Genomic DNA, 57,671 nt, shown 5'->3' with positions numbered 1-57,671 from the left:
ACGAGACGATCAGAACGATGACCAACGCTTCGCCGAGCGCATGCATGAACTCGCTCACCGCGTCGGTGACGACATCGGGCTGGTTGGAAATCTGGTCGACGGCCACACCGTAGGGCAGCGATTCCTCGAAATGCTTGTAGGTCGCCTCGACATCCTTGCCGACATCGGTGACCTTGTAGCCCTTGGCCATGACGACGCCGACCTGGACGCTCTCGTGGCCGTTGAAGCGGTATTTCTTCTGGTAGGGGTCTTCGAGACCGGAATAGACGGTGGCGATATCGCCGAGGCGCGTCACCTGGTTGCCGGCCTTGAGCCGGAGCTCGCGGATATCCTCCGCCCGCGTCACGTCGCCTTCGACGGCGATGCGCACCGAGCGCGTGCCGGTATCGACAGAGCCCGCCGGATCGACGCTGTTCTGCCCCTTGATGGCGTTCTGCAGGTCGACGATCGTCAGTCCGCGCTCGGCGAGCGCCTTGGAGGAGACGTCGATGTAGATCTTCTCCGGCTGGTCGCCGATGATCACGGCCTTCTCGACACCCGGCGTCGTCAAGAGCATGTCGCGCGCCTGGATCGCGAACTTCTTCAGCTCGGGATAGCTGTAGCCATCGCCGCTGATCGAGTGCAGCGTGATGAAGGTATCGCCGAACTCGTCGTTGAAATAGGGGCCGAGCAGGCCCTCCGGCAATTCCCGTGAGATATCGCCCACCTTCTTGCGCACCTGGTAGAAGGCGTCGGCAACCTGCGCGGCGTTGGTATCGCCCTTGACCTGCAGCGTGATGACGGCGGAACCGGCGCGCGTATAGGACTTCACCCAGTCGATATGCGGGGTTTCCTGCAGCTTGCGCTCGATCTTGTTGACCACCTGGTCTTCCATCTCCTGGATGGACGAGCCCGGCCACACCGCCTGCACGACCATGACGCGGAAGGTGAAGTCGGGATCTTCCTTCTGGCCCATGCGCATCAGCCCGAGCACGCCGGTGATCAGGATGAGCCCGAACAGGAAGCGCGCTATGCTCGGATGGCCGATCGCCCAGCGCGACAGGTTGAAGGGCTTCTTCTCGGTGTTGGAGTTGTCCATTGTCCCGTTCCCTCTCCTGATCGCTTAGCGAACGACGTCGCCGCTCTCGGCTGCAGTTTCGGCGGATGCCGACTGCTGGCCCGGCAGCTTGACCTTGAGATTGTCGGTCATGAACTGCGTGCCGGCGGCAACAACGAGATCGCCGGTCTTCAGGCCGTCGGAGACGTTGACGCCATCGCCGGTGAAGTCGGCCACCGTGACGTCGCGCGGATGCACCGTCTGCTGGCCGCGATCGACCACCCAGACGATCTTCCTGCCGTCCTTCTCAGCCAACGCCGACAAGGGGATGGACACGTTGGTATTGGCGTTGCTGACATCTGCCTCGATGGTCGCCGTCATGCCGAGCAGCACGCGGTCGTCGTTCGGCAGGCTGACGCGGACCGCAAAGGTGCGCGACTGCGCATCGGCGCTGCCGGAGACTTCGCGAACCTTGCCGTCGAGCACCAGTTTGCTCGCGGACCAGAAGCTCGCCTTCACCGTCTTGCCCGGCTTGAATTCGGCGATGTCGTTCTCCGGCACCGCGATCTGCACTTCCTTCTCGCCGTCGAGCGCAACGGTCGCGACCGGCGTTCCGGCGGCGACCACGGTGCCGACATCGGCGCTGATCGCCGTCACGATGCCGCTCTGGTCGGCCTTGAGCTCTGCATAGCTCACCTGGTTTTTTGCCTGATCGAGCGAAGACGCCGCCGCGTCTCGGGTCGAGACCGCCTGGTCGTAGCTCAGCGACGCCTGCTCGAGCTGCGACTTGGCGGTGACGCTCTTGTCGAACAGCTGCTGGGCGCGCTTGTTGGCGAGATCGGCGGTGCCGACGCCCTTTTCGGCGGCGGCGAGATTGGCCTCGGCCGTCTTCGTCGCAAGTTCGTAGTCGGTGGCGTCGATGCGCGCGATCAGGTCGCCGGGCTGCAGCCGGTCGCCGATATTGACGCGGCGTTCGGTGATCTTGCCGGCCACGCGGAAGCCTAAATTCATCTCCACGCGCGCCTTGACCGCGCCGGAATAGTCGAGCGACCTGGCGTCGCCGGCCTTGGCGATCTCGACCACCTTGACGGGCCGCAGGATCTCCCTGGTCTCCGCCTTCTTCTCCTCGCTGCAGCCGGAAACGGCGAGCGAGACGGCGCCGAGGAGCGCGAAACTGACAACGGACGGCAACTTGACTGTCTTCAGCGAAATCATCTTTCGCACTCCTGAAATGGTTATGTTTGTTGATGTGCCCGGCGGTCTGGCGCCAGGCTTATTTCTTCAGCGCGCGGATCGAGAAATCGATCAGCTCGTCCACCGTCGCGCGGTTGGTCTTGGCAAGACATTGCGCCACCATGATCGGGTGGCAGAGGTTGACCGTCGCCGAGCCGAAGCAGCGCGACGCCACGGCCGGATCCTGATCGACGAACTCGCCGGCCTCGATACCCTCTCGGATCACCTCGGCCAGAAGATCGTGAATGCTGTCGACATGCGCTTCGATGACATGCCAGTCGCGCTCGATGGCGACGACCACCATCTCGTGCACCTTCTCCTGGTCCAGCATGGTCTCGACGGTCATCTGGTATTGCGCGCGCACGAACCGGCTGAGCCGCTCGGAAGCGCTGAGCGGCATATGGCAGATGTCATAGGCCTGCCGGTAGCTGGCGGCGAGCATGCGGCCGCAGATCGCCTGGTGGATCTCGATCTTGGAGGAAAAGAAGCGGTAGACGTTGGCCGGCGACATGCCGAGATCGCGGGCGATATCGGCGACCGTCGTCTTCGAATAGCCGTAGTGGCGAAACAGCCGTTCCGCCGCATCGAGAATGCGGGTGACATTCTCCTGGCGCGTGGCTTCGAGGGTATTTTCGACGCTGTCGTTCATGTCTTTTGCCATCTCGACTTACGAATGACGATTTTTGAATTTCGTCAGTCGTAAAACATCAGTCGACAGAAGTCAATCTTTTGCGGTGCGGGAGAAGAGGTGGTTTTATGAAAGGTCGCGTCATTCAGCCTGGGGCCAAGACCCCTCCCCAACCCCTCCCCACAAGGGGGAGGGGCTTGCTGGGGGCGACGTTCTCACCAGAGACAGGAACCGTTCAACAGGCGCTTACGAAAGATTGGGGCAGGCACAATGCCACGCGTTAGCCCCTCCCCCTTGTGGGGAGGGGTTGGGGAGGGGTTTTCACCACAACTACACCCACGAACAAAAAATGCCGCGGCGCATCGCGCCGCGGCATCGTAGACATCATTGATCGCCCGTTCAGGCGAGCTGCGCATCCAGCGTGATCGGCACGGCCGACAATGCCTTGGAAATCGGGCAACCGGCCTTCGCCTTGTTCGCCAGTTCGATGAAGGTCTTTTCATCGGCATTGGGAACCGTGCCGCGCAGCGTCAGGTGGATTGCCGTGACGGCAAAGCCCCCCTCGACGCTTTCGAGCGTCACCTTGGCGGTCGTTTCCATGTTGGTGGCGGTGAAGCCGGCATCGCCGAGGATAAGCGAGAGCGCCATGGTGAAGCAGCCGGCATGCGCCGCGCCGATCAGTTCTTCCGGATTGGTGCCCGGAAGCCCCTCGAAGCGGCTGGCGAAACCGTAGGGATAGGATTTGAGCGCGCCGCTCTGCGTCGAGATCTGCCCCTTGCCGTCCTTGATGCCGCCCGACCATTGTGCGGAACCTGTGCGATTGATCTGCATGCCGTTCTCCTGTTGGATTGAGTGTCTTTCCAGCGCAGCGGACTTGCCACGTCGTCCCGTCAAGAGGCGCGATCGGCCCCTCCGTGGCAGGATATAATCCTCTAACGCAGGAAGGCGACACTCCTGCGAAATTTGATTGGCCGCCGATGCAGGAACCATCCCCGCCCTCGAACATTTGGCCTTCACCAGGACGGGAGAAATCGATGATGGAACTCAGCGACAAGATCGCGCTGGTCACCGGCGCCGGCTCGGGCATCGGCAAGGCCACCGCATTGGCCCTTGCGGCCGAAGGCGCCAAGGTCGCGGTGCTCAGCCGCACCGAAAGCGAGATCAACGCCACCCGCGACGAGATCCGTGACAACGGCGGCGAGGCGATCGCGCTCACCGCCGACACCAGCGACGAGGCGCAGATGCGATCAGCCGTCGAGACGCTGACACGGACATTCGGCGGCCTCGATATCGTCGTCGCCAATGCCGGCATCAACGGCGTCTGGGCGCCGATCGACGACCTCAAGCCGGAGGAGTGGGACAAGACCATGGCGGTCAACCTGCGCGGCACCTATCTGACGCTGCACCTCACGGTGCCGCATCTGAAGGCCGGTGGCGGCGGCTCGATCATCGTCGTCTCCTCGATCAACGGCACCCGCACCTTCACCACGCCTGGCGCCACCGCCTACACCGCGACCAAGGCTGGTCAGGTGGCGATGGTCCAGCAGCTCGCGCTCGAACTCGGCAAGCACCGTATCCGGGTCAATGCAGTGTGCCCCGGCGCGATCGACACCAGCATCGATGACAACACCGACCAGCGCAACAAATCGGAAAGCGAAGTTCCTGTGATCTGGCCGGAGGGCGAGATCCCCATCACCCATGGCAAGGCCGGGCGCAGCGAGGATGTCGCGGAGACCATCCTGTTCCTGGCCACCGACCGCTCGCGTCACATCACCGGCACACCCGTCTGGATCGACGGCGGACAGGGGCTTTTGCGCTAGGCAATTCCAGGAAAAGTGTGAGGCGGTTTTTCGTCCGGAATTGCGCCGATCACCTCTGCATCCGCGCCGTGTCGAGCGTATAGAGTTCCTGCGCCTGCTTCACGCCGCGTAACGCGTAGCGCCCGATACAGGCAAGACCGGCGCGATCGTCCTGCGGAAGAGCCGCCGCGAAGTCCGACGACATCAGCACGTTGAAATCCACCGACCGGCACATCGAGGCGATACGGCTGACCTCGTTGACGGCGGGACCGATGACGGTGAAGTCCAGCCGCTCCTGGCTGCCGATATTGCCGTAGAAGACGTCGCCGATATGCAGGCCGATATAGACATCGGTCGTTGGCCGCTCCTCCAGCGCCCGCGCATCGTTGAGCGTCACCAGCCTGTCGTGTAGCAGCCGCTCGGCCCGCAGCGCCGCCGAGCACGCATCCGCCCGCGCATCGGCCTTGAAGATCGCCAGCACACCGTCGCCGATCAGCTTCAGCACGTTGCCGCCCGCCTCGTGTACCGCCGAGATCACCAGATCGCTGTAGTCGTTCAGCATCGGCATGATCTCTTCGGGCGGAGCGCTGTCGGAGATCTTCGTGTAGTTCACGAGATCCGAAAACCAGAGCACGGCGGAAATCCGTTCCGACTTGCCCCGACTGATCTTGCCCTCCAGCACCTGCCGCGCCGCGTCCTCGCCAAGATAGACTTCCGCGATCGTGCGGGCGATGCGGCCGAGCGCGATGCACTTGATCGCCAGTGCCAGAACGGGCACCAGCTTGCGCAGGATCATCATGTGATGATCCGTGAAACCTTCGGCATGCCGCGTCGTGAAGTGCGAGAAGAAGCAGTCCATCTCGCCGATCGTGCCGGCCCTTTCGAAGCGGTGCACCATGGCGACAAAATCCATATGCCCGTCCTCACGCATCTTCTCGAGCATCGAGAAATCGGCCGGATCGCCGAAGCCGATCCGGCGGCGCACTTCGTTTTCCTGGCCTGCCCAGAGATAGTAGAAGGCCGACCGCTGCCAGTTCTCCAGCGAATTTCCCTCGCCACCCGTCGGGCCGTATTCGAATTCGGTCTCGATCTCTTCCAGGCTGTCCCAGCGGAACGCGCGGCCCTCATGAACGGGGTGCAGCGTGTCCATCAGCGCCATGCCGCGATCGAGCGGCAGCCCGAACTCACGGCAGATGTTGCAGAAGCCGGTCAGCAGTTCGGATTCGGAGGCGCCCTTGAGGCCCTGCTCCGTAAGCCATGCCGCAACCGTTCCGATGTCACTCTTTTCCATGCCGCATATCCCTAGCCAAGCCGACATCTATCCCGATTTTGCCGATGAGGAAATCCGGAGGAGGCCAGCCATATCAGCCATATACCGCTGCGCGGCAAAAAATCACCAGGGTGAGAGCATCCTGCTCTGGAACGCCTCGTCGTTTACGTTTACGAAGAACGTCAAATCGCTTTGGGAGGAGCAGCCGTGTCGGAAGATGCGCTTTACGAAATTCGCGACGACCGCTTTCGCAGCCTGATTGCCGGCAGCGCCCGGCTGGAGGAACTTTATTCGGGCTGCCGCTGGGCCGAAGGGCCGGTGTGGTTCTCCGATCTCGACTGCCTGATCTGGAGCGATATTCCCAATGAACGGATGATGCGCTGGGTGCCAGATGGCAGCGTCTCGGTGTTCCGGTCCCCTTCGAACTACGTCAACGGCAACACCCGCGACCGCCAAGGGCGCCTCGTCTCCTGCGAGCACGGCGGGCGCCGTGTCACCCGCACCGAATTCGACGGCCGCATCACGGTGCTGGCCGACAGTTACAAGGGCAAGCGCCTGAATTCGCCGAACGACGTCGTCGTCAGGTCCGACGGTTCGATCTGGTTCACCGATCCGAGCTACGGCATCATGTCCGACTACGAGGGCCACAAGGCGGAGCCGGAACAGGAAACCCGCAACGTCTACCGTATCGATGCCGCCACCGGCGAGATCGAGGCCGTGGCCACCGATTTCATCCAGCCGAACGGCCTTGCCTTCTCACCCGACGAGAAGCAGCTCTACATCGCCGATTCCGGCTCCGCGAACCATGAGGTGCCGAGCCATATCCGCGTCTTCGACGTGGTCGACGGCAGGACGCTGAAGAACAGCCGCTACTTCTGCTCGATCGACAACGGCAATCCCGACGGCTTCCGCTTCGACGTTGACGGCAACCTCTGGAGCAGCGCCGCCGACGGCGTCCACTGCTTTGCGCCCGACGGCACGCTGCTCGGCAAGATCAGGGTGCCGCAGACCGTGTCCAACATCGTCTTCGGCGGCCCGAAGAAGAACCGCCTGTTCATGACCGCGACGCAGTCGGTCTATTCGATCTACACCACCACCAACGGCGCTCAATACCCCTGAGTACCGCGCCTAAGCCCTGGCATCCGTCCGCGGCGGACGATCCGTCCGGATCCTTCGCCGGCAAACAAAACCATAGAAATCACATTTTCAAGGGAGCCTGAGATGCGTTCCGTCGTCTCCTTCAACGAAACCTGGAGCTTCCACGAGGGCTTCGAGCCCCGGCTGCTGGAGGCCTTCGACGGCCGCACGACGGTCAGCCTGCCGCACAATGCCGTCGAGCTGCCCTTCAACTATTTCGACGAGACCAGCTACCAGCGTGCCTTCACCTACCAGAAGCTCTTGCGCTGGATGCCGGAGTTCGAGGGCCGCGAGGTCTCCTTCGTCTTCGACGCCGCCATGGCGGACGCCGTGGTCTATCTGAACGGCGAGGAAATCATCGCCCACAAGGACGGCTACACCCCCTTCGAGGCGCGCTTCACAGATAAGCTCGTCAAGGGCGACAACCTGATCACCGTCAGGATCGACGGCAGCGAGAATCCCGAGATCCCGCCGTTCGGCGGCGCCATCGACTACCTGACCTATGCCGGGATCTATCGCGACGTCTGGCTGAAGGTCACCGACCCCGTCTCTATCCGCAATCTGAAGATCGAGACATCGGATGTACTGGACGAGGAGAAGACCGCAAGCGTCCGCGTCACCCTCTCCAACCCCGCCAACCTGACCTTCCTCGGCAGCGTCTACGCATCACTTACCGACGCTACCGGCGGCGTGATCGCCACCGCGACGGCCGAGACAACACGCGAGGACGTGACCCTCACCTTCGACCGGCTGACCGACATCGCGCTCTGGGACATCACCGATCCCGCACTCTACGAGATCACCGTCGAGTTGAAGACCAGCTACGGCTCCGACCGGCTCTCCTCCCGCTTCGGCTTCCGCACCGCCGAATTCACGCCGTCGGGCTTCCTCCTGAACGGCCGGCCGCTGAAGCTGCGCGGACTCAACCGTCACCAGTCCTTCCCCTATGTCGGTTACGCCGCCGGCCGCTCGGCGCAGGAACGCGATGCCGAGATCATGAAGTCGGTGCTGAAGTGCAACATCGTGCGCACCTCGCACTACCCGCAATCGAAGTGGTTCCTCGACCGATGCGACGAGATCGGGCTGCTTGTCTTCGAGGAAATCCCCGGCTGGCAGCATATCGGCGGCGAGGAATGGCAGCAGGAATCGATCCGCAATGTCCGCCGCATGATCGAGCGCGACTGGAACCACCCCTCGATCATTATCTGGGGCGTGCGCATCAACGAATCCCAGGACAGCCACGATTTCTACGCGGAGACCAACCGCCTCGCCCGCGAGCTCGACATCACCCGCCAGACCGGCGGCGTCCGCTACATTACCGACAGCGAGATGCTGGAAGACGTCTACACGATGAACGACTTCATCCTCGGTAACGAGGAGCTGCCCGGCGTCAACCGCCCGCGCACGCCGCTGCGCCCGCAAGAGGAGAGCACCGGCCTCCAGCATAAAGTGCCCTACATGATCACCGAATTCGGCGGTCACATGTATCCGACGAAGATCTACGACCAGGAGGCCCGGCAGGCAGAACATGTCCGCCGTCATCTTGAGGTGCTGAACGCCGCCTATGGCGACCCCGACATATCGGGTGCCATCGGCTGGTGCATGTTCGACTACAACACCCACAAGGATTTCGGTTCCGGCGACCGCATCTGCTACCACGGCGTCATGGACATCTTCCGCGAGCCGAAGTTCGCGGCCTATGTCTATGCCAGCCAGTGCGACCCCTCCGACGAGGTGGTGATGAAGCCGGTGACCTTCTGGGCGCGCGGCGAGCGCAACATCGGCGGCGTGCTGCCGCTGATCGTGCTCACCAACTGCGACGAGGTCGAGCTGGTCTGCGGTTCCGTCGCCAAGCGCGTCGGTCCCGATTACGAGAACTTCCCGCACCTTCCGCACCCGCCGGTGGTCTTCGACCACAGGCATTTCACCGCCGACGAACTCGGCAGCTGGGGCATGATGTGGATCGACGGCAGCTTCACCGGTTATATCGGCGGTGAGCCGGTTACGCGCATGCGGATGGTCGCCGACCCGCTGCCGACCACGCTCGAGGTCGTCGCCGACGCCACCACGCTGAAGGCGCGCGACCGCGACAGCACCCGCGTCATCATCCGCGCGCTCGACCAGGAAGGCCACCGCCTGCCGTTCTTGAACGACAGCGTTACGCTGCGCGTCGAAGGCCCAGCCAAGATCGTCGGCCCCGTGTCCGTACCCCTGCAGGGCGGCACCGCCGGCTTCTGGCTGGAAGCGACGGGACTGCGCGGCGACATCACCGTCGAGGTCTCATCCAGCCGTTTCGCGCCGGTCAGGCTGCAGGTCAGCGCCGGCTGACGCAACCCCGGCTCAAACGCCGCAGATCACCTCCGCCAGAAGCGGCAGGTGATCCGACGCGCGCCGTGTCAACAGCGTCGTCACCACCTGCGACCGCTCCACGCCGATGCCCTCGGACACGAAGATGTGGTCGAGGCGCAGCAGCGGAAAACGCGACGGAAAGGTGCGCGCCGCCCGTACAGACGACAGCAGCTGCACGTCGCGAAACTGCCTTGCGATGCTCTTGTAGGCGGGTGACGAGGGCACCGCGTTGAGATCGCCGCAGATGATCGCGGGCGCCGACTGGAACTCCGGCGAGCCGATCCAGTCGCGGCCGAGCAGCTCGGCCACCTGCCGGGCGCGATCGGTGCCGCGCAGGCCGAGATGCGTGTTCAGGATATTGACGCCCATTCCGTCGATTTCGGCCCGCACCCATATGGCGCCGCGCAGCTCGCCGATGGACGGCAGCGGCCCCGCTTTCATCAGCCGCGTCGGCAGTGCTGTCAGGATCGCATCGCCATATTGTTCCTCCTCGACATGCAGCGCCGGATGGAAATGCGCCTCCATCTTCAACAGCGAGGCGATCATATGCGCCTGGTCGACGCCCCCGGTCCGCTTGCGGCCGACATCTAGCTCCTGCAGCGCGATGATATCGGCGCCGGTCTCGGCGATCACTTCGGCGATCCGCGGCGGATCGATCTTCCGATCGGTGCCGACGCAGCTGTGGACGTTATAGGTGAGGATTTTCAGGGACCGGCCGGTCCCGTCTCGGGCGTTTATGTTCATGACGGGTGGAACCGTCTTCGGCGCTGTTTCGTTCCATCGACAGCCGTCCGGCTGAGCGCCAACAATGGAAATCGCATGAACCCGAAACGCCTGCTGATCAATGCCACGCTTGTCCTGGGACTGCTGCTTGCGGGCTACCTGCTTTACAAGGTCTTCAATCGCTATTCGCTTGACGAGGTCATGACTTCGATCCGGGCGATCCCCGTGACGCGCCTTCTTGCCGGCACCGCCTTTGCCGCGGCTTCCTATGTCTGCCTCACCGGTTTCGACTGGCTTGCATTGCGCTATGCCGGCCGGCCCCTGAGTTACCCCAAGGCCGCGCTCACCTCCTTCACCGCGCTGTCGATCGGCCACAATCTCGGCGTCGCGGCGTTGAGCAGCGGCGCCGTGCGCTATCGCTTCTACGCCCGCTGGGGCCTGAAGGCGGAGGAGGTCGCCAAGGTCATCCTCTTCTGTGGCGTCACCGTCGGTCTCGGCCTCGTCACGCTCGCCGGCATCGCGCTCCTTCTCAACCCGTCCGACGCCGCCAATGTGCTGAAGCTCGATGCCAGCGGCCTCTTCCTCCTCGGCCTTGCCTGCCTTGCCACGCCCGTCGCCTACGTCGTTCTGGCGCTGACGCTGCGCGCGCCGCTCAGGCTGTGGAAATGGAGCTTCCAGATGCCGGGTCCCGGCCTCGCGGTAGCGCAGATCGTCGTCGGCACGGTGAACTTCATCTGCGTCGCCGCCTGCCTGCACCAGATGATCGTCGCAGAGGCCGATGTGAGCTTCGTGAAGACGGCGACGGCCTTCGTGCTCGCCAACATCGCCATTCTCGTGACCCACGTTCCAGGTGGCCTCGGCGTACTCGAGGCGACGGTCAGCCATGTGCTTCCCGGCGCCGCCTCCGTCGGCGCGCTGGTTGCCTTCCGCGTCATCTATTTCGTGTTGCCGTTGTTCATCGGCCTGGCGATGTTCGCGGTCAGCGAGATCGTGATCAGGAAGAGAAAGCCGCGCGATCGCTCAGAGGATCGCCGCGAGCAGCCGCGTCTGGAGGGCGCCGAACCAGAGCCGCGCTCGGTGTAGCGGCCGGAAGGGCCGACGCGGATCGACGATGTCGGTTCCCGGCAGCGGCGAGATGCCGCCATGGGCAAGATCGACCGAGAAATCGCGCAGGCCACGCGGCTGCGTGTTCAGAGCATCGATGGCTGAAATCAGCGACCGTTTTCCGGCGATCGTTTCGGCAACGGTTTCAGCCGTCGTGTCGAGATGCTCCGCCATCAGCTTGTGTCGCAACGCGAGTATGGCATCGCAATGCGCGGCGTTGCCGGCCTCGAAGGCGAGGTCGCATTCCGTATCCAGCCCCTCCGAGCGATTGTTCAGATTGGACGAGCCGATGCGAACGAAGGTGTGGTCGATGATGATGACCTTGGAGTGGATGGTGATCTCGTGCTCGCCGCCCTGTCCGTCCGGTATCACGGAATAAAGCACGCGCAGGCGGTCGTGCTTGTCGACGCGTTTCAGTCGGCGGATCAGCCGGTCGCGATTGCCGCCCATGGTCAGCTTCTCGATCAGCCCGTGCGAACTCTTGGTGACGAGGACCACCACCTCCGGCCCGTCAGCCTCCTTCAGCCGCCGGCTGATCGCCCGCGCCACGCCGAAGGACGCGAGATACTGTGTCTCGATATAGATATGCCGGCGCGCCGCGCGGATCGCGTCGCGCGTCAGCCGGAACGCCTCGTGTCGTCCGCGCTTGCCGACGAGACCAGGCTCGGTGAGTGCGATTGCCGTCCGGGCATTGTTCAGATCCGCATTCATCCCGATGGGCCACAGCGGCTCGCGGTCGCCGTTCAGAGGCTGGATCGTCTGCCCCGTTGCCCGTGCCCAACGGCGGCGTGCCACGTCGCCGATCTGCCTGGCGGCCTCGCCCGAGACCATCGTCTGGATATCGTGGACGGGACTGTAGGGTCGACCGTCCGGCGCCTTGCGCAGCGGATTGTCGATGCGATGATCCGGTTCGTCCCAGCGTCTGGCCGTGAGATCGATGCCACCGAGGAAACCGAGGCTGTCGTCGATCGCCACCAGCTTCTGGTGATGGCACCCGCGCAGCGGATGGCGCAGGTCGAAGCGTAGCGAAATCTGCGGATGGCTGGAGAAGTTGCTCTGCCTGAAGAGCTTCAGCGACTTGCCGGAATAGATCGGCCCCATGCCCCAGACGAGGATGCGAATCTGCAGCTCCGGCCGCGCATCGGCAAGCGATAAAAGAAGTTCGCCGAGCGTCTCGGAGCTGACACGCGGGCGTAGCCGGATATCGGGATTGAAGTCCCAGCCGACAATCCAGATCGTCTCGCGTGCCGAGCGCAGGGCCGCATCCATCGCCGCGAAATAGGCGCTGCCGTCGACCAGGAAGGCGGCCTGCTCGGCCTTGCCGACCCGCCAGACGTTCTTGCCCGGGCGGATGATCGGACCATTGGCTGATCGCGTTCCCTGAACCGTCTTGCGCTTCACCGCGGCGATGTAGTCACCGATCTTCGCTGTCTTTCGCCAGCTCTCGCCAGCACGCAAGTCCGTCATCTCGATCGCGCCCATAGTTTTCCGTGGCCGAGTAACGCGCGACGCGCGCATCGGTTCCGCTGGGAAATCAACGTTTCACGGGAGAATCAGACCGGCTGCACCGACCGCACCGTGCCGTTGTTGTCGACGATGCACGAGAACTTCCGGCCGCCGGCATCGAGATCGACGCCGAAGGTGCCGTCGGGCAGCAGCCGCGAACTGGTGGGCAGCACCTTGGCGCCGGCGCCGGCCGCGCCCATTGCGGCGTTGGCACAGAGCAATTGCAGATCGGCCGGCGCCGTCTGCGTGCTGGTGCGCGACATGTTTTCCGGCGGCGGAGGCGGCGGCGTGCAGGCGCTGAGGAGCACCGCGCCGACGAACAGAGGGCCGAAACGGCCGGAAATGCCCTTGGCAATGATATCTAGCAACGCCTTGTCCCCCGATTGACGTGATTATCGAAACGCCTGAGCTCACACACCCTTGTAGAGCGCCGCCCCCTGCATCAGCACGATCACCTTGGCGCCGATCTTGATGCGCGAGTAGAGATCGGTGATGTCGTTGTTGTTCATGCGGATGCAGCCCGAGGACACGTCGAGGCCGATCGTCCAAGGCTCCGCCGTGCCATGAATGCGGTAGATCGTATCCTGGTTGCCATCGAAGAGATAAAGCGCCCTTGCGCCCAGCGGATTGTCGGGGCCTCCGGGCATTCCCGCCGCCCATTTGGCCGCGTTGGCGTCACGCGCCACCATCTCGGCCGGCGGCGTCCAGGTCGGCCATTCCGCCATGCGCCCGACGCGCACGATCCCGGCCCAGCCGAAGCCCTCGCGGCCGACGCCGATGCCATAACGGATCGCCTGCCCGCCCGGCTGTGTGAGATAGAGGAAATGCTGGTTGCCGTCGATGATGATGGTGCCCGGCGGCTCGGCGGTGCGGAACGGCACCGTCTGCATCCGGAAGGCCTCCGGCGGCAGGTTGTTGCGCGCGTAGTATTGCCGCGCCTTCTTCTTGTCGTAGTCCACCCAGGTCCGCGTCTTCGGGTCGTAGATCTGCGTCTGCGCCAGCGCCACGATCGGCCCCAGCACGGCGACGGCGGCCATCAGGACGAGCGCCAGCCGGCGACGGCTGACGGCGCTGCTTTTCGTGGCTCGAGGCTTGGCTGATATCGTCATGGCTTCGCCCACCCATCGATACGCGCCGCGTTCTTCTCGACCCATGCCTTGGCGTAATCGGCGGCACTCTGGTGCTCGACCTCGACGGCGTAGCTCATCGCGGTCGCCTCCTCGGGCGTCAGGTCCACCTTCTCCAGGAAGGCCGCGACATCGGCGTGTTTCTTGGCGAAGCCCGTCGCATAGGCAATGCCGAAATGTGCCGCGTCCCAGGCTGTCGATGCTGTCGACTTGCTGATCCACAAGGGATCGGCACCGCTTGCGAGCTGCCACTTGGTCGCGTCGTGCGGCGGCTCCGATATCCTGACGATCTTGTGCAGGTCGAAGATGAAATGCGGCGCATAGCAGGCAAAGACCATCGGCTGGTTGGTGGCGATAGCTGCATCCAGCGCCACCATCGCGACCTCCTCTTCCGCCTCGACGAGATTGAGGGTCTTGGCATAGCCGTAGGTATTGGCCCGCACCCGCTCGATGCCCGTCGACGACCATGTCGGCGCCCCGATCCACATTTCGCCCTTGCCGTCTCCATCGGTGTCGAGGATCGCGGTCTTTGCGGGATCGCCGAGATCCTCGATGGTCTTCAGCCCCTTCTCGGCGGCCGCCGGCGTGGCGCAGATGCCCTGCCAGGCTTCAACCGAATGCTTGGTCAGCGTAACGACACCCTTGTCCGTGACGTATTTCTTGATCACGTCGTTGAGATTGGGTTGCCACACCTCGGGATGGATATCGACGGTCCCGGCTTCCAGTCCGTTGAACGCGATCAGCGTCCCGAGCTCCTTCACCTCCGCGTCGAGGCCGAATTCCTTGGCGATGCCGAGCTTCAGGATGTTCGCCGTCGCCTGCCCCGACGGCCAGTTCGGCATGGCGATGACAAGGTCGGCGGCAATGGCCGATCCACCAGTGACGCCAGACGATGCAACAAGTATCGGCAATAGAAAACGGAACGCCATGCACTTCGCCATGTCCTGCCCCCAACATGCGACGATGGATCGTAGTTCTGTACGAATGCACTCCCGGCGCGAACGTTGCACACGCCGATAGCCGCCGTCAAGCGAGTGTTTTAGAGTATGCGAATGCGCGAATGTTTGACACTTTGCGGCCCTACCGGTCGCCGAGACCTGCCGCCCATGCCGCGACCGTCGCCGCCATCGTCGCCAGATGGTCGCCCGTAGAGAAGCCTGATACCGCCTTGCGCGGCTTCAGATCGTGGTCCCCGTCCTCCAGCCACAGGATCTCGATCGCCGCCGACAAGGGATAGCGCTCGACTTCCTCTCGGCTGCCAAATTCGTCGCGCGTGCCCTGGCAGATCAGCGCCGGCGTTTTCAGTGTTTCGAGATGCGCGGTCCGCAGTTGTTCCGGTTTCGCAGGCGGATGGAAGGGGTAGCCGAGGCACAGGAGCCCGGCGATCTCGCCCTTCGCGTGAAGCTCGTCCGCAGCCATGCTCGCGACGCGCCCACCCATCGATTTCCCACCGATGATCAGGCGGCCCTTCGAAGCTAGTTCGGAGACGGCAGCGAGATATTCCGGGATCAGCCGCTCGGCGCGTGGTGGCGGGGTCCCCGCTCCCGATATACGGCGTGCGGCCATGTAGGAAAATTCGAAGCGCGCCACGCGGAACCCGGCCTTCGCCAGCGCCTCGCTTGCGGCGACCATGGATTTCGAATCCATCGCGCCACCCGCGCCATGCGCCAGAAGAATCGTTGTCGGGGCATCTTCCGGCCCGATGATCAGGAACCTGTCGCTCATAGCGTCAGTCATAGGCGATTGGCCTCACGCAGGCCATAGGGCCTTAGTCAGTGAAGCCGGGGAATATCGGGAAGGGACGCGAATTCGGCGCCCAGCACCTCGTTCATCGCGACCAGGATTTCCTTGCGTGAGAAGCCGGCTTGCTCGAACCGGGTTATGATCTCATCGACATCAAACCGGAGTTCGTTGCGGCAGGACGCCACGCGATCGGCGGAAACGAGGAGAACGTCTTCAAGGATCAACATCATTAGCTCCTTCCTTCTGCGATCAACCATTGACTGCGCTAAAGGTTCCAAGCCGGACGGTTGACCGATCGCGCGGCTTCCTGCTTCTCCTTCAGGAACAGAAGCCTACATCCGTCACAGGCGAACCAAACTCAACTATGGCGTTTATTCAAATTTTGGAATATTAATGGTGGGTCGGATGTGCCGGGATCATCGCCCTCACATTCCGCTCCTTCCCTTGCGCATGACAACTTGGTTTCAACATCGGATCCGCCGGCACATCGGGCGGTCGAAAGGAGATGTTATGCCTGGCAATGCGAACATGGTCACCGTCTGGGAAAAGGACCCCTCGTCCGGCCGGACACGGCAGGCGCCGAAACCAGACGTCAACAAGCTGCCGCTCGGCTTCTATTTCCCGCCGCCGGAACCGCCGGTCAGCGACGATACCGACAGCGAGGACTTTCGCTACTGGGTCGCGGCCGAAGCGCTGAGAAGGGGCGCCGATTTCTGGACCCCGTGCCTCGCCCCACCGCCCAAGTGGGCTCCCGGCAACACGCTGCAGGTTCGCCCGGACACCATATATGACGATCTGAACTCGGACTATGACGGGGCTGTGCTGACCTTCTCCCATGGTTCGGCGCCCGCCAATCCGGGCCTGGTCGTCTATGCCGGCGCCACGCCCGACATTCTCTGCCACGAACTGGGCCATGCCGTCCTGCATGCGTTGAACATAAACCTGTGGCCCCCGGGAGGCACCGAACTCGAAGCCTTCAAGGAATCGTTCGGCGACATGAGCGCCATTCTTTGCGCGCTTCAGGTGTCCGAGTTCCGCGATACACTGCTTGCGGAGACCCAGGCCGCCGGCAATTTCTGGATCAGCTCCAGCCTGTCGCGCGTTGCCGAGCAGTTCGGCAAGGTGGTCCGTGCCGTGGCGCCCGAGGATGCCGACAAGGATTGCCTGCGCAACGCGTGGAATCATCACAATTACGAGGCTCCCGCCACGATCGCCAATAGACAAGGCCCGGACGTGCTCACGGTCAGTTCCCACTCCTTCTCTCGCGTCTTCACGGGGGCGTTCTACGAGGCGTTCGCGGCGATGTTCACCGCCAGGGCGGCCAACAAGGCAACGCGGAGCCTGGAGTTGCAGATCGCGAGCACGCATATGCGCGACATCCTCGCCGCGAGCGTGGTCAACGCTCAGCGCCGGGACGACTTCTTCGCACACGTCGCGGCGAGGATGGTCGATGCCAGCGCCGGCAAGGATGCATCCTACCCGGCCATCTTCACGGATGTATTCACCCGTCGATCCATCCTGCCGGGCGCCATCGCTTGAAGCAACGGCAAATACGCGCTTCGATTGATCTCGAAACGGCGCGATCTAATCTTCGAGTTGTCACGCTTTATATTTGAGCGTAATCTAAAGTAATGAGCGACGACCATGGCAGATCCGGTCGTTCCGTCAGGGGCATTGCGACAAGACTTGAAAGCATGCGGCCACGCCGACATCGGCGCGGCGGCAGGGGCGTTTGCGCGCCCGCAACCCGGGAACGACCGTGTCCCGGCATGAACCGAGAATGATCGAACTCTTCAACGATGGGAGCATGACATGGCATCCATGAGGAACGGATCAGCAGTTCTCGCCCGCACCGCGGCATCGGTTGCCGCGATGCTATTCGTGACCGATGTCGCCATGGACGCCGCCCACGCGCAGAGCGGCACCGTAGCCTGCACTATCGTCAACCGCGCGCCGCTGACCAGCGTGACCAATCCCCCGCCCGCCGATCGCCAGGAGATCATGGATCTCCTCCATCGCTACAACTGGGCGCTCGACGAGGGCACCTTGGTCGATCTGGATCCGCTTTTCGCGGCCGAGCCCAGCTACGAGCTGTGCAATTCGCTCTTACTGCAGCAGGAGACGCGCAGCGGCAAGCAGCAGGTGCTGAGCTATCTTGATGGCCTTAAACTCGAAGTCAAAAGGAGCGCGGCCGGTACCCGTCATATCGAGAGCAACACGCTCCTCAACGCAGTGAACGCGGACACGGTCGAGGGTAAATCGACCGTCCTCGTGACGATCCAGTTCAGCGGCATCGAAACACCGGTCCTGGATTACACCGCGAAACTCGCCTCGACGTTCGTCCGGGAAATCGATCCCGCGAAACAGGCTCCTGCATGGAAGATCAAGTCGTTGATCCTTCTGGCCGACGGCCCCAAGATCGTCCTTCGGGCGCGCTAGCAACCGGTGAGAGATGGAGGCGCGCATGCGGTTCATCGATACGGAATGGCTTCTCTCTCTTGCCGCCACCTCGGTGCCGATCGCAGCACTGGCCTGGGCGATGATGGCCGATGACGCCAGACCGAATTCGCGCGGGGCTACGGATTTGCAAATCATGTCCGCGGAGATCGTCGATCGCCTGAACGGCGACATCCTCTGGGCGCCGGCCACGGCAAGCACCGATGTCGTCACCCGCATGGGCGACGAGGCCCGCTCGGTCTTCGGCCCGATCCCCGACATCGATTGCGGCGACGCGTCCGCGAAGACGATCCCTCTCGAAATCGACGGCAATATCGTCGATCTCAAGCCGAACCCCGGCAAGGCCGGCCATCCGCTCGAATTCGAGCATCGCGACATCTCCGGCGCCGTTGTGAAATGGACAAGCGAGATCGCCGCCTGCGACAAGCCCTCGCTTGCCGGAAACGTCACCTATTGCGGCATGAACTCGCGCGTCACCCGCAAGGTGAAGGGCAGCGTCGAGTGGGTCGCGCTCTGCCGCAAGTCGCGGGCGAATCTCGAGATCGACCCCGAACCCTATTGGCAGGAGAGCGATCCGACCTTCGCCCGGCTCGGCATCATCGGCTTCAACCGGCTGACCGGCGAAATCGTCTTCTTCGACGGCGCCAACGACAGGCATTCTTTCGACTGGCGGAAGCCCTTCGTCCCCCCCGGCGGTCATTCCTATTTCGACCAGGAGGGTCGCGCCGCGGCGTCAGTGCTCTACGATCCCGGTTTCGAGATCCAGTGCTCCGCCTGCCACGACAACAAGAGCCCCTATGTGATCAGCCCGCACATCGCCCAGGCTCGGATCGGCTACCGCGATGGCGCCACGGGCGCTGCGGCCCGGGCCTTCAGCCTCGGCGACTATCTGCCTAGAACCCCGCATTCGGAGGATCTGCCTTTCCGCGTCATCGGCTCCGCCTACACCGCGATCTACGGCAACGATCTTGCCCGGGCGCAGACCGTTCGCGACCCCTCCGGCACCTGCACGGAATGCCACACCTTGACGACGGGAATGACCGGCCAGCGGCTCGCCGCCGATGCCGCCGGGCGCGACCCTTTCGTGGCGGAGCCGGATTGGACGCAACTGGTCCGGCTCCGCGCCGAGCAGACCAAGCTCGACCAGATCGCCGGCCACCGCACCCGGTGGGCGACACGCGCCGGCGCCGGCGGCATTCATCCGTGGATGGTCCCGAAGGAGGGCGGCAAGGTCGCCAGCGCGCCCTCACAGATCACCGAGAGCGACTGGCAGGCGCTGAGCAACTGTCTCTGGCAGGCAGGCGGCGCGGAATGCGGCTACCGGCCACTCTATACCCCCTGCCCGCCCCCCGCCGACCCCTTCGGCGACAGCGCGCAGCCATCGGCTCTCACGGCGACCATCGGCCCGCCGGCACCGGGCGCGATCGGCGCCGACCGGCTGCTCAGCATCGGCTGGTCCTATCTCAACGACTACGGCCACGTGCCGGAGCGCGACGACGTTCGCTTCAATCTCGTCGTCCGGTCGTCACCTGTCCCCGCATCAAGCGATCCGCCAGCGCAGGCGGATTATCCCACCGTCGCGCAAGCTCGCGGCGACGCCTTTGTCCCTTTCTCAGGCGAGGTCGGCGCTTCCGGCGACGCGATCCTGATCCGCGACATCGCCTACACCGGGCATCGCCGCTTCACCGACCCGATGCCCTCGACCACGCCCCGCCCCTACCGGATCGACCTGCCGGTCCAGTGCAACAGGCGCTATCTCGCCCGGCTGCTGCCGAAGCGGTCCTGCTTCGACCAGACCGGCACGCGATACGCCGACAAGGCAATTCCGATCTACGCCGACATCGCCTGCAACTAGGTCCGCCCCCTCGGAAATGCTACTCTCCACACGCAGGAATATCCCCATGGACGACATCGCACACTGGCTGGAAAGACTTGGGCTCGCGCATCTCGCGCCCCTTTTCGCACGCGCCGAGATCGACATGGAAAGCCTGCGCCTGCTGACGGAAGCCGACCTCAAGGAGATGCAGGTCGTCCTCGGCCCGAGACGCAAGATTCTGGCCGCCATCAAGCAACTGGTCGCCGAGGATGCCGCCGCTGCCACCTCCGTCGAACGTCGTTCCTTGACGATCCTCTTCTGCGATCTGGTCGGCTCCACCGAATATGCGACCAGCCTCGACCCGGAGGATTTCACCAAGCTCACGCAGGCCTATCTCGCCGAATGCACCAGCGCCGTGCGCGATCACAACGGCATCGCCGCCAACTATATTGGCGACGCCTTCCAGGCACTCTTCGGCTATCCGGTGGCGGAAGAAGACGATGCCGAGCGCGCCCTCGAACTCGCCTTCGATATCCTGCGCCTCGTCCCAGATATCGCGGTTCCCGATGGCAGCTCGCTGCGTGTTCGCATCGGCATCGCCAGTGGCCTTGTCGTCGTCGGCGATTTCATCGGCGCGCCTGCCGGCGTCTCGACGGTCGCCCTCGGCTCCATCCCCAATCTCGCGCAGCGCCTGCAGTCGCTGGCCGAGCCGCAGACAGTCCTCACCGACCAGAAGACCCATGACGCGGCGTCCGGCGCCTTCGATTTCACCGATCTCGGCATGCGCCGCCCCAAGGGCTTTCCCGCCGACGTCCATGTCTGGCGAGCCGACGCACCGAAGATGGTGGAGAACCGTTTCTCCCGCCGCCTGCAGCTGACCGAACTCGTCGGCCGCCAGTCCGAGATCGATGAGCTCGTCGGCCTGTGGCGGACGATGAACGCGGATTCCAGGGGGCGCGCGGCCGTGATCATCGGCGAGCCGGGCATCGGCAAGTCGCGGCTGGTATACGAGGTGCAAAGGCGGCTTGGTCCGTGCAGGCAGATGACCCTGCAATGTGCCGGCGCCTATGCCAACAGCCCGCTTTTCCCGTTCCTGACGCTCTTGAAGCGCCACGCCGGCATCGACGCCGCCGATCCGCCGGAGACAGCATTGGCAAAGCTCGAAGCTGTCCTTTCGCTGAGCGATATTGCCCTCTCGGATTCCTTGCCCACATTCGCCGAGTTGCTCGGCATCGAGCAGTCCCGCTATGCCATGCCCCGCCTTGTGCCCTCGCGTCAGCGCCACCTGTCTAGGCGCATCCTGATCGACTGGCTGCGCCATGTTACCGACGAGGGGCCGGTTCTCTTGAGCATAGAGGACGAACACTGGATCGACCCGTCGTCGCGCGACGTGCTGCAGGCGCTCGTTGCCGAGGCGCCCTCGTACCGGATGCTGATCCTGATCACCACCCGCGAACGCCAGTCCTGGATGCCGCGCGACGATGGCGCTCTCCGTGCTCTGCATCTCGATCGCCTCGACGAAAGCGAAACGCAGGCGCTGGTGCGCAATCTCGTGGCCGACCAGAGCCTTTCGGCGGAGGCAAGGGCTCGGCTGCTCGAAAAGAGCGAAGGCGTGCCGCTCTATGTCGAGGAGCTGGCGCGCGCCTTCCTCGACAGCGATGCCACGTCGGAAGACGCGGTGCAGACGCCTGCCATACCGGCGATCGGGCTGCCGAGCTCGATCCAGTCCTCCCTGCTTTCGCGCCTCGACAAGATCGGCCCCGGCAAGACCATCGCCCAGGTCGCGGCGGTCGTCGGCCGCGAATTCGATGTTCCGCTAGTCGCCGATCTGTGCGGTCTCGCACCCCCTGCCCTCGTGCCGATCCTCGATCGCCTGACCGAGGCCGGATTGATCGCGCCCCTTCAGGACACCGGCGGGCGCCGCTACGCCTTCGCGCATGCCCTGCTTCAGGAAGCGGCGCGCGAAACGCTGCTGCGCGAGCGGTCAAGGGAACTACACGCCCAGGTCGCTCGCGCCATCGAACGCCTCTATCCCCGGCAGGCCGGCGAGCATCCGGAAGTGCTCGCCCAGCACTTCGCCGAAGCCGAGCTATTCGAACGCGCCGCCGACTGCTGGCTGGCTGCCGGGCTTGCGACCGCCAAGACCTGGGCCAAGGTCGAAGCGGCCAACATGTTCGCCAACGGCCTGGATTGTCTGGCGAAACTGCCGGCGTCCGGCAAGCGCGACCTCATGCAGCTGCGCCTGGAGCTGGAGCGCGGCGATGTGCTCTACGCCACCTTCGGCTACGTCACGCCCGAGGGAAGCGCTGCCTACCGCAATGTCATGCGGCTCAGCGAAACGCTCGGCGACGTCGAGGCCCCGATCCGCGCTCTGGACGGCCTGTTCGGCATCGCCTTCAATTCCGCCCGCTTCGCCGATGCCGAATGGGCCGCCGACGAGCTGCTCGACATCGGCACCGCGCGCAACAGCCTGAGGGCACTGGTGCTCGGCATGCAGTTCAAGGGCATGTGCCTCTTCTGCCAGGGACAATTCACCCAGGCGAAGGATTATCTGGAGCGGGCACTGCAGCATCTCGACCGCGCCGAGGAAATCGGCAGCGATTTCCCCAGCATGAGCATGCTCTATCTGTCGTGGACGCTGCAGATCACGGATGACGAGGCCGGCGCGATGGAGCTCTATCTCGCCGCCGAGAAGGACGCGCGGCGCCATTCCGTCTATAGGCTCGCCGCCTGCCTCGGCAATTGCTGCGTATTGCACGCGATCCGCGACGACTACCGGCCGCTGCGCGAGAAGCTCGACGAACTCTCGGCGCTTGCAGCCGAAAACGGCTTTCGCATGTGGCTGAACGTCGCTTCCTTCTTCCAGGCCTGGATAACGGTAAAGGCGGAGCGGGATCGCGAGGCGCTGGAAAGGATGCGCAAGACCTGCGAAAACCTCGGCGACCAGGAAATCGACAAGACCTGCTATCTGGCGTTGCTTGCCGGCGCCTACATCGCCATGGACGATCTGGTGCAGGCGACGGTGACGGTTTCCGCCGCGCTCGATCTCGTCGCCCACACCGGCGAGAACTACTTCACCGCCGAACTGCTGCGCCTGCAGGGAGAGATCAACGCCCGTCTCGACCCCTCGGGCCTCAGCGCCCGCGCCTCCTTCCTGCAATCGCTCGAAGTCGCCCGCCACCAGGGGGCGGATCTGTGGACGTCGAAGACGCTGGCCAGCCTGTCCGCCCTTCCCTCGGGCGGCTGAACGCGCGCGGATCGTCCATCGGAGGCTGCGCGTAACATACCGTATCATACCCCTCCCGGCCGGTATGATACTGCCTTCCCTGTCGCAAAGGCCGTATCATCGTTGCAACGATCAAGGAGCCTGGAGGACATCGACATGACAGCGACATCCGCGCCCCATCCGATGGGCAGCGCCGAAGACCTACGCAAGAAAGCCCTTGAGCTCCAGATGGCGGAAATGGAGCGCGACGAAAAGATCAAGGCGCGCGAAGCGAAGAAGCACGCCGAATTCGTGGAGGATTTCTTTCGCGAGCACATCGGCGAGAAGGAACGCGCCATGATCAAGCGTCTGGTCATGAAGGCGGCGGCCGATGGCAAGTTCGAGGCGATGATCTACAGTTTCCCCTCGAGCTTTTGCGACGATGGCGGGCGCGCCATCAACAACAGCCTGCCGGGCTGGCAGAAAACCTTGCAGGGAAAGGCGAAGGAGATCTTCGATCTATTCGAGGAACTGGCGAAGCCGCAGGGCTACGGCCTCAAGGCGCTGATCATCAACTTTCCCGAGGGCATCCCGGGCGACGTCGGCCTCTTTCTGACCTGGGAACCGCCGATCGATTGAGGCGTCGGTGCGCCGAGCGGCAATTCACGGTCAAGGGAGGACGCGCGTCGCGTAATGCCATCAACCCGGCCGTCGTTCCCCGGCAGGCGACCCTACCGCGCCTTCTGCCTGCCGATATCGAACCGGCGCAGCATCACGACGTTCGCTCGCGCGAGCGCCTCGCCGATCTCGATGACGAGCTCCTCCACAAGGCTTCCGTATTCCTTGCGCCGATCCTCGCGCTCGCGAGCCGGCAGGTTGTCGACATGAGCAAGCGTCTCCTCGGCTGCCGCGAGATCCTCGCACATGCCGCGAAACGCCTCGCTGCTGTCGTACAGCCGCCGCATCTTGCCGGTCTGATCAGGGAAATGCACCTCCGCCACCGATAAGGCGGAAACTTGCAATGGACTGCTTCCTCTCCAGCTCATGGTCACCTCAGCCCTTCGTGCCAAGTAAACGAGACCATTATATCCGAGCGCTTTCGCGCGCCGACGTAAGATACACGAACCTACAGGCCCTGAAGACGCTGCAATTCCGCTCGCGATATTCTGAAATCCTTCATCGGGCTTGGCACGCCACAGGGCGGCCGATCCGCGTGATCCGATAGATGTTACGTGATGCTACGGGCATCCGGCGGCGCGCGGGTCTAGTCTTTTTTCGTGCTCGTCACGGCCGCTGCATCCGCGTTCGGCCGCGCATCACCGAGCCGAAAGGAAGAGCCGTGTTTCTCGACTATTTTGCGCTGGGCGTGCTGTTCTTCGTCGTGATCACGCTGTTCTACGCCGTGATCGCCATCCACGACATTCCGCACCTGATCGCCAAGGCGCGAAATCATCCGCATCAGGATGCGATTCATGTCGCCGGCTGGGTCAGTCTCTTCACGCTGCACGCCATATGGCCGTTCCTGTTCATCTGGGCGACGCTCTACCGGGAGGACCGCGGCTGGGGCATCCGCACCGATGGCAAGCTCTCGCCCCCCGCCGAAGCCAATGCTGAAATCGCCCGCCTGCACGGCCGCATAGCCGAGCTCGAGGCACAGGCATCGGAGAAGGAAACCGCCTGATGGACCTGCTTCTCATCCTCACCTATGCCGCGCTCTGCTACGCGATCTTCAGGATCTTCCGTATTCCGGTGAACCAGTGGACGCTCGCAACCGCCGTGCTCGGCGGCATCTTCCTGATCTCCACGCTGTTGCTGCTGATGAGCTACAATCATCCCTACACCAGCGATGCCCGAATCTACTTCACCTCCGCGCCCGTCATCCCCACGGTCGGCGGCCAGGTGGTCGAGGTGCCGGTGACGCCCAATGTACCGCTGAAGAAGGGCGACGTTCTCTTCCGCATCGATCCGCGCCCCTATCAGTTCACGGTCGACCAGAAGACGGCGGCGCTTGCCGAGGCCAAGCAGACTGTGCTGCAGCTGAAAGCCGCCCTCGATGCCGCCAATGCGGCCGTCGTCGGCGCCGAAGCCTCCAGGGACCGTTCGCTGCAGGCCTTCGAGAAATTCCAGGCATCGAACGAGAACGCCAAGTCGAGCGGCCGCGGCGCCGTCTATTCCGAACTCGAGGTCGAGAACCGCAGGGGCATCTACCTGACGGCGGAGGCCGCCGTCGACACCGCCCGCGCTCAGGCCACACAGGCGAAACTGGCCTATGAATCGGAGATAAACGGCACCAACCCCACCGTCGCCCGCCTTCAGGCAGAACTCGCCAACGCCCAATACGATCTCGACCAGACGACGGTCCGCGCGCCCAGTGACGGCTACGTCACGCAGGTCTTCCTGCGCCCGGGAATGATGGCCAACCCGCTTCCGCTGCGGCCGGTCATGGTGTTCATCAACAGCGAGGACCGCATGCTGGGCGCGGCATTCATCCAGAACTCGCTGCAGCGCGTCAACGTCGGCGACGATGCCGAAGTCGCCTTCAAGGCGGTGCCCGGCAAGATCTTCAAGGCGCGCGTCGATGCGATCATCGACGTGATGGCGCAGGGCCAGCTGCAGCCCTCGGGCGCGCTGATCGACCCACAATCACCCGAACGCGCGGCACCCGGCCAGACGATCGCCAGCATAGAGATCCTGGAAAACACCGAGGGCTACCAGCTACCTGGCGGTGTGGTCGCCGAAGTGGCCGTCTACACCCATCACTGGCACCACGTCGCGGTATTGAGAAAGGTGCTGCTGCGGATGAGCAGCTGGATGAACTACGTGTTCCTGGAGCACTGAGGGGAGAAGGCCGGTCCCGTCCTTCGGGCGGGGCCGGCACGAACATGGGGAAAGCCCATGACGGAGCGATAAGGAGCCCGCGGTGATAGGCAGTCTTCCGATGTTGCGAGGCCTGAGCGGTTTCAGCAGGGATTGGCTGAGGAGCGACATCCCGGCCGGCCTGTCGATTGCGGCCGTCGGTCTGCCGAGCGCGATCGCCTATCCCGCCATCGCCGGCCTCCCCCCGGAAACTGGAATTTATGCCAGCATCGTCGCGCCGATCGCCTACGCCATCTTCGGTCCCTCGCGGCTCTTGGTCGTGGGCCCGGATGCGGCCACCATGACCGTGCTCGCGGCGGCGATGGGAGCGATTGCCGCGGCCTATCCTGTTGGTGCGCCGGTCGATCGCGTCGCCATCGCATCGGCGCTGGCGCTGGGCGTCGGCCTCTGCTGCATCGCAGCCAAGCTGCTGCGCCTCGGCGTTCTCGCAAGCTTCCTATCACGTCCCATCCTTGTCGGATTTTTCGCGGGCGTATCGCTGTCGATCCTCATCGGCCAGATCGGCCGCTTCACAGGCGTGAAGATTGAATCCGAAGGGCTCGTCCCGCCGCTGGTCGAGATCGCCGGCAAGAGCGGCCTGATCCACTGGCCCTCGCTTCTTCTCGGCCTTGTGATGTTCGCGCTGCTGTGGCTCGTCCGCGCCTTCCAGCTCAAGATCCCGGGACCTGTGCTGGTCGTCGTCCTCTCGGTGGTGCTCTCGGCGATCTTCGATTTTAGGGGACGCGGCATCGCCGTCGTCGGCGATATCCCGAGCGGTCTGCCGAGCTTCTCGCTGCCAGCCCTGCACCAGATGCCGCTCGACAAGATCATACTCGGCTCGGCCGCGATATTCCTCGTCAGCTTCGGCGCCGGGATCGTCGCGGCGCGCAGCTTCGGTTCGCGAACCGGCGAGGAGGTCGATGCCAACCAGGAGCTGATCGGGCTCGGCGCCGCCAATATCGCGCCGGGTCTTTTCGGCTCCTTCCCGATCAGCGTTTCGGATTCCCGCACGGCGATCAACCTCTCGACCGGCGGCGTATCGCAGGCGGCGGGCCTCGTCTCGGCGGCGACGCTGATCGCAGCGCTCGTCTTCCTGCACAGCGCGCTGCGCATCCTTCCGATCCCTGCGCTGGCCGCGATCCTGGCGATGGCGGCGATCAGCCTCATCGACGTCCATGAACTCCGCAAGATCTGGCGCATCAGCCGCATGGAGTTCGTCTTCGCGCTGATCGCCATGTGGGGCGCCATCAGCTTCGGCGTGCTCAACGGCGTCATCGTCGCGGTTGCCGCGACACTCGTCTATCTGCTGCGCCAGACGATGTTCCCGCGCGACGGCCTGCTTGGCCGGATCGAAGGCCGGCACGGTTTCTTCGATCTCGCCCGCCATCCGGAAGCTCGCCCGGTCGACGGCGCCGCCGTCTTCGCCATCCAGGGCAGCATCCTCTTCTACAATGCCGATTACATCAGAACCCGCCTGACCTCGGTCACGAAGAACCTTCCCGCCGAGACCCGATGCCTGGTGCTCGACGCCAGCGCCATCACCCATATCGACAGCACCGGCGCCACCGCGCTCGAGACCGTGGCCGAGATCCTCGCCAAGCGCAACATCACCTTCGCCATCGCCGACCTCAGCGAGGAAAGCCGCGGCATTCTCGGTCGCGCCGGGGTCATCGAGACAATCGGTGCCGGAAATATCTTCAACGGCCGGGAAGAGGCCCTGCGGGCCCTGATCGGAGACATCGATCGGACAGGCACGGCATCGGCAACCGGCACGGTTTGAAAGCAGGAGGGAAAACCATGGAAGAGATACTGGAAACCAAGGGTCACGATCAGGAACCATCAGCCAACGGCAAGACCGGCAAGAAGAAAAAGAAATCCTGGGACTACGAGAAGGAGATCGGCCGCCTGCAGGTGGAACTGGCCCATCTTCAGGCATGGGTGAAGAAATCCGGCGCGCGCATCGTCATCGTCTTCGAGGGCCGCGACGCCGCCGGCAAGGGCGGCATGATCAAGCGCATCACCGAAAAAGTCAGCCCGCGCGTCTTTCGCGTGATCGCGCTGCCCGCCCCGACCGACCGCGAGAAGTCGCAGATCTACATGCAGCGCTACATCAACTACATGCCGGCCGCCGGCGAGATCGTGATTTTCGACCGCAGCTGGTACAACCGCGCCGGCGTCGATCGCGTCATGGGCTTCTGCAACGAGAAGAAGGTGCAGCGCTTCCTGGAACTCGCGCCCCGCTTCGAGGCGGCCATCGTAGAGAGCGGCGTGACGCTGCTCAAATACTTCCTGACGGTCAGCGAGGAAGAGCAGGAACGCCGCTTCAGGCGCCGTATCGACGACCCCGTGCGGCAGTGGAAGCTGAGCCCGATGGACGTCGAATCCTACCAGCGCTGGTGGGATTACACCCGCGCCTATGACGAGATGCTGCGGATGACCGACAGCAATCACGCCCCGTGGTGGATCGTCCCGTCCGACGACAAGAAGCGCGCCCGGATCAACTGCATCGCGCACATCCTGCAGTCCATCCCCTACGAGCGCGTGAAATTCGAGGCGCCCGATCTCGGCAAGCGCCAGAAGAAGCCCTCGGGCTTCGTGGAGGACCGCAGCATCCGCCGCATGGTGCCCGATACGGTGCCCTGAATGCGGGCCGAATGACCACCGCGGGAGGGGATGCGACAATGGACGAGGTGAACGACGGCGTGCAGGGGACCAGGGACGGCGGGCAGATTTCGATCGAGGCGCGCGTCAGCGATCTGGTCCGGCTGGGCATCATCGCGCTCTTCACCTATTGGACCCTGCTGCTCATCGCGCCCTTCGCGCTGATCGTCGTCTGGTCGGCCATTCTCGCGGTGGCCCTCTTCCCGATGTTCGCCGCGCTCTCACGCCTGCTCGGCAACCGGCCGGTCATCGCCGCGACGGTTATCGTCGTCGCCTGCCTGGTGCTCATCATAGCGCCGCTGGCGCTCGTCGCCGTCAATTTCGCCGAGGCCGTGGAACTGATGGTCGGCAAGCTGAAATCGGAAAGCTTCACCCTGCCGGCTGCTCCTCCCGGCATTCGCGAATGGCCCTTCGTCGGCGAGAAGATCTTTACCGTATGGAACCAGGTCACCGGCGACCTCGCCTCAACCATCATCAAGTTCCAGCAGCCTATTCTGCATGTGGCGGGAGCAACCATCGCCAAACTCGCCTCGATCGGCGGCGGCGTCTTGAGCTTCGTCGTGTCGGTCATATTGTCGGGCTTCTTCCTCACCATGTCCGAACGGCTCGCCGCCACCATCCAGGTGCTCGCCAAACGCGTCGGCGGCGACAGGGGCGTCGGCTTCGCGCGGCTGGCGGGAACGACCGTGCGCAATGTCTCGCGCGGCGTGATCGGCGTCGCCTTCCTGCAGACACTGCTGTGCGCAGTCTGCTTCGCGCTCTTCGACATCCCGGCACGCGGCGCGCTGACCTTCGTCGTCTTCATCCTCTGCGTCATTCAGCTGGGCCCCGGTCTCGTGCTCGTCCCGGTGATGATCTGGGGATGGTTCGCCTGGCCCGCCTCCACCGCCCTGATCTTCACCATCCTTGCGGTGCCGGTCATGGTGGTGGACAACGTGCTGAAGCCGATCCTGATGGCGAAGGGACTGGCGACGCCGATGGTTGTGATCCTGATCGGCGTCATCGGCGGCACGCTGTCATACGGGTTGCTCGGACTTTTTCTCGGCCCGATCGTACTCAGCGTCTTCTATGAACTACTGCGCGCCTGGGCTTGGCAACCGCAGGTCCCGTCGCCTTCCTGATCCATGGAAGGTGCCACGTTACCGCACGACCTGCCCGGCGCAATAGAGCATCACCTCCTGCTCTATGTCACGACAGAGCTCGGAATACTCCCTAATCAGCGCATCCTGCTTCGGCACCTGCTGTCTGAAACGGTCAAGCGCATCGGCCGCCAGCGCGTAGGATTCGAACATCTCGGCAAGCGCTTCGGTCGGCTCCTCAGCCAGAACCTGCCGGATACCGGGAAGCCTGAGCATCAGCCTCCGCCGTCCGTGTTCTCGCGTCATCTCACATCTCCGCATTCTTATGAGCCTCATACGAAGTCCCGCAGCTGCTGGATTGTTCCGGGCGGCGATCGTTAAAAATTCCCGGGCGGCGGCGCGCCTACAGATGTTACGCGATACTACAGCCCCGGCGCGTCGCGCCATGCTAACGTTGCGGCGCAACGAGAGGGCGAGGCAGCGAAACTTGCTGTTCATGCCGCCGGAAGGAGAGCGCGCCATGACGAATGACCTTACCGTGCACATCATCGATGACGAGGAAATGCCCCGGCGTTCGCTGACGCTGCTGCTCGTATCCGCCGGCTTCGCGGTCCGCGCGCACAAGGCGATTTCGGCGTTTCTTGACCAGCTGCCGCTATCGGGCAGGGCATGCCTGATCGTGGATGTGAGGATGGCTCGCATGGACGACCTGGAATTACTGGAGCAGCTGCGCGCGCTGAACGCCGATATCCCGGCCATCCTCTTAAGCGGCGATGGCGATGTGGAAATGGCCGTCCGCGCCATGAAGGCGGGCGCGGCGGATTTCATCAAGCGCCCATGCGAGGACAAGATCCTGATCGCCGCCGTCAACCGCGCCGCTGCCCAGACCCTGTCCACCGGACCCGCGCCCGTGACGACGGAACGGGTGACCAACCGGATGCGGCAGCTGACCCATCGCGAGCATCAGGTCCTGACGGCGGTTATCGAGGGGCTTCAGAACAAGATGATCGCCTTCAACCTCGGCATCAGTTCGCGCACCGTCGAGGTTCACCGCGCCAACGTGATGGCCAAGATGGAGGCTCGCAATCTCGCCGAACTGATGCGGATGGTGATGGCGACGGGCAACGCCGGCTCCGCGCTCCCGGGCGGCTCCCTCTCTTCGTCCGCAAGGGCCTGGCTACCGTAAGCTGCACTTAACAAACTCATTGAAACCATCATTCGTTGTGCGGTAGTATCCATTAGGACTGACTAAATAATATTTGCGTGATCGTGCCGAGGGCATCATGAGTATCGCAAGGGCTGAGCAGTCGGGGAGGCAGGAGCCGAAAAGCGAGGACATTCTCCAACAGATGGAGAAGATACTCGCCAGTGATGAGTTTCACGCGCCCGAGCGCGGAAGGCAGTTCTTCCGCTTCGTGGTGACGGAGACCCTTTGCGGTCGCTCCCAGTTCCTGAAGGCGTTCACCATCGCCAACGAGATTTTCGGCAGGGAAACCTCGTTTGACGCGCAGAACGATCCCGTTGTGAGGATCGAGGCGGGCCGCATCCGAAGGGGGCTTGAGCGCTACTATCTCGTGGCCGGCCACGCCGACGCCGTCATCATCACCATACCCAAGGGCGGCTACGTCCCGCATTTCGAATACGCGCCGGCACAGCCCCTGCCCGGCGCACGGCCCGCTCCCGTCGACCCGTCGCCGGGCCGCCAGCTGCCGAGCCGGCTACCGGTTTCGGGCCTCGCCATGGCAGGCGCGGCGGTCCTGATCATCGCGCTCGCTGTCTGGGGCGCCTTGGCAACGGGCCTTTTCGGCCGGCTGGCGAACCCGGGCAATCAGGCCGTCGCCGCGCCGCCGGATCCGATCGTCGTCGTCGACACCTTCCAGTTCGACGGTTCCGATAATGACGCATCCGACATCGCCCAGGGACTGCGCGACGAGGTGATCGGCCAGCTTGCGAAATTCGACGACATCGTCGTGGTGGCCGACGCCTCCAAGGCAAATTACCGGAGTGCATCGGGCTATACGCTCCAGGGCAATATCCAGCGCGACGGCGACAGGTTGCGGGCGATTTCCAGGCTCGTCCGGCGCTCGGACGCCACGGTGATATGGGCGAACAATTACGACGCGGATCTCGGCGCCAAGAGCATTCTGCAGACTCAGGCGGATATTGGTCAGGATATCGCCATTGCCGTCGCCCAGCCCTATGGAGCGATCTTCGTCAGCGACACCGACGAGATCGCCCGCCCGTTGTCGAACGAGGAGGGCGGAGCCTATGACTGCATGCTCGCCTATTACAGCTACCGGCGGACGATGGATCTCGTGACACACAAGGCCGCTCGTGATTGCCTTCGGCAGGCGACGGAGCGCTTCCCGCGCAGCGCGACCTCCTGGGCCCTGCTCTCGCTGGTCTATCTCGACGAGATGCGGTTCCGCTACAAGCTCGGCGCCCCGCCCTCCGCCGACGCACAGCGCCTCGCAGCCGATGCCGCCTCGCGCGCAACGGCGATCGACCCCAACAATATACGTGCCCTGCAGGCGGTGATGCTGGTCAGCTTCTTCGCCAACGACCTCGACACGGCGTTGAAGGCGGGCGCCGCGGCCTATGCCCGCAATGCCAACGACACAGAAGTCGCGGGAGAATACGGCCTGCGTCTGGCCATGTCGGGCGACTGGCAATCGGGCTGCGAACTGATCTCGGCGGCGGTAAACAAGAATGCCGGTCCAAAGGGCTATTACGAGGTCGGAATGGCGCTGTGCGCCCAGATGCGCGGCAATCTGCAGGCCGCCGAACTCTGGTCGCGCATGTCCGACCTGGAATATAATCCGATGCACCGCCTCGTGCTGATGTCGATCCTGGGCGCCGAGGGCAAGACGGCCGAGGCGCTGCAGCAGCGGGACTGGCTGAACGCCCACGCTCCTGCCTTGATGAAGGACATCCCGAGCCAGGTCGCCCTCCGCCTCCAGCGCAAGCAGGATCAGGACCTGTTCCTGAGCGGATTGCGGGTGCTTGGCGTTGCGACCGATCCGCCGGCGCGGCCCAGCGCCGGCTGATGCCGGGTCCGGCGGTTCTTTTCAGCCGCCCTTCTTCAGGACATCGGAAATCTCGCGGCTGATTGCCGTGCAGAGCCTGTCCTGCGCATCGAGCATCTTGCCGCCGGCAGCGTCCTGATCGAACCGCTTCGCCCACACGACCGTTCCATCGGCACTTTTGACCAGGCGGACCTGGACATGCACGCTCTCTTCCTCGAAGGCGATATTGCCCTGCAGGTTGAAGACGACTCCCACAGGTCGAGCCGAAACGCTTGCCACCGGCGCAAGCACCACGATCCCGTCAAGCTTGGCCAGTCGCGATATCAGCTGGTCGTTCAGACCCCGCGCCATCTCCGCGCCACCCGGCCGCGCCCCGAGGACGCTGAGCGGCTCGACGGCGATCCTTGTCTCGGTCGTGCGTTCGACCGTTGCCGACGGTGTCTGGGTCGATGTCGGCGAGGCGCCGAGATAATACTCGAGCGGCCGGATGAGAGCGAGGATCGCAATTGCCCCGAACACGGCCGGTACCCCCACCGGCACGAGCAGATCGCGATAGCGCAACGGACGATCACCGCCTTGGGCGGATTGCCGCCCGCCTGCGGCAACCGCACCCGGCGCGGCGACGCCCGCCGGCGCGCGCCGTTCGAAGCTCGGCGCATAATGTCCCTTCGGTATGGTGATGATAACGGGATCATTGCCGCCGCAGACCAGATAGTAGCGCTCCAGTGCGCGACGGATCCGCCCCGCCTCGATCCGCACGACCGGATCGCTCTGCGCGTCGAAGGCAGCACCGCGCGCGAACACGGCGCGCGCGATGGCATGGGCGTTGAGCGCATCGGCGCGCCCTTGAAGGGCCTCTTCCACGACATAGCGCAGGAACTGCCGCCCGCGATCGGGCGCGTGGAATTCGCCGCTCCGAAGGATACGGTCAAGCTGTTCGCGGACAGTGTCGCGATCCGGCAGAGGACCGCGGCTCTCGCCGTCATTCGATACCATCGATCCCTCCCGACACACGACCGGTCGTCCTAGAGCAATTCCGGACGGAAAACCGCGTCGCACTTTTCCTGGAATGCTCTGGCAGGAGCCCTCGCGTTATACCGCGCGCGCGGGAAGACAACTTCCGTAACACTACGTAAGGAGCACGTCGAATGCGCTGTTGCCGCGTGGAATTGGTTGCTTCGGCATTTTGCTCTAGTCTAGGCTCGACGCGAATGCGCGATGCGGAGGACATCATGAGTAGAGTTCGAGTGGCAGCCTTTTCCCTTTCCGCCGATGGTTTCGGCGCCGGTCCCGACCAATCCCTGCAGAATCCGTTGGGCAAGCGCGGGACCGAATTGCATGAGTGGTTTTTCCCGACCCGAACCTTTCGCACCATGATCGGCAAGAACGATGGCTCGACGGATGTCGATGAACGCTTCGCGTCCGCCGGTAACACCGGCTTCGGCGCCTTCATCCTCGGCCGCAACATGTTCGGGCCGGTCAGGGGTGCGTGGCCCAACGAGGATTGGAAAGGCTGGTGGGGCGACAACCCGCCCTATCACAGACCAACCTTCGTCCTCACCCACCACGCACGCGACCCGATCGTCATGGAGGGCGGCACGACCTTCCATTTCGTCACCGAAGGCATCGAGGAAGCATTACGGCGGGCGAAGGAAGCCGCCGGCGACGCCGACGTCAAGATCGGCGGCGGCGTCAGCACCGTGCGCCAGTATCTTCTGGCCGGGCTCATCGACGAGATGCATTTCGCCATCTCTCCCGTCGTCCTCGGCAAGGGCGAGGCGATGTTCAAGGACATCGACCTTCCCGCCCTCGGCTTTTCCGTCGTCGATGCCGTCACGACCGAGAAGGCGATGCACCTCACCCTGAGAAAATCGCCGGCATCCTGACGCAGCGAGGGCTCGCCGATCATCATCACCGGGCTGCAAGGCATTCCCGAGGATCGGCTCAACCGGCTGCGGCTGCCTTCTGCAAGGCGTCACGCAGCACCTGCTCCTTGGTTTCGTCGAGGGAGGTCTTGAGCACGATGCCGCCAAAAGGCGAAATCTCTTTCAGCACCTTGTCGGCGGTCATCTCCTGGATCAGCACGAACAAGGCCGCGTTGCCGGGCTGGAGATTGTTTGCCAGCTCCTTCATGAAGGCATCGTTGATGCCGACATCGGTCAAGGCGCCGCCGATCGCCCCGGATGCGGCGCCGACGGCGACGCCAAGAAGCGGATTGAGAAACAGCACGCCGATGAGAAGTCCCCAGAAGCTGCCGGATGCCGCGCCCGCGGCCGTCGTGTTGACCATCTGGTTCAACTTGATCTTGCCGGCCTCGGTCTTCGTGGCGATGACGGCATCGCCCATTTTGATCAGATATTCCTTCTGCAACGAGAACAAGCGCTGACGCACGTCCTCGGCCTTGGCTTCGGTCGGGTAAACAATTGCGATCAGATCAGACATGATTACTCCTCCCATTGAAAGGACCCGGGCAGGCCCGCCAGGCGCAAATCATAGCCCGGAACATATCGAAGGAATTAGCGGGGAATCCCGTAGCTTGGCATTCCGTCTCTTTCTTGCGCAGTCCCTGTCGGTCTTCATCGGCGCGCTCCTGCGCCGCGCGAGACCTGCCCTTCATCGCGCGGCGGATTGAGGTCCGGTTTCGTGGCCCGAGGGTGCCCCGAGGATATCCGCTATCCAGGTCGTGCCGGGAAACTGAGCGCAGAAGGTCAGTATGGCAATCGTGATCGGCACGCCGATGAAGGCGCCGAACACGCCCCATATGAACGACCAGAAGAAGACTGAAAACAGCACCAGGAAGGGCGACATCGCAAGCGCATATCCCGCGGCGCGTGGTTCGATATAGCTTCCGATCACGAACTGTATGACGTTGAGGCCGGCAAAGACGAGTATGGCGGCTTCCGGCGATCCGAATTGCGCCAGTGCATAGACGCTCGGCAGCAGTGTCGCGACGAACGGCCCCATGAAGGGAATGTAGTTGAGTGCAAAGGCAATTACCCCCCATTCGGCGGCGAAGCGCAGTCCGAAAGCCGCGGAAAGCCCCCAGACCAGGCCGCCGGTGATGAGGCTCATCACGGTGCGGACGAACATGTATCGCCGCAACTTGGCCGCCGTCAGCGACGCGCCGCCGATAACGGCCGATGCGGCTTCCTCCCTGACCGCCCGACGGATATTCCGCGCGACCGTATCGGTATCGAGCAGCCCCAGAAGCACATAGACGACGACGACAATCCAGAACGAGATCGTCGTATTGAGGCGGGATGTCACGCCTTGCAGCATTCTTATGAGCCAGCCGACGTTGAAATGCTCGGCCCACACCCCGGCGACCATGATGCCATGCCCCTCAAGCCACGCGACGAGGGTTCCGTACAGCAGTTGAAAGCGGGCGGCATCGGCGACGACGGACCGCCCGATGCGTCCGAAGGCCCATGCGCCGATCGATGCGAGAGCAAGGAAGACGAAGACGATGACCGTGACCACCAGGGCAAGCGCCAGCAGCTTTGGCAGGACGCGCTGGAGATTTCTCTGCAGCGGCCAGACGAGCGCGATGATGAAAAGCGCGCCGGCCACCGGCGCGAACACGCCGGCAGCGAGCTGCAAGGCGCATACCGAGGCGATCGCCGCGATGATGACGAGCGGGACGACCGTCCTGTGACTACTCATCCGTCAACGCACCTCCTGTGTACCGTCATTTTGAATGGGTGTTCCATCGACGGCATCGGCCCCTTCCGGATATAACCGCGAAGTTCGCCGGCCGGACAAGCGGCGGCTTGTCCCAAAACCATGCGCAATGTCTCTATCGACCGCACTGCCCGAAGCATCCGAGGCTTTCGGCCGCGGCGTTTTCCGGCTCCGAACCGCGGGTCAGAATGGCCAGATCAATGGGACCAGGAAGACTGCCACGATGAAGAACCACGCCATCAGCGGCGTGCCGAGCTTCCAGTAATCGCCGAACTGGTAACCGCCCGGCCCCATGACCATCATGTTGGTCGTCGTGGCGATCGGTGTCATGAAGGAGGCCGAGCCGGCGACGCAGATGCTCATCAGCACCGGCTGCGGTTCGATATGCATGGCGGCGGCGGCGGCCATCGCGATCGGGATGACCAGCATCGTCGTCGCGGTGTTGCTCATCACCTGGCCCAGGAAGGCGGTGAGCAGGAAAAGCCCCGCCACAAGCGCGGTCGGCCCGGCCGTGCCAACCGCCGACACGAGTTTGTCCGCTATGAACTGTGCCGTGCCAGATGCCATCATCGCCGTCGAGATCGGCATCATCGCCCCGACCAGAATGACCGTCGTCCAGTGAACCGCGCGGCCCGCCTGCTCGACGCTGATAACCCGTGCGGCAACCAGCACGCATGCGGATAGGGCACCGGCCACGGCGGGCGGCACGATGTTGAAGGCCAGCATGACCACCAGACCGGCGAGCGTGGCCACCGCCACCCCTGCTCCCGGCCCCATGGGAACCGCCTGCCGGCGAACGAGATCGGGCGAATCGACCACCAGCACATCCGGATCGTCGAGGCGCAGGTCCAGGGCTTCCCAACTGCCCTCGAGAAGGATCGTATCCCCCGCCTCGAGCTCCGGCCTGGCATAGTCGATCTCCTCGCCTCTGCGATGCACGGCCAGCACGATCAGGTCGCCGCTTTCCGTGGCGATCCCCGGGAACATCGGGCGCCCGATGAGGCCGGAGCGCGGAGGGATCATGACCTCCGCCAGTCCCGACCGGCGGTTGAACACCGGATTTCCTCCCTCCAGCGACGCATCGTCACGAACGGCCAGATGAAGCCGGCCCGCCGCCTCGGCCACCGCCGACGCGGCGCCGCGCACCAAGAGGTAGTCGTCCTGCGTGATCGCTCTTCCACGCACCGGCAGGCCCGAAGCGGAAGCCTGAACCGCCATCAGTTGCAGATCGGTTCCAGATCCGAGATCGATGTCGTCCGCCGCCATCCCGATCAGCGGAGAGCGGCTCCGTATCCGCAATCGAAAAAGACCGTCGCGCAGGCCATAGTGTTCGACAAGGGTTTGGGCATGCTGGCTGAAATCCGCTGGCAGCTTTACGTCGCTGCGACGGGGCAGCAGATGCTTGCCGAAAAGAAGGACGATGAGGACGGTTCCCGCGAGGAGCGGCACACCCACATAGGCGAACTCGGTAAAGCCGAAGCCTTCGCGACCGGAATCCTCCAACGCCTCCGAGACGAGGAAATTCTTCGGCGATCCGGTCAGCAGAAGGTTTGCCCCGGCATGGGCGGAGAAGGCCAGCGGCATCAACAGCTGCCCGGGGGATTGGCCGAGACGAACCGCCGCCAGCACCGCGACGGGCATCAATGCCGCGACGGCGCCGCTTCCGCTGACCAGCGATGTCAGGCAGCCGACGGCGAGCATCAGGATAAGCAGCAGCCTGATGCGGTTGTTCTCGCCCGCCCGGGCGATGAGGACCTGCCCGCACCACGCGGTCACGCCTGTTCTTTCAAGCGCGGCGCTCACGATGAAAAGGCTGGCAATGAACAGCACCGCGCGATCGCCAAAGCCGGCGAAGGCCTCTTCAAGGGTAACGAGGCCCGCGGCCCAGAGCGAAAGCGCGGCCGCGCAGGCGACCGCGATGACGGGCAATCTGTTCCATGCGAAAAGAACGATGGTCGCGGCGATGATAAGACCCGTGCTCTGTATTGCCGTCAAAAACATCTCCCCGATCACAAGTCCGACCGCCGAAAAACCTCGAAATTCCAATCCCTTCCAGCAACCCTGCCTGCTGTCGGCACAGGCCGCGTGGTTGGGCACGTTAACAATCGCCGCTGGATTAATAATGAGCCGCAGGTCCCAAAATTGAGCTGGCCGTCCCATTCTCGGCTCGGCGGGAATGCGCGAATTCAGCGGCTTGCGCGCCACTCCGGGACAGGCTGCGTAGCTTCGGGACGCTCGGCCCATGACTTCTCCGATTGCCCGGCCCATCATCACCGCGGGGTTCCGAATGTTCTGGCAACCGACAGTGTATTCGAACCATTTCAAGTGTTGGGTTCTCGAAGGGGACGGCAGGATTGAGCCCGGTAGCCCTCGTCGCAATGATCATCGCCGCCGCGGTCGTTCTTTTCGTCTGGAACAGGCTGCCCCCTGTTGTCGTCGCCATGCTGACCTGCCTGTCCTTGTGGGCGTCGGGCATACTCGACATCGACCAGACGCTCGCGGGCTTCGGCGACCCGGCGGTCATCTTCATCGCGACGCTTTACGTGGTCGCTTCCGCGCTCGAGGTCACGGGCATTACCGCCTGGGCGGGAAGACGCCTTCTCTGGGGAGCGGGCAAGGGTGATCGCACCCGGTTCCTGATTGCCATGATGGGCCTCGTGGCCCTGCTTACAATGCTCGTCGGGGCCACCGGTGCCGTGGCGGCTTTCCTGCCGGTCGTCGTTATCGCTTCGACCCGACTGCGGCGACACTCCTCGCAGTTCCTCCTCCCGCTCGTCTTTGCCGCCCACGCCGGTTCCATGCTGGCGCTGACAGCCACGCCCGTAAACGTGCTTGTCTCAGACGCGGGCAGCGACGCCGGCGCAGGCGGTTTCGGCGTCTTCGAGTTTGCCATCGCGGGCATTCCGCTTCTTCTCGGGACCATGCTGATCATTATCCTGTTCAGCGGGCGGCTGCTGCCGCGGCGGGATGGGCGCGCCATACCCGCGGACTTCAGCCGCCATGCCCGGACGCTGGTGGAGCAGTATGGCGTGGGAAGCGATTTGCACCGCCTGCGCATTCGCGCGTCGTCGCCCTGCGTGGGCGGGACGTCATCGGCCATCGACCTGCTGCGCTACGACGGAATTCGGCTGCTGGGGGTGCAGGAGGGCGATACGGCCAGGCCGCTTCGACGACCGTGCATGGCGGAGGGCGATCACCTTCTCCTGGGCGGAGATCCCGATATGGCGGCGCGCTTTGCAGCGGACCTGCACTTGTCCTTCCGTGAGAACCGGCAAAACGCCGGCGATATCCTCTTCAATCACCAGTCGGGTTTGGCGGAGGTCGCCATACCACCCCGATCCGCCTTGGTCGGGCAGACCGTCTTTCCCGGCATGACGACCGAGAGCGGCGACCTCATCATTCTCGCGGTCCATCGGGCCGGCAGGTCCGTCGATCAGATCCAGGCCGATGCGGCGCCGGCCGCGACGCCGCTCGAGGCGGGAGATACGATGTTGCTCCAGGGGAGCTGGGAAGCACTGGACATCCGGCTGAGCGACCCGGATGTCCTTATCGTCAGCTCGCCGGAGCTCGTGCGCAGACAAGCCGTCCCGATGGGAAAAGCAGCAAAGCAGGTCGCTGCGATCCTGCTCGTGATGATCATTCTGCTCGCAACCGGCATCGTCCCTCCGGCGGTCGCGGGTATGCTTGCCGCGGGCGCCATCATCCTCTCGGGAATTCTGACGGCGGAGCAGGCTTACAGGGCGATCGGATGGAGCACCATCGTCCTTATCGCCGCGATGAAGCCGCTCGCCACGGCGATGCTGGAAACCGGCGCCGCGCAGGTCGTGTCGAAGCAGCTTCTCGCGTTCGTGGGCGACAGTAGCCCCACCGCACTTCTGGCCGGACTGTTTCTGCTCACCGCCCTGCTGGGCCAGCTTATCAGCAGCATGACAACCGCCCTGATCATGATTCCGATAGGCGTCGCCGCCGCGACGGGCATGGGCATTTCGCCCCGGCCGGTGTTGATGACGACGGCAATCGCCACGGCGGCCGCCTTCCTGACGCCGATCGCCTCGCCCGCCAACGCGATGGTCATGGGACCGGGCGGCTATGCTTTCGGCGACTACTGGAGGCTCGGCCTGCCGCTTTTTGCCTGGTTCTTCGTCATTTCCGTCTTCGTCGTTCCGCTTGTCTGGTCCTTCTAGGCCGATCGAACGCGCAGTCAGGGAAACAGTGCGTCGATGCCATCGGGAAGCGTGGAAGAGCGGTGGACAAGACATAACCGAGTTTCAACGAAACCAGGAGGAAAGACCCATGCTGCGGACAGGAAGTAAGTATCGCCACCTTGTCCACGATGCCGGTTGCGGCTGCTCGAATCCGGATCTGCAGAGAGCGTCCCTTCGATTGGAAGCCCTCTCCCGGCGCGGCGTTCTTTCCGGGCTGGCCGCGACTGCTTTCGCCGGCATGCTTCCCGCGCAGGGCGTCGCCGAGACAATGGCGGGACAAGGACCTACCCTGCTCACCAATGCCCGCCTCTTCGACAGCCGGGCCGGCAAGGCGGTTGACAATGCCCAGGTGCTGGTGGACGGCGGCCGGATCACGGATGTCGATCTAGCCCGCTCGCCGCCGCCCGAGCGCGCCACCGTTGTCGATTGCCGGGCCGGCATGATCATTCCCGGCCTGATCGATGCGCACTGGCACACCATCTTCGCCGCGGTGCCGCTCAATCAGCTCCTCGGTGGCGATCCGGGCATCGTTTTCGCCGCATCCACCGCGGAAGCCGAACGCACCCTGATGCGCGGCTTCACGACGGTTCGCGATCTTGGCGGTCCTGTCTTCTCGTTCAAGCAGGCGATCGATACGGGCCTTATTCCCGGGCCGCGGATCTATCCTTCCGGCGCCATGATCACCACATCGGGCGGACACGGCGACATGCGCCTTCCAAACGAGATCCCGAGGGACGGCGGCCGGCTGAGCAGCAGCGAACTCTTCGGAGGCGCTGCCATCGTCGACGGCATAGACGCCTTGCAGCTTCGCATACGCGAACAGCTTCTGCAGGGTGCCTCACAGGTCAAGATCGTCGGCAGCGGCGGTGTTTCGTCGCCCCGCAGCCCGCTCGACATGATCACGTTCAGCGAGGAGGAGCTGCGCGCGGCCGTCGCCGTCGCGGCGGACTGGAACACCTACATAGTACTCCATGCCTACACGGACCGCGCCGTTCAACGCGCCCTGCGCGCGGGAGTGACCTGTATCGAGCATGCCCATCTGATCGATGAAGAGACGGCGATCATGATCGCCGAAAAAGGCGCATGGCTGAGCACCCAGCCCTTCTTGACAATGGCGGACGCGGCCTCTCAAACGGGACCGGGCGTGGAACGCGCGCAACAGATCTTCCTGGGCACCCCGACGCTATACCAGTATGCGCGCAAGCACGGCATCAAGACCGCCTGGGGCTCCGACGTGCTCTTTTCTCCGGAACTCGGGCCGCGGCAGAACATCATGCTGACCCATCTCAGCAACTGGTACCAGAACGCCGAGGTGCTGCAGATGGCTACATCAGGGAACGCCCAGCTGCTGGAGCTTTCCAACATGCGAAATCCCTATCCCGGCAAGCTTGGCGTCATCGAGAAAGGCTCGTTCGCCGACCTTGTCGTCGTGGGCGGCAATCCTGTCGACGATCTCTCCCTGCTCGAGGATCCCGAGAAGAATTTCAAGCTGATCATGAAGGACGGGCGGGTGCACAAGAACATCCTCTCATAATCCCGGATTCCGCGTCGCCCCCGATCCCAATCGGGAAAGCCGGCAACTAAGCATCTTTTCTTTGCAAATTGCTAGTTGTATTAGTGAGTTCTGAAAGCGCCTTACCTTCGTCGTACGGTCGTAATTGCATCTGCGGGACAATCGCCGTCCCGCAAGCGACCGGAACGCAGCATCGACACTGCTATTTCATGCTCGGTTGTTCTTGAGTTTCAAGGAAGATATCATGAATGCATGGGTGGAATGTGGGCATAGGTCATCTCCGCTGGTCGCGGACACCCCCCTGAAAAGCGCGATCGAGTGTGACACGGCGCGGGTGAATGCCGCGCAACGCTTCGAATTTTTCCAGGAGTGGCATTCGGATATCATGGACGTTACCCTGACGCAGGGTGAAACGGTAACATTCGAAGCCCGGGAGAAAATCTGGCGGATCGCAGATATCGCATTCGCCTCGATCGATTGCCCTACCACGCATTCGCTGCACTGGGAGCACAAGAAGAAGCCCGCCGTCGACAATTGGGTCGTTACCGTCAAGGATAGCGGCGCCTGCAGTTCGACGAACGATCCTCCCCGGCGCCGGCTCCGCATCGCCAATCTCGCGGCGCGCAGCGCCTGCGAAAGCGAAGGCAGCCTGATTGCGCTTTTTCTGCCTTACGGCGCGGTTGATGCGCCTCTCTATCCGGAAATCGCCGACGATGCGGCCGAGTTCCTCGCGGATTACCTGGTCCTGCTTCATCGGAATCTGGCGCATCTGAAACTGAGCAACGTCCCAAGGATCGCCGAAGCCACCACCCATATGCTTGCAGCCGCGCTTTCACCGTCCTGCGAAAAACTGGTGCAGGCACAGGCGCCGATCGATGCCGTCATCACGACGCGTGCCATTCGCATGATCGACACCAAGGTCGCGGACGCGGATCTGAGCCCCGAATCTTTGTGCAGGGCTATCGGCGTGTCCCGTTCGCGTCTCTACCGGATTTTCGAGCGCGCGGGCGGCATCTCGAACTACATCCGTCGCAGGCGCTTGCTGAAGACACGCCGCATGCTGGCCGATGCCACCAACACACAATCGATCTCCCAGATCGCCGAAGGCTCCGGCTTCACCGACCCGTCGAGCTACAGCCGGATGTTCAAGCGCGAGTTCGGCCTGTCGCCGAAGGAGGCAAGGGCAATGGGCTGGGAGGGAATTCAGCATCCCGCCTCGCCGGGCATCAATGAGATCGACGGCGTCAGCACGCTGAATACGCTGCTGATGAACAATTCGCTCGGCTTGTAGCTCGCTCGCGAAAGCACTGCGGCACCTTCGCCTTTTCTTTGCAGCAGCGCACGAATTCGACCTCGTGCAAACAGTTCAAAGGGTAAGAGTGACATCATGCAGCACAGCGCACCGGTGGCCGAAGACAATGTTGGGCAGGCACCGCTGAAATGCGTTGTCGACATCGACACGTCGACCGCTCCGCCCGCCGAACAGTTCGATCTTTACCGATCCTGGAACGCCAGTCTGGTCGATATTACCTTGCTGCGCGACAAGTACGATGCCTTCCCGGCCCGTCAGAGAGTGTGGCGGTTGGGGCCCCTCGCGCTACTGTCGCTGGACTATCGTGGCAACGGCTACCGGCGGCGATGGAGCAACAGGAAGGATCCGGTCTTCGATCACTGGATCATGAGCGTCCCACTCAAGCTGCTGCCCGACGGAAGAACGACCGATCTCGGACAATTTCACTGGCATTCGCTTGCGGCGCCTTACGACGCGGAAGGCGAGGACGACGGCACGCTTGCGCTCATCCTGCCGCGCGACTTCGCCTTCTCTCAGCGTTTCGACCTTGCGGTGCGCCCTGAAATGGCCCCCATGATCATCGATTACATCCAGCTTCTGCATCAGTCGCTGCCGCAGCGCACGGAGCGGAACGTAGAACATATCGCCACGGCCACCACCTCTCTGCTGATGGCGTGCATCGCACCATCGCGCGATCATCTCGTCGAGGCGGACGAACCGGTCAATGCCGTGATCATGGCACGCGCGAAAAGGATCATCTCCGCCCAGCTCGCCGATCGCGACCTTTCGCCGGAAAAGCTGTGCCGTGATCTGAACGTCTCGCGGTCCCGGCTCTACCGGATTTTCGAGCCCTGCGGCGGGATTTTCAACTTCATCCGGCGTCAACGCCTGCTGCGCACCAGGGACATCCTTGCCGACAACAGGGAAAGGCGATCCATCTCCCTGATCGCGGAGGAATGGGGCTTCATGGATCCTTCGACATACAGCCGCACCTTCCGGCGCGAATTCGGCGTGACCCCCAAGGAAGCCCGCGAGGTCGGCCGGCGGCTCGGTCTTGAACTGTCGTCGTTCTCCGGCGGCGATATGAATGGCAACGGTCCGCCGTCGCTGAACGCGGTCCTGGCCAATCATTGTGTCATGCCACATGCCTGATCCGGAGTCTCTCGCCGGATGTCGCAACCGCAACGCCATTCCCGCGCGCTGCGCGGTCGCCGAAATATCCTGTGCAGTTCATCCTGACTTTGTCCACGGCATCCATTTCTGACCGGATGAGGATAAAACCCGCGGTTTGCGGACTGTTTTCGCTTTCCGGCCTGCGCCGCACGGAAATATGCTCCGGAGGCTGCGCTCGCAGGCAGGCGACAGTCCGCCGCTGCGCCAGTGGCTATTGGCGTTTTCGGAGTACCGCGAATGCAATTTTCCGACCGATTTTCCATTGCCCTTTTCGTGCCGCTGATGGTGGTCTCGCCGGTCTTCTCGGCTCCGGCACGTGCCGAAGATGTTCCGAAAGTCGCAACGATGACCGTCGCGCTCGAAGACGTCTCACCGAAACACGAATTCGTCGGACGCGTCGAAGCCCTGAACGCTGTCGACATCAGGTCCCGGATCGACGGTTTCATCGACGAACGACTGTTCGAGGAAGGGGCCGTGGTCGACGAGGGGCAGGAGCTCTTTCAGATCGACAGCCGGGCGCTCGACATCGCGCTTGCCGATGCAAACGCCAATCTCGCGCGCGCCAAGGCGACGCTGCTCGACGCCGAGCGACAGATGGTGCGCAACCAGTCCCTCAACCAGACCGTTGCCCGCGCAACGGTCGAACAGAGCGAAACCGCGCGAGACACCGCCGCGGCCAACCTCCAATCCGCGGAAGCCGCCGTAAAGCAGGCAGAGCTCAATCTCAGCTACAGCCGCATCATCTCTCCCTTGAAGGGCCGTATCGGAACTGCGGCCTTCTCCCCCGGCAGCTTCGTGACCACCGCTTCACCTGCATTGGCGCGCGTCGTGCAGATGGATCCCGTCAGGATCGTCTTTTCGGTGAGCGACCGTGCGCTTCTGGATCTTCGGGAAGCCGCGGGCAACGTGAGCAAGGATGAGTTGGCCCAGCGCTATCGAACGCGTCTGAGGCTGTCCAACGGACAAATCTATGCGCAAGACGCACCCATCGCCTTCCTCGGAAACGAGGTCGACGAAGGCACGGGAACGCTCGCGGTCCGTTCGGTCTTTCCAAACGGCGATTTCATTCTGATCCCGGGCCAGTTCGTCACCGTCGTCGTCTCCGAAACCGCGCGGAAGGAGCGTCCCACGGTTCCGCTGGGCGCGGTGCAGCAAGACCGCGAGGGCAAGTACGTCATGCTGGTCACGCCGGAGAAGAAAGCCGAGGAACGCAGGATCAGCGTATCCGAACAAAGAGAGGGAAGCTGGATCGTCGAGGACGGACTGAAAGGTGGTGAAAACGTCATCATCGAGGGGCTCCAGAACGTCACCGAGGGATCCGCAGTCGAGATCATCGCCGACAAGGACGCATCACAGCCGGCGGTGTCGAAATGAACATTTCCGCTCCATTCATCGGCCGTCCGCGCTTTGCCATGGTGATCGCGGTCGTCATGCTCATCGCCGGCGCGGTCGCGCTTCTGCAAATCCCGGTCGCACAGTTTCCGCAGATTACGCCACCGGAAGTCCAGGTCACCGCCAGCTACCCGGGGGCAAACGCGCAAGTGATGACCGACAGCGTCGGCGCACCGATCGAAGAGCAGGTGAACGGCGTCGAAGGCATGATGTATATGTCCTCGTCGAGCTCCGACAACGGCACCTACAGCCTGACCGTCACTTTCGAGGCCGGGACCGATCCTGCCATCGCCCAGGTCAACGTCCAGAACCGGCTCGCGCTTGCGACCCCCCGCCTTCCCGCCGCCGTGACGCAGGCGGGCGTGACGGTGCGCAGCCGCTCGTCCAGCATGCTGCTCGGTCTGGCGCTCTATTCGCCGAAAGGCACGCGAGACGAAGTCTTCATCAGCAACTACGCGACGATCAACATTCGTGACGCCATCTCCCGCCTTCCCGGCGTTGGTGAAGCTGCGGTGTTCGGGCCGACCTACAGCATGCGCATCTGGATGAAGCCGGATCGCATGGAGGCGCTTGGCGTCACCGCCGCCGATCTCATGTCGGTCATTCAGGCGCAGAATGCCCAGGCATCAGCAGGACAGATCGGCTCACCGCCGGCGATGACCGGGCAGCAATTGCAGCTTACGGTGACGGCGCGCGGACGGCTGGCCGATGCTGCCGAGTTCGGCAACATCATCGTTCGCAGCAACCGAGACGGCGGCGTTGTCCGGCTGCGCGACGTCGCGCGCGTGGAGCTCGGCGCCCAGTCCTACGACACGGCCTCGACGCTGAACGGCCGTCCCAGCGCGACCGTGGTCGTCTATCAGGCATCCGACGCCAATGCGCTCGCGGTCTCGAACGCCGTGCTCGGCGAAGTCGAGCGGCTTTCCAAGCAATTCCCCGATGACGTCGCCTATACGCTCGTCTTCGACACGACCTCCTTCGTGCGGGAAACCATCCGCGAAATCTTCGTGACGCTCGCCATCACATTCGTGCTCGTCGTGGCGGTGGTCTTCGCCTTCCTGCAGGACTGGCGCGCAACGGTCATCCCCACGCTGACGATCCCGGTCTCCCTGATCGGCGGCTTCGCCGTTCTCTATCTGCTCGGCTATTCGGCGAATACGATCACGCTCTTCGCCGTCATCCTGGCGATCAGCCTCGTGGTTGATGACGCCATCATCGTCGTCGAGAACGTCCAGAGACTGATGAGTGAGAAGGGATTGGATATTCGCGAGGCGACGCTCGCGACCATGCAGCAGGTCACCGGGCCGATCGTCGCCACCACGCTGGTTCTCGCGGCGCTCTTCGTCCCGGTGGCGTTCCTGGCCGGGATCACCGGCGAACTCTACCGCCAGTTCGCCGTCACCATCCTCGTGACGGTGGTCTTTTCGACAGTCAACGCGCTGACGCTTAGCCCGGCGCTCTGCGTGCTGATCCTGAGACCAGCCCCTGAACGCAAGACGGGCCTTTTCGGCCGGATGAACAGCGGCCTGGAGGCCTCCCGCCGCTTCTATCTCGGGCTGTTTACGATGTTTGCCAGGCGGCTTGTGTTGGCCGGCGTGCTCTTCGTCGCCGTTATCGGCGGCATTTACGGGTTCTACCGCGTCCTCCCCACCGGCTTCGTGCCCGCCGAGGACCAGGGATACCTGTTCATGAACGTCCAGCTGCCGAATGCGGCCTCGCTGGAGAGAACGCAGCAGACGATCGCGCAAGTCAGCGCGCTTCTGCAGCAGACGCCCGGGATCGCCAATACGATCGGCATCGCCGGCGTCAGCATGGTGGGCGGCGGCGGCTCGAACAGCGGCATGATCATTTCCGCGCTGGAGCCATGGAGCGAGCGCCCCACCGAGCAGAGCGCCTTCGCGCTCATCGCCAAGCTACGCCCGCAACTGGCGGCCATCTCGACGGCATCGATCGTGCCTTTCAATCCGCCAGCGATCCCCGGCCTCGGCACGACAGGCGGCTTCGACTTCCGCCTCCAGGCACGTGCCGGCCAGAGCCAGCAGGCGCTGGCCGAGGTCATGCGCGACCTGATCATCCAGGCGAACCGAACGCCCGGTCTTGCCGGCGTGTTCAGCACCTTCTCCGCCGACGTGCCGCAGGTCTATCTCGACATCGACCGGAAGCGCGCCGACCTCTACGGCGTTTCCCCGGCGGCGATCTTCAGTACATTGCAGGCCCATCTCGGATCCGCCTATGTCGACGACTTCAACATCTTCTCGCGGGTGTATCAGGTGCGGCTGCAGGACGAGCCCGCCTACCGTCAGCGCGTCGACGACATCCAGCGCCTGCGCGTGCGCAGCCAGTCCGGCGCGCTCGTTCCGCTTCAGAGCATGATTTCCATTGAGACGATTTATGGGCCGAGCTCGGTCAACCGCTACAACTTGTTTTCATCGGCCTCGATCAACGGCCAGGCGGCTGCCGGCACCAGCTCCGGCCAGGCCCTTGCCATCATGGGCAACCTCGCCAATGAAACGATGCCTGATGGCTTTGGCTTCGAATGGACCGGGCTTGCACTTCAGGAGCAGCAATCCGGCAACGAGACAGTGATCATTCTCATCGCCGGCATCGTCTTCACCTATCTCTTCCTTGTCGCGCAATATGAAAGCTGGAGCGTGCCTCTTGCCGTCATGCTGTCAGTCGCGGTCGCGGTCGTCGGCGCTCTTGGCGCCCTCGTTGTTGGCGGCATCGACCTCAACATCTACGCCCAGATCGGCATGCTGTTGCTGATCGGCCTTGCGGCCAAGAATGCGATCCTGATCGTCGAATTCGCCAAGGAGCGCCGCGAGGAGGGAATGAGCACGCTGGATGCAGCCTCCGAAGCCACGTCCCAGCGGTTCAGGCCCGTGTTGATGACCGCGCTCGCCTCGATTTTGGGCGTCGTGCCGCTGGTGGTCGCGACAGGCGCTGGAGCAGGCAGCCGCCAGGCGATCGGCGCCACCGTTCTCGGCGGCCTGCTTCTCGGCACGGTTCTTGGGTTGGTCGTGATCCCGGTTCTCTACCTTGTCGTTCAGACCGTTCGGGAAACGCTCAAGCAACGGCTGTTCGGCGTTGCCCCCGATCCGGTCACCAACGTTGCCGCTGAATAGAGATCGCCGTCGCCTCTACCCTGCCCTGCCGTCCTCGGGAGCAGCGGGCTCCCCCGCCGGCGCCGGCTCGAGTGACTTGAATGCCCCCTGCCCCAGCAGCATGAGCCAGGTCACGAGGACGAAGGTGGAAGTCAGGACCGGCATTCCGATCGGCTTGAGGAAAATCGCGACGGACGCCCAGAGCCAGCTGGAGATGACGGCGCCGAAGACCGCGTAGAGCAGGCTTCGCCAGGTCAGCACCAGGAAGACCCCGCCCAGCGCCATCGCTGTCAGCGCGGAATTATAGCCGAAGAGGCCGTCGCGAACCGCGCCCTCGGGACCGCCATAGATGGCCGCCACCAGCGTGCCGACCACCGCGCCAAGCAGGCCCATCGCGGCGCTGATGCGGGAGTTCAAGGCAATTGCGATCACGATGAGATAGCCGGAGATCCAGTTGTCCTGGAAGAATATTTGCCCGATCGAGGTTCCGATCCCCTCATACCAGGTCGCAAAAACATAAGGCACCGCTTCGGAAAACTGTTCGGGCGACACGGGCTTGGCCATCGGCCCGGCATCGATCGCGTCGAATTTCAGCACCGCGAACAGAAACAGCCATCCGACCAGAACGAAAGGCATCGTCAGGGGCGCGGTCTTGTAGGGCGCCAGAACCGCGCCCATGCTGGCAAAAGCCATGGTCGTGAAGGCGGCGGCGCAAACGAGATAGACGACCATGGCAACGGACGGGATGGCACCTGTGCGAAAATCCTCGCTGGTGAAGGCGACAAGCGCCAGCCCGACCAGAGCACCGTTGAAACCGTAGAGCCCGTCACGCATCACCGCCCTGTCGGCCTTGAGAACAAGCGCGGTCGCCGTGCTGGCAATGACGCCGAGAACGCAGATCGCGGCATAGATCCATGAGTTCCACGCAAGTGCTGCGAGGATGACGAGGCCCGAGAGCGGATTGTTCTGAAAGACGACCTGGCCCACGCCGCGCAGCGACCAATCCACGAAGAACAAGGATGGATGATCACGGAAACGATCCAAATTCATTGATCTCAGCTCCTTCGGCTCGGCCCGGAAGCGATAGCGTGCCTCGTTCCCGCGGCGTGTTGGTCCGGCCCGGGCGCGACCTCACGCCCGAGCTGTAGGCTTCCTAGAAGAGGAAGTATCGCTGCGACATCGGCAACACATCCGCCGGCTCGCAGGTGATCAACTGGCCATCGACGCGCACATTGTAGTTTTGCGGGTCGACCTCCAGCTTCGGCGTCAGATTGTTGTGCACCATGTCCTTCTTGCGCACCGTCCGCATGCCTTTGACGGCCGCGAGCTGCTTGGAGAGCTTCAGCTTTTCGCCGATCCCGTCGTCGAGCGCGGCCTGCGAGACGAAGGTGACGCCCGTCGAGCCGAGCGCCCTTCCGAGCACCCCGTACATCGGCCGGTAGTGAACCGGCTGCGGCGTGGAGATCGACGCGTTGGGATCGCCCATCGGAGCGATCGCGATCATGCCACCGATCAGGACCAGCTGCGGCTTGATCCCGAAGAACGCCGGCTTCCACAGCACGAGATCGGCGCGCTTGCCGACGTGGACAGAGCCGATCTCATGCGCAAAGCCATGTGTCAGAGCCGGGTTGATCGTGTACTTGGCGACGTAGCGCTTGACGCGGAAATTGTCGTTGCGCCCACTGTCTTCAGGCAGCGGACCGCGCTGCACCTTCATCTTGTGCGCCGTCTGCCAGCAACGCAGCGTCGTCTCGCCGATACGGCCCATCGCCTGCGAATCCGACGACATCATCGAAAACACGCCGAGGTCGTGGAGAATGTCTTCGGCCGCAATCGTCTCGCGCCGGATGCGCGACTCCGCGAATGCGACGTCTTCCGGAATTTGCGGGCTGAGATGGTGGCAGACCATCAGCATGTCGAGGTGCTCGTCGACCGTGTTGATGGTGTAGGGCCTTGTCGGGTTGGTGGACGATGGGAGGACATTCTCCTCGCCCGCCGCCGTGATGATATCAGGCGCGTGGCCGCCGCCGGCGCCCTCGGTGTGGAAGCTGTGGATCGTGCGTCCTTTCATGGCCGCGAAGGTGTCGCGTACGAAGCCGCTCTCGTTGAGCGTATCGCTGTGAAGCGCGACCTGAACGTCCATCTCGTCGGCAACCGTCAGGCAATTGTCGATCGCCGCCGGCGTCGTGCCCCAGTCCTCGTGAAGCTTCAAGCCGACGACGCCGGCGCGGACCTGCTCGCGCAGCGGGTCGGGCAGGCTGACATTGCCTTTTCCGAGCAGCCCGACATTGATCGGCAGCGCTTCCGCCGCCTCCAGCATGCGATGGATCGCCCAGGGACCGGCCGTCACCGTGGTCGCGAGCGTGCCGACGGTCGGGCCGGCGCCGCCGCCAACGAGCGTCGTCGTGCCGCTCGCCAGCGCTTCTTCCGCCTGCTGCGGCGCAATGAAGTGGATGTGCGTATCGATCCCGCCGGCGGTAAGGATCTTGCCTTCTCCCGCGATCACATCCGTCGCGCCGCCGACAATGATGTTGACGCCCGGCTGGATATCGGGATTGCCCGATTTGCCGATCCCGGAGATCCGCCCGTCCTTGATGCCTACATCGGCTTTGATGATGCCCCAGTAGTCGATGATGATGACATTGGTGATGACGACGTCGGCGACCTCGGCGTAGGGGCGCTGCCCCTGCCCCATGCCGTCGCGGATGACCTTGCCGCCGCCGAAGGTCACTTCCTCACCGTAAACGGTACGGTCTTCCTCGATCTCGATAACGAGTTCGGTATCGGCCAGCCGAAGCCTGTCGCCCTTGGTGGGGCCGTAGAGATCGGCATAGGTCTGCCTTGTGATCGTTGCCATCATAGCCTCCTACAGCTTGCCCATGACCTTGGCGTTGAACCCGTAGACCTCACGCTTGCCGTCGAGCGCCACGAGCTCCACGGTTCGCTCCTGGCCCGGCTCGAAACGGACCGCCGTGCCCGCCGGAATGTTCAGCCGAAAGCCGCGCGCGGCCTCGCGGTCGAACAGCAGCGCCTCGTTGGTCTCGTAGAAATGATAGTGCGACCCCACCTGTATGGGCCTGTCGCCGGAGTTCGCGACATCGACCTTGCGGGTCTGACGGTCGGCATTGAGCTCGATGGAGCCATCCTCGATAAAATATTCTCCCGGAATCATGGCTGCCTCCTATGGAATCGGGTTGTGGACGGTGACGAGCTTCGTTCCGTCGGGAAAAGTCGCCTCGACCTGAATGTCGTGGATCATCTCCGGCACGCCTTCCATGACCTCTTCGCGGGTCAGCAATGTCGCGCCGTAAGACATCAGGTCGGCGACCGTGCGCCCCTCGCGGGCGCCCTCCAGCAGCGCTGCCGAGATATAGGCCACGACCTCGGGATAGTTCAGCTTAAGGCCCTTTGCCTTGCGTCGCTCGGCGAGCAGGCCGGCCGTGAAGATCAGCAGTTTGTCCTTTTCACGCGGTAGCAGTTCCATGGGTTTACCCTCATCGTTTCTGATTCACGTTGCCCAGATGCGGGGAGCGATGGCTTTCTTCATGAGACCGCGCTCGCGAAGAATGCTCCACGCCTGGAGGAAAAGTGCCTTGCCTTCCGACATGCGTTGGCCGAGGTAGCGGCAGACGATCACCCGTTCGAGCTGGCTCACGGAAAAAACCCCGTGTGCATCGGTGCCGAGCTGGTCGCGGATATATGTGACGGTGTTCTCGAGCGCTGGCCCGGCATAGACCATCGTTCCGACGATCGGTCGCCCGGCGAAGAAGACCGGCGCGTCCAGCACCTCCGGCGCATGCGAGAACGCCACGCGCTCGAACCAGATGAGCTTTCCGTCTCGAAACACTTCGACGCGCTGCCGCAGTCTCCCGCTCGTGAAGCGCTCGCCGGCGGCGGGCCGGCCGAGACTGATGAAATCCCACCCCGCATAGGCAGCGTTCTCCGCGAGATCGACGCGCGTGCTGATCGAGGCGTCCGCCCCTTCGAACAGGATGGTCTCCTGCGGCAGGTTCTCGCAGATCGCATCGGCGCCGACGTCGATTCTCGTACGCTGCACGCTCTCGCCGGCCTCGCTGCGGTAGAATTTCGTTGCGCCGGGTGTCGTGAGGACGCAGCGTGCCGACGGCTCGAGGTGGCAGTTGATATCGAGAACGTCGCCGCCGGCCACGCCGCCGGGCGGATGCAGGATGTAGACATGTGCCGCGCCGTCGCCTTCAGGATGGAAGGCGCGCTGCACCGCAAGCGGTCCGCAGTGCCGCCTGCGCATGAGCCTCGTCTTCCCGTGCGACGGCGCGAACCACAAGTCCAGCTCTGCATGCCACCCACTCATCCCATGCGCTCCACTTCTCCCTATGCCGATTACGGCTCGAACCAGACATCGCTTCGGGGCATTTCCCCCGGCAACGAATCCGACAAGATCAATCAGACCGCCCTTCGCCGACCCCGGCGGCATGGTGTCCCGACTGACCGCGCTCCCTGTCGCTGCGCGTCTCTTCCGAAAGATGATGTGAACTGGCGGTCAACTTCATGGCGCCCGCCAAAAGCAGCGCCGACACCGGAAGCACCAATGCCTCCCACTGCGGAGGCGTTTGCGCTTCCCCCACCTGGGCCGCGAAGTGCACGACCAGATAGAGGATGATCATCTGGAAGAAGAGGTTCTTCAGTTCCGCGACCGTATCGATGATCATCCATTGCGGCAGCCTAGACCGCTGTTCCGGCGGGATATCGAGCGCAAACCCAAGCGCGATGCCGCACCCGACCACCATCAGGACGATGCCGAGCAGGATCTTGTCGGTCGCTCGCAAGACCGCAACGATAACGGACATATCCGGATCGAGACGTGCCATCCGGAAACTGTCCCAGAGCATCAGGATCGCTTCCCAGAACATCAGGAAAGCGCCGAACAGCACACCGGCAGCCGCAAGGATCAGAACCGACCGGAGACCGCGGAACAAGGAAACCAATGCACTGCCCTCCCTGGTTTGTTCGAGTGTTCGAATAGTTTTGCTGCTCGGCGCCAACGCGCCTAGGAGCGAAACAGCCGGCTGTATTGCGTCTCGTGCCATGCGCTCGCCATCGCCATCGCCGGCGCGGCATTGCCGATGTCGTCATCCCCCGTGGCTTCCGCCTTTCGGGCCGCCCGCTCGATGATCTCCGCCGCCGCGATGAGGAGACGCTGGCCGGAGGTATGTCCGAGGGGAACCAGCCGGATGGCGGCCGAGACCTGCGCCTCCACGGTGCTCCACAACAGCCCGCGCAGCGCATCGGCCGCCGGGATGTTCCAGTGACTGGCCGCAAGAGCGAAGGCCGCCGGGTAGGTCAACCGCGTGTCCCTGAAGGGCAAAGCACCAACGACGCCGAGGTCACAAAGCACCTTGACCATCGCCCCGGCCATCTGCTTGTCCTCGAATTCCAGCTCCCGGCTCTCCCGCGCCGCCGACAGCCATGCGTCTGCCTTGAGGAACGCCGCCGGGTCGCCGTCCTTCAACGCCTGAGCCATGCGCAGGAAGAGCGCCGCGTCGCAGACCGCGTAGCTGTGCTCGATGAAGCCGAATATCCAGGCGGAGGCGGTCGCCTCGTCGCGAACGATCCTGTCGTGGGTAGCCCATTCGAGCCCGCGCGAATACGCGAACGCGCCGACCGGCTGGCTTGGGCTGACCAGCCGCAAGAGCTGAATGGGCAGGCCGACGGATGTCTGTTGCGACGTCACCTAACTCTCCCGGTACGAAGCGGAAGCCCGGCACGAAGCGCGGGCCCGCGGCATCCCATGCATCGGCAAGCGGGCCGGAATTCAGCCCGCGAGCAACAACACGCCCCCCAGCGCGGTGGCGCCGCCGGCAACGCGCAAAGCCGTCGTGCCCCGTGTCAGGCGTCCGACGGCGATACCGGCACCGATGCCCACCGCATGCAGCAGCATCGTCGCAGCGGCGAACCCGGCGCCGAAAACCGCAGCGCTCTCTCCGGCGAACTCGGTGCCATGCGCATGCCCGTGGAAAAACGCGAAACCGCCGACGACAAGGCCGACGAGCACCGGCGACGTCGGGCGGGCGACCAGAACCGACAGGCCGATGACGATCGACGAGGCCAGAATCATCGGCTCGACCAGAGGCACCTGCACGCCGGCAAGCGCCGCGATGAAACCGAGCAGCATGACCGCGACGAAGGTCGCGGGAAGGGCGATGAGCGCGCGGCCTCCGAGCATCGCCGCCGCCAGACCGACCGCGATCATCGCGAGAAGATGATCGGCGCCCGAAAGTGGATGCAGGAACCCCGAGACCAGCGTGGCGTGGTCGCCGTGACCGACATGCGCGAATGCCGGCGTGCCTGTCATCAGCAGCGGGACGAGGATGAGAGCGGACACTTTCTTCATGACACAGCCTCCTTGCTGTTCGAGTAGAAACCCTTGAAATCGGCCAGACATCCCGCGCGCGTCCGGCAATCCGTCCGGCGCCGCGCCTTGAAGTCCGGTCGGGCGTTCGGCCCGCCGCGGCCTGCTCAGAAGGAGCCGAACATCGACCCCAGCACGAAGACCGCCACAAGCGAGATGATGACGCCGACAATCACCGTCATCACCATGTCGAAATAGCTTCCCGCGTGCGTCTGCTTGCTGATCTGCAAAAGCAGCAGCACGGTGCCGTTGTGCGGCAGGGCATCGAGCGTGCCGGCGCTGATGGTCGTCAGGCGATGCATCAGCGCGGGATCGATGCCGTGTTCCGCCGCCATGCGCATATATTCCCCGCCGAGCGCGTTGAGCGCGATCGCCATGCCTCCCGACGCGGTGCCTGTCAGCCCCGCCAGCGCGTTCATCGCGACCACGAGCGACACCAGGGGCCCGCCCGGGATCTGCAGGACAGCGTCGCGCACGACATTGAACGCCGGCATGGCCGCCACGACGGCGCCGAAGCCGACCAGGCTCGCAACCGTCATGATCGGCAGGACGGCAGAGTTCGCGCCGGCATCGAGACTTTCGCGCAACCCTCCCAGCCGGCCATAATTCACCGCGATGACGGCTATGATCGCCGCCGCGAGCGCGATGAGAACCGCCCACACGCCAAGCGTCGAGGTTATGCTGATCCCGAGCAGGGCCTCGGCCCGGGAAAAGTCGATTCTCGGCAACACCACCAGGGCCATCAGGAAGTTGACGAAGATGACGACGATCAGAGGCAGGATCGCATAGGCGAAACTCGGTGCGCTGTCGCTTTTTTGGCCATGGGTCAACTCGTTCGGATCGAAGTCGCCGGATGTCGTTGCCTGCTCGCGGACCTTTTCGCTGATGACGACGGGCGTTTCTCCATCATCGACATATCCCTCTCCGGCGGCACGTGCCTTCTGCTCGATGCGCGCCAGCCACCACATGCCGAAAACGAAGGTGATGATCGAGGCGATGATGCCAAGGCCGGGTGCCGCGAAGGTGGTCGTGCCGAAGTAGGGCATCGGAATGGCGTTGTTGGTCGATGGCGTGCCGGGCATCGCCGACATGGTAAAGGTAAAGGCGCCGAGGCCGATCGCCGCCGGCATCAATCTGGCCGGAATGTTCGCCGCGCGAAACATCTCCCGCGCCATGGGCACGAGCACGAAGAAGGCGACGAACACGCTGACGCCGCCATAGGTGACGACGGCCGATGCCAGCACGACCGAGAGCATGGTTCGCTTGACGCCCAGCCGCTCGGTGAGGAAACGGGCGATCGAGGTGATCGAGCCGCTGTCATCCATCATCTTGCCGAAGATGCCGCCGAGCAGGAACATCGGGAACCATTGCGTCACGAACCGCGCCGTCCCGTTCATGAAGGTCGACGTCCAGTTCGCAAGAAGCGGCTGGCCCGAGATGGCCGCAACGACAAGAGCCGCAGCCGGCGCGAGCAGCAGCACGCTCCATCCGCGATAGGCGAACCACATCAGCAGGCCGAGACCCAGCAGAATTCCAAACAGCCCCATCGCCTCCGCCTCTCGATCCCGCCCTTTTCGGCGGCACGTCGTGCTTCGCAATTCCGGTCAGTCGGCCACCGCGCGAATGAAACGAGACCGGCTTGCCGTGATCATTCCAGGATTTCCATGAACCACGCCCGCCGATGAGTCGACAGGCCGCGCGGGCAAAGTCCCCGCCCGGCGCGAAAAATGGACACCATGCGCACGTCATGGGACGCAGTACCAATCATGAAACAGCACCGCGTTCTAACGGTCGCCCATCCCCGCCTTGCCCCCCCAAACGCCAAAAGCCCCTTGCGGGGCTTTTTGAGTGTCGTTGTGCTTGGAAAGATTGGTTGCGGGGGCAGGATTTGAACCTGCGGCCTTCAGGTTATGAGCCTGACGAGCTACCGGGCTGCTCCACCCCGCGTCCTCTAAGTAAGCCGCTATGCGGCTTATCCGGTGTTGCGCATTCGGCTTTGCCGAATGGCGCGGCGGCGTAACCGCGAAGCGGTTATGCCTTCTGCCGGACGCAAATCCTCTGGATTTGTGTCCTGTAAGGGACGCACCATTATAGATCAGGTGCGTCGAAGTTTCATTCTGTATGTTCGAACCAGCAAAAAGCAAAAGGCCGCTTTCGCGGCCCGATGTT

Annotated in this window: 50 protein-coding genes and 1 tRNA gene (1 of these 51 running past the window's edge); 23 read left to right on the top strand and 28 right to left on the bottom strand. The window is 63.6% G+C overall.

Features of this window, described 5'->3' with window-relative positions; all coding sequences use genetic code 11:
* From QTL95_RS06985 to QTL95_RS06970, 4 genes are all read right to left on the bottom strand, one after another.
* Positions 1-1,078: the beginning of an efflux RND transporter permease subunit gene (locus QTL95_RS06985; RefSeq protein ID WP_289719258.1), read on the bottom strand. Its footprint begins 2,066 nt before the window's first position; only the first 1,078 of its 3,144 coding nucleotides appear in the window; the start codon lies at positions 1,076-1,078; its stop codon lies beyond the left edge, outside the window.
* A 24-nt stretch (positions 1,079-1,102) separates the two neighbouring features.
* A complete protein-coding gene (locus QTL95_RS06980; protein WP_289719257.1) occupies positions 1,103-2,251 on the bottom strand; it encodes an efflux RND transporter periplasmic adaptor subunit in 1,149 nt (382 codons plus the stop codon).
* Between the two features lie 58 nt (positions 2,252-2,309).
* Complete coding sequence (locus QTL95_RS06975) at positions 2,310-2,918, bottom strand: TetR family transcriptional regulator (RefSeq protein ID WP_289719256.1); 609 nt, start codon at positions 2,916-2,918, stop codon at positions 2,310-2,312.
* Between the two features lie 378 nt (positions 2,919-3,296).
* Positions 3,297-3,728 (bottom strand): OsmC family protein, encoded by a 432-nt coding sequence (locus QTL95_RS06970; RefSeq protein ID WP_289719255.1) that lies wholly within the window; start codon positions 3,726-3,728, stop codon positions 3,297-3,299.
* Between the two features lie 206 nt (positions 3,729-3,934).
* Between QTL95_RS06970 and QTL95_RS06965 the strand changes: the two genes are divergently transcribed.
* Positions 3,935-4,717: an SDR family oxidoreductase gene (locus QTL95_RS06965; protein WP_289719579.1), complete on the top strand. Its 783-nt coding sequence runs from the start codon at positions 3,935-3,937 to the stop codon at positions 4,715-4,717.
* Between the two features lie 49 nt (positions 4,718-4,766).
* Here QTL95_RS06965 and QTL95_RS06960 read toward each other — a convergent pair whose 3' ends face one another.
* Entirely contained in the window at positions 4,767-5,987 is a 1,221-nt protein-coding gene (locus QTL95_RS06960; RefSeq protein WP_289719254.1) for an adenylate/guanylate cyclase domain-containing protein, read from the bottom strand.
* A gap of 186 nt (positions 5,988-6,173) precedes the next feature.
* On the opposite strand from QTL95_RS06960, the gene QTL95_RS06955 reads away from it, so the two are divergent.
* Both QTL95_RS06955 and QTL95_RS06950 read left to right on the top strand, forming a co-directional pair.
* Complete coding sequence (locus QTL95_RS06955; protein WP_289719253.1) at positions 6,174-7,085, top strand: SMP-30/gluconolactonase/LRE family protein; 912 nt, start codon at positions 6,174-6,176, stop codon at positions 7,083-7,085.
* Between the two features lie 102 nt (positions 7,086-7,187).
* Entirely contained in the window at positions 7,188-9,431 is a 2,244-nt protein-coding gene (locus tag QTL95_RS06950) for a glycoside hydrolase family 2 protein (protein ID WP_289719252.1), read from the top strand.
* Between the two features lie 12 nt (positions 9,432-9,443).
* Here the strand turns inward: QTL95_RS06950 and QTL95_RS06945 are convergent, their stop codons facing one another.
* On the bottom strand, positions 9,444-10,196 hold the full coding sequence (locus QTL95_RS06945) for an endonuclease/exonuclease/phosphatase family protein (RefSeq protein ID WP_289719251.1): 753 nt from the start codon (positions 10,194-10,196) through the stop codon (positions 9,444-9,446).
* A 75-nt stretch (positions 10,197-10,271) separates the two neighbouring features.
* On the opposite strand from QTL95_RS06945, the gene QTL95_RS06940 reads away from it, so the two are divergent.
* A complete protein-coding gene (locus QTL95_RS06940; RefSeq protein ID WP_289719250.1) occupies positions 10,272-11,258 on the top strand; it encodes a lysylphosphatidylglycerol synthase domain-containing protein in 987 nt (328 codons plus the stop codon).
* On the opposite strand, the gene QTL95_RS06935 is transcribed toward QTL95_RS06940, so the two are convergent.
* The 6 genes from QTL95_RS06935 to QTL95_RS06910 form a co-directional block, all read right to left on the bottom strand.
* Positions 11,196-12,746: a phospholipase D-like domain-containing protein gene (locus QTL95_RS06935; RefSeq protein WP_289719249.1), complete on the bottom strand. Its 1,551-nt coding sequence runs from the start codon at positions 12,744-12,746 to the stop codon at positions 11,196-11,198. The genes QTL95_RS06940 and QTL95_RS06935 overlap by 63 nt on opposite strands.
* 86 nt (positions 12,747-12,832) lie before the next feature.
* On the bottom strand, positions 12,833-13,153 hold the full coding sequence (locus tag QTL95_RS06930; RefSeq protein ID WP_442981266.1) for a hypothetical protein: 321 nt from the start codon (positions 13,151-13,153) through the stop codon (positions 12,833-12,835).
* Positions 13,154-13,195: 42 nt separating this feature from the next.
* Positions 13,196-13,822, bottom strand: coding sequence for a L,D-transpeptidase (locus QTL95_RS06925; RefSeq protein ID WP_289719578.1), 627 nt, complete (start codon positions 13,820-13,822; stop codon positions 13,196-13,198).
* A gap of 68 nt (positions 13,823-13,890) precedes the next feature.
* Positions 13,891-14,841, bottom strand: coding sequence for an ABC transporter substrate-binding protein (locus QTL95_RS06920; protein ID WP_289719248.1), 951 nt, complete (start codon positions 14,839-14,841; stop codon positions 13,891-13,893).
* A 151-nt stretch (positions 14,842-14,992) separates the two neighbouring features.
* Positions 14,993-15,637 carry an alpha/beta hydrolase family protein gene (locus QTL95_RS06915; RefSeq protein ID WP_289719247.1) on the bottom strand — a complete coding sequence of 215 codons (645 nt, stop codon included), beginning with the start codon at positions 15,635-15,637 and terminating at the stop codon, positions 14,993-14,995.
* A gap of 47 nt (positions 15,638-15,684) precedes the next feature.
* Entirely contained in the window at positions 15,685-15,882 is a 198-nt protein-coding gene (locus tag QTL95_RS06910) for a hypothetical protein (protein WP_289719246.1), read from the bottom strand.
* Positions 15,883-16,165: 283 nt separating this feature from the next.
* Between QTL95_RS06910 and QTL95_RS06905 the strand changes: the two genes are divergently transcribed.
* The 5 genes from QTL95_RS06905 (at position 16,166) to QTL95_RS06885 (ending at position 23,772) form a co-directional block, all read left to right on the top strand.
* The gene (locus tag QTL95_RS06905) at positions 16,166-17,194 is read left to right on the top strand and encodes a hypothetical protein (protein WP_289719245.1); all 1,029 of its coding nucleotides are present in this window, start codon (positions 16,166-16,168) and stop codon (positions 17,192-17,194) included.
* Positions 17,195-17,467: 273 nt separating this feature from the next.
* Entirely contained in the window at positions 17,468-18,094 is a 627-nt protein-coding gene (locus QTL95_RS06900) for a nuclear transport factor 2 family protein (protein ID WP_289719244.1), read from the top strand.
* A 25-nt stretch (positions 18,095-18,119) separates the two neighbouring features.
* Positions 18,120-19,967 carry a hypothetical protein gene (locus QTL95_RS06895; protein WP_289719243.1) on the top strand — a complete coding sequence of 616 codons (1,848 nt, stop codon included), beginning with the start codon at positions 18,120-18,122 and terminating at the stop codon, positions 19,965-19,967.
* Between the two features lie 46 nt (positions 19,968-20,013).
* The gene (locus QTL95_RS06890) at positions 20,014-23,175 is read left to right on the top strand and encodes an ATP-binding protein (protein WP_289719242.1); all 3,162 of its coding nucleotides are present in this window, start codon (positions 20,014-20,016) and stop codon (positions 23,173-23,175) included.
* Positions 23,176-23,337: 162 nt separating this feature from the next.
* Positions 23,338-23,772 (top strand): hypothetical protein, encoded by a 435-nt coding sequence (locus tag QTL95_RS06885; protein ID WP_442981271.1) that lies wholly within the window; start codon positions 23,338-23,340, stop codon positions 23,770-23,772.
* Between the two features lie 92 nt (positions 23,773-23,864).
* Here the strand turns inward: QTL95_RS06885 and QTL95_RS06880 are convergent, their stop codons facing one another.
* The gene (locus tag QTL95_RS06880) at positions 23,865-24,155 is read right to left on the bottom strand and encodes a hypothetical protein (RefSeq protein WP_336622275.1); all 291 of its coding nucleotides are present in this window, start codon (positions 24,153-24,155) and stop codon (positions 23,865-23,867) included.
* Between the two features lie 317 nt (positions 24,156-24,472).
* Between QTL95_RS06880 and QTL95_RS06875 the strand changes: the two genes are divergently transcribed.
* The 5 genes from QTL95_RS06875 (at position 24,473) to QTL95_RS06855 (ending at position 29,771) form a co-directional block, all read left to right on the top strand.
* A complete protein-coding gene (locus QTL95_RS06875; RefSeq protein WP_289719239.1) occupies positions 24,473-24,814 on the top strand; it encodes a DUF3302 domain-containing protein in 342 nt (113 codons plus the stop codon).
* A complete protein-coding gene (locus QTL95_RS06870) occupies positions 24,814-25,971 on the top strand; it encodes an HlyD family secretion protein (protein WP_289719238.1) in 1,158 nt (385 codons plus the stop codon). Before QTL95_RS06875 ends, QTL95_RS06870 begins: the two co-directional genes overlap by 1 nt.
* A gap of 82 nt (positions 25,972-26,053) precedes the next feature.
* Positions 26,054-27,769 carry a SulP family inorganic anion transporter gene (locus QTL95_RS06865; RefSeq protein WP_289719237.1) on the top strand — a complete coding sequence of 572 codons (1,716 nt, stop codon included), beginning with the start codon at positions 26,054-26,056 and terminating at the stop codon, positions 27,767-27,769.
* Positions 27,770-27,786: 17 nt separating this feature from the next.
* On the top strand, positions 27,787-28,632 hold the full coding sequence (gene ppk2 / locus QTL95_RS06860; RefSeq protein ID WP_289719236.1) for a polyphosphate kinase 2: 846 nt from the start codon (positions 27,787-27,789) through the stop codon (positions 28,630-28,632).
* A gap of 38 nt (positions 28,633-28,670) precedes the next feature.
* Positions 28,671-29,771, top strand: a complete 1,101-nt coding sequence (locus QTL95_RS06855; RefSeq protein WP_289719235.1) for an AI-2E family transporter — start codon at positions 28,671-28,673, stop codon at positions 29,769-29,771.
* An 18-nt stretch (positions 29,772-29,789) separates the two neighbouring features.
* Here QTL95_RS06855 and QTL95_RS06850 read toward each other — a convergent pair whose 3' ends face one another.
* Entirely contained in the window at positions 29,790-30,035 is a 246-nt protein-coding gene (locus QTL95_RS06850) for a hypothetical protein (protein WP_289719234.1), read from the bottom strand.
* A 214-nt stretch (positions 30,036-30,249) separates the two neighbouring features.
* Between QTL95_RS06850 and QTL95_RS06845 the strand changes: the two genes are divergently transcribed.
* Positions 30,250-30,915 (top strand): response regulator transcription factor, encoded by a 666-nt coding sequence (locus QTL95_RS06845; protein ID WP_289719233.1) that lies wholly within the window; start codon positions 30,250-30,252, stop codon positions 30,913-30,915.
* A gap of 97 nt (positions 30,916-31,012) precedes the next feature.
* A complete protein-coding gene (locus QTL95_RS06840) occupies positions 31,013-32,776 on the top strand; it encodes a hypothetical protein (protein ID WP_289719232.1) in 1,764 nt (587 codons plus the stop codon).
* Positions 32,777-32,797: 21 nt separating this feature from the next.
* Here QTL95_RS06840 and QTL95_RS06835 read toward each other — a convergent pair whose 3' ends face one another.
* The gene (locus QTL95_RS06835) at positions 32,798-33,751 is read right to left on the bottom strand and encodes a hypothetical protein (protein WP_289719231.1); all 954 of its coding nucleotides are present in this window, start codon (positions 33,749-33,751) and stop codon (positions 32,798-32,800) included.
* 236 nt (positions 33,752-33,987) lie between these two features.
* On the opposite strand from QTL95_RS06835, the gene QTL95_RS06830 reads away from it, so the two are divergent.
* Positions 33,988-34,641: a dihydrofolate reductase family protein gene (locus QTL95_RS06830; protein ID WP_289719230.1), complete on the top strand. Its 654-nt coding sequence runs from the start codon at positions 33,988-33,990 to the stop codon at positions 34,639-34,641.
* A gap of 58 nt (positions 34,642-34,699) precedes the next feature.
* Here QTL95_RS06830 and QTL95_RS06825 read toward each other — a convergent pair whose 3' ends face one another.
* The 3 genes from QTL95_RS06825 to QTL95_RS06815 form a co-directional block, all read right to left on the bottom strand.
* Complete coding sequence (locus QTL95_RS06825; RefSeq protein ID WP_289719229.1) at positions 34,700-35,197, bottom strand: DUF1269 domain-containing protein; 498 nt, start codon at positions 35,195-35,197, stop codon at positions 34,700-34,702.
* 171 nt (positions 35,198-35,368) lie between these two features.
* On the bottom strand, positions 35,369-36,418 hold the full coding sequence (locus QTL95_RS06820) for an AI-2E family transporter (RefSeq protein WP_289719228.1): 1,050 nt from the start codon (positions 36,416-36,418) through the stop codon (positions 35,369-35,371).
* Positions 36,419-36,619: 201 nt separating this feature from the next.
* Positions 36,620-38,431: an SLC13 family permease gene (locus QTL95_RS06815; protein WP_442981265.1), complete on the bottom strand. Its 1,812-nt coding sequence runs from the start codon at positions 38,429-38,431 to the stop codon at positions 36,620-36,622.
* A 359-nt stretch (positions 38,432-38,790) separates the two neighbouring features.
* On the opposite strand from QTL95_RS06815, the gene QTL95_RS06810 reads away from it, so the two are divergent.
* The 6 genes from QTL95_RS06810 to QTL95_RS06785 all read left to right on the top strand — a co-directional run bounded on the left by QTL95_RS06810 (position 38,791) and on the right by QTL95_RS06785 (position 49,135).
* Positions 38,791-40,620 (top strand): SLC13 family permease, encoded by a 1,830-nt coding sequence (locus QTL95_RS06810; protein WP_289719226.1) that lies wholly within the window; start codon positions 38,791-38,793, stop codon positions 40,618-40,620.
* Positions 40,621-40,729: 109 nt separating this feature from the next.
* Positions 40,730-42,175, top strand: a complete 1,446-nt coding sequence (locus QTL95_RS06805; protein WP_289719225.1) for a metal-dependent hydrolase family protein — start codon at positions 40,730-40,732, stop codon at positions 42,173-42,175.
* 364 nt (positions 42,176-42,539) lie between these two features.
* Positions 42,540-43,445 carry a helix-turn-helix domain-containing protein gene (locus QTL95_RS06800; RefSeq protein ID WP_289719224.1) on the top strand — a complete coding sequence of 302 codons (906 nt, stop codon included), beginning with the start codon at positions 42,540-42,542 and terminating at the stop codon, positions 43,443-43,445.
* Between the two features lie 96 nt (positions 43,446-43,541).
* Positions 43,542-44,597 (top strand): helix-turn-helix domain-containing protein, encoded by a 1,056-nt coding sequence (locus QTL95_RS06795; protein WP_289719223.1) that lies wholly within the window; start codon positions 43,542-43,544, stop codon positions 44,595-44,597.
* Between the two features lie 258 nt (positions 44,598-44,855).
* Positions 44,856-45,992, top strand: a complete 1,137-nt coding sequence (locus QTL95_RS06790) for an efflux RND transporter periplasmic adaptor subunit (protein WP_289719222.1) — start codon at positions 44,856-44,858, stop codon at positions 45,990-45,992.
* Positions 45,989-49,135 carry an efflux RND transporter permease subunit gene (locus QTL95_RS06785; protein WP_289719221.1) on the top strand — a complete coding sequence of 1,049 codons (3,147 nt, stop codon included), beginning with the start codon at positions 45,989-45,991 and terminating at the stop codon, positions 49,133-49,135. The genes QTL95_RS06790 and QTL95_RS06785 overlap by 4 nt, the downstream gene beginning before the upstream one ends.
* 15 nt (positions 49,136-49,150) lie before the next feature.
* On the opposite strand, the gene QTL95_RS06780 is transcribed toward QTL95_RS06785, so the two are convergent.
* The 10 genes from QTL95_RS06780 to QTL95_RS06735 all read right to left on the bottom strand — a co-directional run bounded on the left by QTL95_RS06780 (position 49,151) and on the right by QTL95_RS06735 (position 57,449).
* Positions 49,151-50,164 (bottom strand): urea transporter, encoded by a 1,014-nt coding sequence (locus QTL95_RS06780; RefSeq protein ID WP_289719220.1) that lies wholly within the window; start codon positions 50,162-50,164, stop codon positions 49,151-49,153.
* 103 nt (positions 50,165-50,267) lie between these two features.
* A complete protein-coding gene (ureC, locus tag QTL95_RS06775; protein WP_442981264.1) occupies positions 50,268-51,971 on the bottom strand; it encodes an urease subunit alpha in 1,704 nt (567 codons plus the stop codon).
* A 9-nt stretch (positions 51,972-51,980) separates the two neighbouring features.
* Entirely contained in the window at positions 51,981-52,286 is a 306-nt protein-coding gene (locus QTL95_RS06770; protein ID WP_289719218.1) for an urease subunit beta, read from the bottom strand.
* Positions 52,287-52,295: 9 nt separating this feature from the next.
* A complete protein-coding gene (gene ureA, locus QTL95_RS06765; RefSeq protein ID WP_289719217.1) occupies positions 52,296-52,598 on the bottom strand; it encodes an urease subunit gamma in 303 nt (100 codons plus the stop codon).
* Between the two features lie 24 nt (positions 52,599-52,622).
* Positions 52,623-53,381: an urease accessory protein UreD gene (locus QTL95_RS06760; RefSeq protein ID WP_289719216.1), complete on the bottom strand. Its 759-nt coding sequence runs from the start codon at positions 53,379-53,381 to the stop codon at positions 52,623-52,625.
* A 151-nt stretch (positions 53,382-53,532) separates the two neighbouring features.
* Complete coding sequence (locus tag QTL95_RS06755; protein ID WP_289719215.1) at positions 53,533-54,078, bottom strand: YqhA family protein; 546 nt, start codon at positions 54,076-54,078, stop codon at positions 53,533-53,535.
* 62 nt (positions 54,079-54,140) lie between these two features.
* Positions 54,141-54,824 carry an urease accessory protein UreF gene (locus tag QTL95_RS06750; RefSeq protein WP_289719214.1) on the bottom strand — a complete coding sequence of 228 codons (684 nt, stop codon included), beginning with the start codon at positions 54,822-54,824 and terminating at the stop codon, positions 54,141-54,143.
* An 81-nt stretch (positions 54,825-54,905) separates the two neighbouring features.
* Positions 54,906-55,484 (bottom strand): HupE/UreJ family protein, encoded by a 579-nt coding sequence (locus tag QTL95_RS06745; protein WP_289719213.1) that lies wholly within the window; start codon positions 55,482-55,484, stop codon positions 54,906-54,908.
* Between the two features lie 125 nt (positions 55,485-55,609).
* Positions 55,610-57,049, bottom strand: a complete 1,440-nt coding sequence (locus QTL95_RS06740; protein ID WP_289719212.1) for a GntP family permease — start codon at positions 57,047-57,049, stop codon at positions 55,610-55,612.
* Between the two features lie 323 nt (positions 57,050-57,372).
* Positions 57,373-57,449, bottom strand: a tRNA-Met gene (locus QTL95_RS06735).
* Positions 57,450-57,671: the final 222 nt, after the last annotated feature.

This window comes from Rhizobium sp. S152 (genome assembly GCF_030380735.1).
GTDB lineage: Bacteria > Pseudomonadota > Alphaproteobacteria > Rhizobiales > Rhizobiaceae > Rhizobium.
Note: the sequence above shows the minus strand (reverse complement) of the source record. Positions and strands in the feature narration are given on the sequence as shown.

Bases quoted from the DNA above. Each gene is read 5' to 3' on its own strand.
- QTL95_RS06885 (WP_442981271.1), top strand. From the start codon at position 23,338: ATGGGCAGCGCCGAAGACCTACGCAAGAAAGCCCTTGAGCTCCAGATG.
- ureA (WP_289719217.1), bottom strand. From the start codon at position 52,598: ATGGAACTGCTACCGCGTGAAAAGGACAAACTGCTGATCTTCACGGCC.
- QTL95_RS06740 (WP_289719212.1), bottom strand. From the start codon at position 57,049: ATGGGGCTGTTTGGAATTCTGCTGGGTCTCGGCCTGCTGATGTGGTTC.
- QTL95_RS06935 (WP_289719249.1), bottom strand. From the start codon at position 12,746: ATGACGGACTTGCGTGCTGGCGAGAGCTGGCGAAAGACAGCGAAGATC.
- QTL95_RS06960 (WP_289719254.1), bottom strand. From the start codon at position 5,987: ATGGAAAAGAGTGACATCGGAACGGTTGCGGCATGGCTTACGGAGCAG.
- QTL95_RS06840 (WP_289719232.1), top strand. From the start codon at position 31,013: ATGAGTATCGCAAGGGCTGAGCAGTCGGGGAGGCAGGAGCCGAAAAGC.
- QTL95_RS06760 (WP_289719216.1), bottom strand. From the start codon at position 53,381: ATGCGCAGGCGGCACTGCGGACCGCTTGCGGTGCAGCGCGCCTTCCAT.
- QTL95_RS06795 (WP_289719223.1), top strand. From the start codon at position 43,542: ATGCAGCACAGCGCACCGGTGGCCGAAGACAATGTTGGGCAGGCACCG.
- QTL95_RS06915 (WP_289719247.1), bottom strand. From the start codon at position 15,637: ATGAGCGACAGGTTCCTGATCATCGGGCCGGAAGATGCCCCGACAACG.
- QTL95_RS06845 (WP_289719233.1), top strand. From the start codon at position 30,250: ATGACGAATGACCTTACCGTGCACATCATCGATGACGAGGAAATGCCC.
- QTL95_RS06820 (WP_289719228.1), bottom strand. From the start codon at position 36,418: ATGAGTAGTCACAGGACGGTCGTCCCGCTCGTCATCATCGCGGCGATC.
- QTL95_RS06830 (WP_289719230.1), top strand. From the start codon at position 33,988: ATGAGTAGAGTTCGAGTGGCAGCCTTTTCCCTTTCCGCCGATGGTTTC.
- QTL95_RS06980 (WP_289719257.1), bottom strand. From the start codon at position 2,251: ATGATTTCGCTGAAGACAGTCAAGTTGCCGTCCGTTGTCAGTTTCGCG.
- QTL95_RS06945 (WP_289719251.1), bottom strand. From the start codon at position 10,196: ATGAACATAAACGCCCGAGACGGGACCGGCCGGTCCCTGAAAATCCTC.
- QTL95_RS06895 (WP_289719243.1), top strand. From the start codon at position 18,120: ATGCGGTTCATCGATACGGAATGGCTTCTCTCTCTTGCCGCCACCTCG.
- QTL95_RS06870 (WP_289719238.1), top strand. From the start codon at position 24,814: ATGGACCTGCTTCTCATCCTCACCTATGCCGCGCTCTGCTACGCGATC.
- QTL95_RS06785 (WP_289719221.1), top strand. From the start codon at position 45,989: ATGAACATTTCCGCTCCATTCATCGGCCGTCCGCGCTTTGCCATGGTG.
- QTL95_RS06905 (WP_289719245.1), top strand. From the start codon at position 16,166: ATGCCTGGCAATGCGAACATGGTCACCGTCTGGGAAAAGGACCCCTCG.
- ppk2 (WP_289719236.1), top strand. From the start codon at position 27,787: ATGGAAGAGATACTGGAAACCAAGGGTCACGATCAGGAACCATCAGCC.
- QTL95_RS06975 (WP_289719256.1), bottom strand. From the start codon at position 2,918: ATGAACGACAGCGTCGAAAATACCCTCGAAGCCACGCGCCAGGAGAAT.
- ureC (WP_442981264.1), bottom strand. From the start codon at position 51,971: ATGGCAACGATCACAAGGCAGACCTATGCCGATCTCTACGGCCCCACC.
- QTL95_RS06850 (WP_289719234.1), bottom strand. From the start codon at position 30,035: ATGACGCGAGAACACGGACGGCGGAGGCTGATGCTCAGGCTTCCCGGT.
- QTL95_RS06790 (WP_289719222.1), top strand. From the start codon at position 44,856: ATGCAATTTTCCGACCGATTTTCCATTGCCCTTTTCGTGCCGCTGATG.
- QTL95_RS06925 (WP_289719578.1), bottom strand. From the start codon at position 13,822: ATGGCCGCCGTCGCCGTGCTGGGGCCGATCGTGGCGCTGGCGCAGACG.
- QTL95_RS06770 (WP_289719218.1), bottom strand. From the start codon at position 52,286: ATGATTCCGGGAGAATATTTTATCGAGGATGGCTCCATCGAGCTCAAT.
- QTL95_RS06745 (WP_289719213.1), bottom strand. From the start codon at position 55,484: ATGAAGAAAGTGTCCGCTCTCATCCTCGTCCCGCTGCTGATGACAGGC.
- QTL95_RS06780 (WP_289719220.1), bottom strand. From the start codon at position 50,164: ATGAATTTGGATCGTTTCCGTGATCATCCATCCTTGTTCTTCGTGGAT.
- QTL95_RS06835 (WP_289719231.1), bottom strand. From the start codon at position 33,751: ATGGTATCGAATGACGGCGAGAGCCGCGGTCCTCTGCCGGATCGCGAC.
- QTL95_RS06920 (WP_289719248.1), bottom strand. From the start codon at position 14,841: ATGGCGTTCCGTTTTCTATTGCCGATACTTGTTGCATCGTCTGGCGTC.
- QTL95_RS06855 (WP_289719235.1), top strand. From the start codon at position 28,671: ATGGACGAGGTGAACGACGGCGTGCAGGGGACCAGGGACGGCGGGCAG.
- QTL95_RS06940 (WP_289719250.1), top strand. From the start codon at position 10,272: ATGAACCCGAAACGCCTGCTGATCAATGCCACGCTTGTCCTGGGACTG.
- QTL95_RS06800 (WP_289719224.1), top strand. From the start codon at position 42,540: ATGGACGTTACCCTGACGCAGGGTGAAACGGTAACATTCGAAGCCCGG.
- QTL95_RS06900 (WP_289719244.1), top strand. From the start codon at position 17,468: ATGGCATCCATGAGGAACGGATCAGCAGTTCTCGCCCGCACCGCGGCA.
- QTL95_RS06965 (WP_289719579.1), top strand. From the start codon at position 3,935: ATGGAACTCAGCGACAAGATCGCGCTGGTCACCGGCGCCGGCTCGGGC.
- QTL95_RS06970 (WP_289719255.1), bottom strand. From the start codon at position 3,728: ATGCAGATCAATCGCACAGGTTCCGCACAATGGTCGGGCGGCATCAAG.
- QTL95_RS06805 (WP_289719225.1), top strand. From the start codon at position 40,730: ATGCTGCGGACAGGAAGTAAGTATCGCCACCTTGTCCACGATGCCGGT.
- QTL95_RS06825 (WP_289719229.1), bottom strand. From the start codon at position 35,197: ATGTCTGATCTGATCGCAATTGTTTACCCGACCGAAGCCAAGGCCGAG.
- QTL95_RS06890 (WP_289719242.1), top strand. From the start codon at position 20,014: ATGGACGACATCGCACACTGGCTGGAAAGACTTGGGCTCGCGCATCTC.
- QTL95_RS06950 (WP_289719252.1), top strand. From the start codon at position 7,188: ATGCGTTCCGTCGTCTCCTTCAACGAAACCTGGAGCTTCCACGAGGGC.
- QTL95_RS06910 (WP_289719246.1), bottom strand. From the start codon at position 15,882: ATGTTGATCCTTGAAGACGTTCTCCTCGTTTCCGCCGATCGCGTGGCG.